Here is a 55,527-nt window from a genome sequence, read left to right on the forward strand (position 1 = left end):
CAGCTCAGCGACCGTCTGCTCACCCTTCAGCGCCTCAAGCGCTACCTTCGCCTTGAACTCCGGCGAATGCTGCTTCCGTTTCGACATCTCTGATCTCCTCTTCGTCGAAGATCAGCAGACAGCAATTTGTAGCCTACGTCAGCGTCCGATTTTCGGGGAGTAGCTCATTCAGTCGCCTGGCGTCGGACACCTTCATGCCGCCATACATGGCTTTCCAGTTGTAGAACGTCCCTTCCGACATCCCGTGCTTGCGGCACAGATCGGCGCACTTCGCCCCCGCCTCATGCTCGGTCAGGATGCCGATGATCTGTTCTTCCGAGAATCTCGTTCGCTTCATTGTCTGTCCCTTCGTTGGGGCGGACTCTAATCCCAGGTGGAGGAAAAATCCCGTGGCAGGTCAGTTGCCGTGAAGAAGATCTTGCAAAGACATGGGTATCCGCCGGATCTGGCACAGGAGGCGGTAAAGACCGTCTTGAAACAGGCCGAGGCCATCGCTTCCGAACTCGGCAGATGACAAGAGAATAAAGATGCCGCGAAACCGCACATTCAATCCGAATGTGCGGTTTTTCAATTCGACTTCCAGGATATCTCGAAACGACGGCGCTGATTGAACCAGCCTTTTGAATAGATGCGGCGCGGTCATGGCGCCGTCGACAGGATTTCAATATTTATGGCATGGGCCGGGTTCTGGTTTGGCTCCGGCGTGGGGGGCTTTCGGTCAAACGGTGACAGCCTGCATCAGGGTGACATGGGTGTCGCCGTAGCGGCGGGCGTCCAGAAGCTCGAACCCAACGAGCGGGGGCATGGGGGCGCTTTCTTCCCACAGGATCAGGGCTCCGGCGGCGATCCAGCCGCCGGCGCGGGAGACGTCGAGCGCACGTTGTCCCAGGCCCTTGCCATAGGGGGGGTCGAGGAACACGAGGCCATAAGGCGCGTCGGGGCAGGGGGGCAGGCGGGTGGCGTCACGGCGGATCAGCCGGGTGCGGTCCTCGGTCCCCGTGAGGGAGATGTTGCGGCGGATCAGATCCTGCGCCACGCGGCCGTCATCGACAAATGCGGCCTGTTCGGCCCCGCGCGAGAGCGCCTCGAGCCCCAGCGCGCCTGTGCCGGCGAAGAGGTCCAGCACCCGCGCGCCGGCCACGGCGCCGCGCGATTCGAGCATGCTGAAAAGCGCCTCGCGCACCCGGTCGGAGGTGGGGCGCAGATGGGCGCCCCGGTCGCCCTTGCCCACCGAGGCCAGCGTCAGGCCCCGGAACCGGCCTGCGATGATCCTCATGGGCGGAGCAGGGCCTTGAGGTCGGTGCCGGGATCGGCCACGGCCTGCGGATCCGGCGAGCGGCCCGCTTCGATCAGTTTCTTGCCGATCATGTAGGCGCGCGGGTCGTTTATCGCGTCCACCGCCAGCAGCGTGTCGCCTTGGTAATACCAGAACGACACCGACTGCCCGTCGCCGGGCCGCGTGATCACGCGGTCATAGCCGGTGTTGAGCCCGGCAATCTGCAGTTTGACGTCATACTGGTCGGACCAGAACCAGGGCTTGGGCGCGTAAGGCGTGCCCGCGCCCAGCATGTTGGCCGCCACGCATTCGGCCATGTCGATGGCGTTGGGCACGCTTTCCAGCCGCAGCCGCCCCCCGCGCCAGGGGAAGGAGGCGCAGTCGCCTGCGGCCCAGATCGCCGGGTCCGAGCTGCGGCCGAGCGCGTCCACCGCGATGCCGTTGTCGATGGCGAGACCCGCGGACTCGGCCAGCGCGGTGGAGGGGGTGATGCCGACCCCCACCACTACGAAATCCACCTCCAGCTCGTTGCCGTCGGCGAGCACCGCGCCGGTCACCTTGCCCTCGACGCCGATAAGACGCTCCAGCCCCAGACCTTCGCGGATCTCGACCCCGTGGCGGGCATGCAGGGCGCGGAAATAGTCGCTGGTCTCCTTGGCGGCGACCCGTTGCAGGATGCGTTCGGCCATTTCCACCACCGTCACCCTGACCCCCTTTTTCGCGCAGACCGCGGCGGCCTCGAGCCCGATATAACCGCCGCCCACGATCAGCGCGCGGGCGCCTTCGACCACATGCGGGGCCATGGCGTCGATATCGGCCAGGGTGCGCACCGTGAAGACACCGCCGAGATCGCCGCCGATCGCGGCGGGCAGGCGGCGCGGGTCGCTGCCGGTGGTCAGCGCAAGCTGGTCATAGGCCAGCACCTCGTCGCCCAGGGCCACGGTGCGCGCATCGCGGTCGATGGCGGTGACCGGCGTGCCCAGCCGCAGATCGATGTCCTGTTCGGCATAGAAACTCTCGGGCCGCAGGAACAGCCGCTCGCGCGTCATCTCGCCCAGCAGATAGGCCTTGGACAAGGGCGGGCGCTGATAGGGGGGGGCGGGTTCGGCCCCGATCAGGGTGATCCGGCCCTCGAACCCCTCCTTGCGCAGCTTTGCCACCAGCGAGCAACCCGCCTGCCCAGCGCCGATCACGACGATATGACTCATCTTGCCCTTGCCTTCCCCAACTTCCCCGTGGCCTTCGTTCCCGGCGAACCTATAGTCTCGAGATACGGAAACGCAATTCCATGAGGGATCAGACCATGACGATTTCGACAGGCGACAGGCTGCCCGAGGCCACATTGCTGCGGATGGGCGAAAACGGCCCTGAACCGGTTGCGCTGGCCGACAAGGTGAAGGGGCGCAAGGTGGTGATCTTTGCCCTGCCGGGCGCGTTCACACCGACCTGCGATTCGGCCCATGTGCCTAGTTTCATTCGCACCCGCGATCAGCTGGCCGACAAGGGCGTGGAAGAGATCATCTGCATTTCCGTCAACGACCCATTCGTGATGCATGCCTGGGGCGAATCGACCGGGGCCAACGCGGCTGGAATCACGATGCTGTCGGATGCGGGCGGATCCTTCACGCGGTCGATCGGCATGGCGTTCGACGCGCCGCCGGCGGGGCTCATCGGCCGGTCGATCCGCTATGCGATGCTGGTCGAGGATGGCGAGGTGAAGATCCTGCAGACCGAAACCGCCCGGGGCGTGTGCGAGGCGACTGCGGGCGAGGGATTGCTCGCGGCGATGGGCTGAACCACGGCGGGGGCGGCGCCTCAGACGAGGCTGTCCATCTTGCGGGCGAGCTTGGCGTCCAGCGCGCTGAGCCCGCCCGCGTCATGGCTTGTCAGCACCACCTCGACCGTCTTGTAGACATTCTTCCACTCCGGGTGGTGGTTCCATTTCTCGGCCCAGATCGCCACCCGCGTCATCCAGCCGAACGCGTCCACGAAATTGCCAAAGGTAAAGGTCTTGGCGATGGCATCGCGGCCCTCCACCATGGACCAGCCGTTTTCCATGAGCGGCTGCAACAGCATCTTGCGGGCTTCGTCGGACAGCAGTTCGGTCATTGGTGCTCCTCCACATGGGCCTTTTTGAACGGGCCGTAATCCGTCAGGATCTCGATTTCCTCTCCCACGGCTTCGGCTTCGGCTTCCAGATAGCGGGCCACCGCCTCGGCAAAGCCCGGATCGGCGATCCAGTGCAGGCTGTGCGTCTGCACCGGCAGATAGCCGCGCGCCAGCTTGTGTTCGCCCTGGGCGCCGGCCTCGACCCGTTTCAGCCCCATCTCGATGGCAAGCTCGAGGGCGCGATAATAGCACAGTTCGAAATGCAGGAACGGGTGATGTTCGATGCAGCCCCAGTAGCGACCGAATAGCGTCTCGCGCCCGATCAGGTTCAGTGCGCCGGCGACGGGCCGGCCGTCGCGTTCGGCCAGAAACAGCGCGATGTCGTCGCGCAGCCGTTCCTGCGCGAGATCGAAGAAGGCGCGGGTGAGATAGGGCGAGCCCCATTTGCGCGCCCCCGTGTCCTGATAGAAGTCCCAGAACGCATCCCAATGCTCGGGCCGCAGGTCGTCGCCGGTATAGAGACGGATTTCGCCGCCGAAATCGTTGGCCTGCCGGCGTTCCTTGCGCAGGGTCTTGCGTTTCCGGGACGAAAGATCGGTGAGGAAGGCATCAAAATCGGCATATCCCCGGTTTTCCCAGTGGAACTGCTGGCTGGCCCGCGCCATCAGACCCATCCTCCGGCCCGCCTCGGCCTCTTGCGCCATGCAGAAGGTGACATGCAGCGAGGACAGGCCATTGTCGGCCGCCAACTGCACCGCGCCCTGCACCAGCGCGGACAGGCCGATGGTTTCGTAACCGGGGCGCACCAGAAACCGCCGCCCCGTGGCCGGGGTAAAGGGCACCGCGATCTGCAGCTTTGGATAATAGCGCCCGCCCGCGCGTTCGTAGGCATGGGCCCAGGCATGGTCAAAGATGTATTCGCCCTGGCTGTGGGATTTCAGGTACATCGGGGCGCAGGCAATGATCTGCCCGTCCAGATGCGCGGTCAGATATTGCGGCTGCCATCCGGTACCGGGACCGACCGAACCGCTGTCCTCGAGCGCCGACAGAAACCGGTAGGTGGTGAACGGGTCAAGCGGCCGCCCGCCATCGGCCGTCTCCGGGCAGGCGCAGGCATCCCACGCCTCGGCGCCGATCTGCGCGAGGTGTTGCGATACCCTGATTTCGATGCTCGCCTGATCCATCCGTCGCTCCGCCCGGGTCCGTGGGACTATGTGGGCGCGCCCCGCGTCGGATCAAGCCGGAATATCCGCCAGATAGCCCTCGAAGGTGATGTTGTCGGCCCGCTTGCGCGCCTCCAGTTCCACCGCTTGCGATCGCACGGTCCAGCACAGCACCGGCACGCCCTCGTCATGCAGCTGCGTCACGCGCGGCCGATCAAGGTCCGTCACCCGGTGGCTGATGAAGGCGGCCAGGCTTGAGGCGAAATCGGGGATACCGCGCAGCCGGTCGCAGATCTCGGCCGGCAGGTGCCACTGGCGGGGGTCATAGTTGCAGGTGACCAGCCCGCGCGGCAGGCGGGGGGCGATCCGGGCCATCTCGGCCACGGTGTGGGGGTTGAAGCTCATCACCGCCACGGGGCCGTCATAGTTGGCCAGAACCCTGGCGGCGTCGGCCTCGAGCCGGCCGATATTGCGTCCCATGAAGCCGTCCTGATCCTTCAGCTCGATCAGAAGCGGCACGCGGCCGTTCACAATCTCGAGGATCTCGGTCAGGGTGGGGATGCCCTCTCCGTCGCCATGCGACAGGGCGGTTTCGCCGGCTTCCTCGGCGCTGAGGTGATCGACGCGGCCTTCGCGCGCGGTGAGGCGGTCAAGGAAATAGTCGTGAAACACCAGCGCCCGGCCATCGGCGCTGGGTTGCAGGTCGATCTCGATGCCGTAGCCCGCCGCGATCGCCGCGCGGATCGCCGCGCGGCTGTTTTCGGGCCGGCCTTGCGCGTTGTCGTGCAGGGCACGGTGCGCGATCGGAACCTCGAGAAAGACAGAGGGCAGGCGCGGTATCATCGGATCTGGAAAATTCCTTCGATTTCGACGGCCACGCCCAGCGGCAGCGCCGCGGCGCTGACGGCGGACCGGGAATGCCGGCCGGCATCGCCCAGAGCCTCGACCAGAAAGTCCGAGGCGCCGTTGACCACCTTGGGTTGATCGGTGAAGTCGGGCGTCGAGTTGACAAACCCGGTGAGCTTTACCACCCGCACCAGCCGGTCGAGATCGCCGTCGCAGGCGGCCTTGACCTGGGCCAGCAGGTTGATCGCACAGCGCCGCGCGGCGGCTGCGCCGGCCTCGACATCCATGTCGTTGCCCAGTTTGCCGGTGATGAGCCCGTTTTCGTCATTCGAGATCTGGCCCGAGACAAAGACCAGATCGCCGACCTTGACATAGGGCACGTAATTGGCAGCGGGCGCCGGCGCGTCCGGCAGGGTGATGCCCATTGTGGCCAGTTTGCCTTCGATGCTCATGATTTCGTTCTCCGATATGGGTGCGCTTCGCCCCGGACGCTAGCCGCAGGCGACGGGCCGGAAAAGCCCGAATGCGTCATTCCGTTCAGGTTTCGCGGAACGCCTTGTTGAAAAAGTCGGCGAACGGCTTGATCAGATAGGCCAGCGGCGATCGGTCGCGCGTGCGGATGAAGGATTCGGCGGGCATCCCCGGCACCAGATGCGTGCCCTCGGGCAGACGGTCCAGTTCTCCGTCATTCAGGACGATTTCGACCCTGTAATAGGACCGTCCGCGATCGGGGTCGTCGAAGGAATCGGCCGACACCTTGGTAACCGTCCCTTCGAGCGTCGGCGTCGTGCGGGTATCCAGCGCCGACAGGTTGATCGTCACCGGCTGGCCGATGCCCACCTCGTCGATATGCAGGGGATCGACCTGAGCCGCGATCACCAGGGGCCGGTCCTGCGGCACGATGAACAACAGCGGATCGGCCGGGCGGATGACCGAACGGGGCGTGCGCACCTGCAGCCCGTAGACCACGCCCGATGCGGGGGCCACGATATCCAGCCGGTTCAGCCGTTCCTGCAGCGACCGGCGCTGTTCGGCCAGCTCCAGTTCCCGATAGCGCAGGTCGCGCAGCCGGCTGATCGCCTCTTCCCGCTGGCGGGTGCGCAGCTTGAGGATCTCGATCTCGATCTCGGTGATCCGCCCCTCGGCCTGGGCCTTGCTCGCCTTCAACTCGCCCAGCGTGCCGTCAAGGTTGGCCGCGGTGCGGCGCAGGTTCAGCACCGTCGCCGCCTGCGCCAGCCCGCGGTCCAGCAGTCTCTGCTGGTTCTGCAGCTCCGCGTCGATCAGCTCCAGCTGCGTGCGGAGCGATTTCTGCTGCGCCTCGATGCCCTCGATCTGATTGCGGATCTGTCCCAGCCGCTTTTGCAGCTGTTCGATTTCCTTCTCGGTTGACGCGCGGCGGGCCTCGAACAGGCGTTCCTGCCCGGCGATCAGGTCGGCGATCTCCGGTCTGTCCTGCGCCGCCGCGACCAGCTCGGGGGCAAAGCGGATCGTGTCGGACCCGTCGCGTTCGGCCTCCAGCCGGCCGCGGCGGGCCATCAGTTCGAACAGCTGCCCCTCGATGACGCGCAGATCGGACAGCAGCAGCTTGGCATCCAGCCGGATCAGGGGTTGACCCTGTTCCACCCGGTCGCCTTCATCCACCAGGATTTCGGCCACGACGCCGCCGTCGGGGTGCTGGACGACCTGCCGGTTCTGATCCACCTCGATCCGCCCCGGCGCGATCACCGCGCCGGAAATCGTCGTCGTCACCGCCCAGGTGCCGAAGAGGCCGACCAGAAGCAGCAGGCCGAACAGTCCCAACAGGACCGGGCCGGTGGCGGACCATTTCCGCGTTTCGGCCGTCTCGCGCCACCGGGTCATCGCACGCTCCCCAGCGCGGTCGCGCGTTGCAGCTGTTCGTGGTTGGCGACCATCTTTCGCAGCACCTCGTCCCTGGGGCCAAAGGCCGTGGCCGTCCCGTGTTCCAGCACCAGCAGCGTGTCGCATTCCTGGATCGCGGCGGGGCGGTGGGCCATGATGATCACCGCGCGGCCGTCTTCCTTGATCTGCCGGATCGCCCGGTTCAAGGCCGCCGAGCCTTCGGCATCGAGATTCGAGTTCGGCTCGTCCAAGATCACGATCACCGGGTCGGCATAGAGCGCACGGGCCAGCGCGATCCGCTGCATCTGCCCGCCGGACATCCGGCCGCCACCGGGGCTGACCATCGTGTCATAGCCGTCGGGGAGCTGCAGGATCATCTCGTGCGCGGCGGCCTTTTTCGCGGCCGCGACGATCTTTTCGTCGTCGCGGTTCGGGTCCAGCCGGGCAATGTTTTCGGCGATCGTGCCTTCGAAGAGCCGCACCTGTTGCGGCAGGTACCCGACATGGCGGCCCAACACGTCGGGATCGTATTGGTCCAGCGTCGCCCCGTCCAACCGGATCGCGCCGCCCGCCGGCATCCAGACGCCGGTGAGCGCACGCGCCAGCGTAGATTTGCCCGCACCCGATGGTCCGATCACGCCGACCGCCTGTCCCGGCTCGACGGTGAAGGACACCGATTTCAGTTGCGCGCGCGTGTCGCCCGGCGGCACCACCGTCAGCCCCTGCACCTGCAGACGCGCCCGGGGTTTCGGCAGGGCGGTGCGGGGTGCTTCTGGCGGCACCTTGCCCAGAAGTTCGGCCAGGGTCTTCCAGCCACGCCGGGCGCGTTGCACCAGCGGCCACTGGCCGATGATGATCTCGATCGGCGCGAGCGCCCGCCCCAGCAGGATCGACGCGGCGATCATCGTGCCGGCGGTGACCTCGCCCCGCAGCACCAGATAGGCGCCCAGCCCCAGCATTGCCGATTGCAAAAACAGGCGCAGGGTTTTGGTGAGGCTGGAAAACCTGCCCGAGACATCACCCGACTTCACGGTTTCCGTCAGCGATTCGTCACGGCGTCCCTTCCAGCGCAGGAAGGCGGCGCCACGCATGCCCATGGACTGGATCGTCTCGGCCTCGTTGCGGATTTCGTCGGCGACCAGCCCGGCCCTTTGGGTGGCGATGCCGGCTTTCAGCACCGGCGTCCGCGAGAAGATTTGGTTGAACAGCGTGATCAGGATCAGCAGCGCCCCGCCCGCCACCGCCAGCCAACCCAGCCAGGGGTGGAAGATGAAGATCCCGAACAGAAAGACCGGCGTCCAGGGCAGGTCGAAGATCGACATCAGCACCGGCGAAGCGATCAGCCGCTGCACCGATTCCAGATCGGCCAGCCCGGTCTGCGCTACCGGATCGTTCGACACGGCGGACCGGCGCACCATCGCATCGAACACGCGCCGGTCCAGCGCGGACTGGAACCGCGCCCCGAGCCGCGCCATGATTCGCCCGCGCGAATAGTCGAGAATCCCCATCACGCCGTAAAGGAAGGCGACCAGAAGGGTCAGGGCGATCAGCGTTGCCTCGGACCGGCTGCCCAGCACGCGGTCATAGACCTGCAGCATGTAAAGCGGCCCGGTCAGCATCAACAAGTTGGCGAAAAAGCTGAAAAGCGCGACGAACCAATACAGATGCCGGCCCTGTCCGAGGGCCCGTTTCAGTTCGTCTCTTCCCTGCATGGGGCCGTGGGTCACGTGATATCCTTCCATCCGGATTTCATTCGGGCCGCCCATTTGCGGCGGTCTTTGGAAGACCTGTTTCAAATTCGCCACATTTCGAGTAAGTCAAAGCTCGCCATCTTTGAACCAAGATCCATTGATATGGTTGAAGCTTTGCTGATTCCCGCTCAAGGACATGATCGGAACACGTCTTGAAACGCATCGGATTGATACCGGAACGCATCCTGTCGGCGCTTGCCGTGCTGTCGGTCGCTCTGCTGTCCGCCTGTGCCGCGCCGACACCCGGCGCGCAGACCAGCGGGGCCGTGTATGACCCCTACGAAGAAACGAACCGCAAGATCCACGGCTTCAACGTGGCGCTGGACAAGGCTTTCGTTCGGTCCGCGTCCAAGGGTTACACGACGGTCGTACCCGAACCGATGCTCGACAGCGTGACGTATTTTTCCGACAATCTGTCGATGCCGTCGGCCTTCGTGAACTCCTTGCTGCAAGGAAATTTCAAACGGGCGGGAACGGCTGCGCTGCGATTCGCGCTGAACTCGACCATCGGCTTTGCCGGCCTGGCCGATCCGGCGACCGATTTCGGCATTCCGCCGGCCGACACCGATTTCGGCGAAACCCTGCATGTCTGGGGCTTTGGCGAAGGCCCCTTCGTCATGCTGCCGATCTATGGCCCATCGACCTCGCGGGATGCGATCGGGGTCGTCACCGATCTGTTCACCAATCCGCTGTCCTATGCGCCGCAGCGCCCGATCAAGAACATCGGCGTCTGGGCCCGGGCGCTTGACCAGATGGGAAATCGCGGGCGCTATTCCGACGTGGTGGATTCGATCCTATATGACAGCGCGGACAGTTACGCACAGTTGCGCACGATCTACCTGCAGAACCGGCGGTTCGAGTTGGGGGAAACGGACGCCGCCAGCGAGATTGATCCATATGCGCTGGATACCGAGGGATTTTGAGCCATGAATGACCTGAACCGCCGCACCGTGATGACCGGTATCGCCGCCGCCGCGCTCTCGACTGCGGCGCTGCCGCGCGCCGCGGTCGCGGCGCTGACCGAGGCCCGTGCCCGGCAATTGATCGACCAGGTGGTGACCGACATCAACCGCGTCATCGCCTCGGGCAAGCCCGAAGAGGCAATGTATGCCGATTTCGAGCGCATCTTCGCCAAATACGCCGATACGGCCTATATCGCCGCCTATGCGCTGGGGGCGGACGGGCGCCGCGCAACGGCGGCGCAGAAAAAGGCGTTCAGCAAGGCGTTTCAGTCCTACCTTGCACGCAAATACGGCAAGCGGTTTCGCGAATTCATCGGCGGCAGGCTCGAGGTGCAGAGCGTGCGAAAGGTGAAAAGGTGGTACGAGGTCAAGACCATCGCCTATCTGCGCGGGCAGGCGCCGTTCGAAGTCACCTTCCTGGTGTCCGAGCGCACCGGCAAGGACAAGTTCTTCAACATGTTCGTCGAAGGGGTGAACATGCTTCTGACCGAGCGGACCGAGATAGGCGCGATGCTGGACGCACGCCGCGGCGACATCGACGCGATGATCAGGGATCTCAGGCGCGCGGGCTGATCATCGGTTGACGGTGGGCGCGGGTCGCCCGCCGCCACCGCCGAAAATGTCCTGAAGCAGCTGGTCCACGGCCCGGCCCAGCCCCCCGATCGGGTCGTTTCCGCGGGGGCGCGTCGGCGGTGAAGGCGGGTCCATCGGCAGCGGGCGGGGCGGCAGGCCTTCGTTGATGCGCTGCATCGCTTCGCGCCAGATCTCGGCCGGCAGACCGCCGCCCGTGACGCCTGACAGCGGCGTGTTGTCGTCGTATCCCATCCATACGCCCACCACATAATCCGCGGTAAAGCCGATGAACCAGGCATCCCGCGCGGCCTGGGTGGTCCCGGTCTTGCCGGCGGCCTGGCGGTCGGGCAGGGCGGCGCGGCGGCCCGATCCCTGCGAGACGACCTTTTCCATCATCCAGATCAGCTGTCGCGCGGCGGATTCGCGGATCACCCGTTCCCGGATGCCGCCGCCCGCGCCCATCAGCGGCGCGTCGTCGCCGCGCAGGCGCAGTTCGACCAGACCATAGGGTTTGACCGCCTGACCGCCGTTCAGGATCCCCGCATAGGCTGCCGTCATCTCGATCAGCGTGGCTTCTGACACCCCCAGCGCCAGCGCCGGTCCCTCGGCCAGATCGCCGCTCAGGCCGAAACCGTTGGCCACCTTGCGAACGTTTTCCAGCCCCACGGCCTCGGCCACTTTCACGGCGGGAACGTTCAGCGAATCCCTCAGCGCCCGGGTCAGCGTGACTTCGCCGTAATACTTGCCCGAGTAATTCTTGGGGCACCACCGGCCCGATCCGGGGATGTTTTCGCAGAAAGGTTCGTCCAGCACCGTGTCCAACGGCGAGCCATAGGGCGGCTGGCCGAGATCCAGCGCCGTGGCATAGACGAAGGGCTTGAACGCCGACCCGGTCTGACGCCGGGCCTGGGTGGCGCGGTTGAACACGCCCGACACGCGCGTCTTGCGCCCGCCCACCATCGCCCGCACCGCGCCGTCGGCCGACATCACCACGATCGCCGCCTGCGCCTTCGACCCCTCGCGCACGCGTTCCTGGAACACGAATTGCAGCGCCTCTTCGGCCGAAGCCTGGATGCGTGGATCCAGCGTCGTGCGGATCACCACGTCCTCTGTCGTGTTGTCGCCGAAATAGCTGGGGATCTCGCCCATCAGCCAGTCGGCAAAATACCCTCCCGCGCGGGCGCGAGCGGCCTCGGACAGCTCGGCTGGATGCGCGCGGGCCAAGGCCGCCTGCTGCGGGGTCAGATAGCCCTGTTCCTCCATCAGCCCGATGATCAGGTTGGCCCGGCCTTGGGCGCGGGCGAGGTTGTTGGTGGGCGCATAACGCGTGGGCGCCTTCAGAAGCCCCGCCAGCATGGCCGCCTCGGCGGGGTTCACCTCCGCCGCCGACTTGCCGAAATAGCGCTGCGCGGCGGCCTCGAAGCCGCGCGTGCCCGCACCCAGAAAGGCGCGGTTCATGTAGATCGTCAGGATCTCGTCCTTGGAATACTTGGCTTCCATCGCCATGGCAAAGACCGCCTCCTTGATCTTGCGCCACAGGGTGGTCTGGCGGCAGTCGGCTTCGTATTCGGCTTCGGATTTCCACTGCTTCGGATCATAGGGGCGGCCCAGGCACAACAGCTTGGCGGTCTGCTGGGTGATGGTCGAACCGCCATTGCCCTGCAACGGCCCGCGCCCCTCGGACAGGTTGATGCGGATGGCGCCGGCAATCCCGATCGGGTCCACCCCGAAATGATGATAGAACCGCTTGTCCTCTGTCGCCACGATCGCGTTCTTGAGGTGCGGGGAGACGGTGTCGGTGGTGATCGCGCCGCCGAACTGATCGCCGCGCCAGGCAAAGACCTCTCCATTGCGGTCCAGCATCGTCACCGAGCCGCGCGCGCGCCCGTCCAGCAGGTCGCGGGCGTCCGGCAGATTGACGTATTGATAGGCAACCGCCAGGCCGACGATGATCGACACCACCAGACCCGCGCGCCAGGTGACCGCCCAGACCAGCCCGAATACCCAGCGCAGCGCCGCCCTGAGCGCCCCGCGCAGCCCACCGGAGCGACCCGATGGCGGTCGCCGGCGTGTCGATTTTCGCGCGGCCCGCGGCTTGCGCGTGGTCACCGGTTTCCGCTTGGCGCCGGCCTTGCGATTGGCGGCGGATTTCTTCGTCCGCTTGGCCGATGACGCGCGCTTTTCCGCAACCAGCCGGGGCGTGCGGCGCTTGGACTCAGACATGCTCAACCCTGCCCGGTGTCGATTGTTTGCGCCAATCTAACCCGCCTTGCCCGGATTGTAGAGGGGCGGTTTCCGCATGGATGCGGTTCAGGAGGTGATGAAAAAATAATCATCTGGTCAAAATAGTGCAAAAATTGTGCAGTTTTCCAGATGGAATGATCGGAGGAGCGGGCGGTTTCGTTTCATTTTTCGCGCTGCAGCGATGTTCTTGGGCCGTGGCGGATGACCTGCCAATTGAAGGGGAAAGACGTGAAACTGATCATTGCGACGATCAAGCCGTTCAAGCTGGAGGAGGTCCGCGCGGCGCTGACCGATGCCGGCGTGCGCGGCATGATGGTGACGGAAATCAAGGGGTTCGGCTCGCAGTCGGGCCATACCGAGATCTATCGCGGCGCGGAATACGAGGTGAATTTCGTGCCCAAGGTCAAGCTGGAAATCGTGGTGCCCGCGGCCGAGGCCGACGCGGTGGTCGAAACCATCGCCAGCACGGCCAGAACCGGAAAGATCGGCGACGGCAAGATCTTTGTGCTGGACGTGGAAAAGGCGATGCGCGTGCGCACCGGCGAAACCGACGAGGACGCGCTGTGACCTGCGCCGGAACAATCAAGGAAAGAACGATGCAAGCATTCAAGACCATTCTGCCCGCCGCGGCCCTGATCGCGCTCCCGGCGCTGGGGGCGGCGCAAGAGGCCGACACCACCCCGCCGAACGAGGAGATCGGCTATATCTTCACCACCTTCATGTTCCTTGTCACCGGTTTCCTGGTGATGTGGATGGCCGCCGGGTTTTCGATGCTCGAGGCCGGGCTGGTGCGGTCCAAGAACGTGACCATGCAGCTGACCAAGAACATGGCGCTGTTTTCCTTCGCCGCGATCCTCTACTACCTGATCGGCTACAACCTGATGTATCCCGGTGACGGCTGGACCGTTGACGGCGTGCTGGGCGCCTTTGGCACGGCGGTTCTGGAGCCGGTCGGGCTGGCCGACACTGAAACCGATCTGAGCTATGCCTCGGTCGGATCGGACTTCTTCTTTCAACTGATGTTCTGCGCCACCACCGCCTCGATCGTATCGGGCACGCTGGCCGAGCGGATCAAGCTGTGGCCGTTTCTGATCTTCATCATCGTGCTGACCGGGCTGATCTACCCGATCCAGGCCAGCTGGAAATGGGGCGGCGGGTTCCTTGACCAGATGGGCTTTCTGGATTTCGCGGGTTCGACCGTGGTGCATTCGGTCGGTGGCTGGGCGGCGCTGATGGGGGCGCTGATCCTTGGCCCCCGCATCGGCAAATACAAGGACGGCCGCGTGCACCCGATCCCCGGTTCGAACCTGGCGCTGGCGACGCTTGGCACCTTCATCCTGTGGCTGGGCTGGTTCGGCTTCAACGGCGGCTCGCAGCTTTACATGGACACGGCCGGCAACGTGGCCGACATCAGCCGGATCTTCGCCAACACCAACACAGCCGCCGCCGGCGGGGCGATCGCGGCGATGATCATGACGCAGGTCATGTTCAAGAAACCCGACCTGACCATGATCCTGAACGGCGCGCTGGCGGGTCTGGTGTCCATCACCGCCGAGCCGCTGACCCCCAGCTTGGGCGCGGCGACGTTGATCGGGGCTGTCGGCGGCGTGATCGTGGTTTTCGCGGTGCCCTTCCTGGATCGGCTGAAGATCGATGACGTGGTCGGCGCGATCCCGGTTCACCTGTTCGCCGGGGTCTGGGGCACCCTGGCCGTGCCGCTGACCAATGCCGACGCCTCGTTCATGACCCAGATCACCTCGATCATCGTGGTGGGCCTGTTCGTGAGCGTGGTCTCGGCCGTGGTCTGGTTCATCCTCAAGGCGACCGTGGGCATCCGCGTCAGCGAAGAGGAAGAGATCAACGGGCTCGACATGGCCGAACTGGGCATGGAGGCCTACCCGGAGTTCTCCAAGGTCTGACCCGAAGCGGAGAGGGCCGGCATACCGCCGGCCCGCCCCGACAGCCGCGATCCTCCGGTCGCGGCTGTCGCCATGTCCTGCCGGGGCTCAGCGGCGGAACAGAACGTCCTGCGCCGCGCTGTCCCACGTGGGCGCCTTGCGCAGCTCGGCCGCCAGCGCCCGGCCACGCCGCACGCCGGGGCGATTGCCGACCGTCTCGAGCCATCGCGCCATGTGCGGCTTGTCCTCCAGCGTCTGTTCCTGCCCTTCCCAGAGGCTTGCCCAGGGCCAGATCGCCATGTCGGCGATGGTGAAGTCGGGGCCGGCCACGTATTCGTTCCGCGCCAGTTGCCGGTCGAGCACGCCGTAGAGCCGCGCCACCTCGCGCCGATAGCGGTCCTTGGCATAGGGGATGTCCTGCGGGGGATCCAGCAACGGGGCGTATTTCAGGAAATGATGCGCCTGACCCGCCATCGGGCCAAGGCCCCCCATCTGCCACATGAGCCATTGTTCGACCGCGACGCGCCGGCGTTCCGTATCGCCGTAGAATCGTCCCGTCTTGCGCGCGAGATAGAGCAGGATCGCCCCCGATTCGAAGACCGAGATCGGGGCGCCGTCCGTGCCTTCGGGATCGACGATCGCCGGCATCCTGTTGTTCGGCGCGATCCTTAGGAAATCGGGGTCGAACTGGTCGCCCTTGTTGATGTCCACCAGATGCAGGTCATAGGGCAGGTCCATTTCCTCGAGCGCGATGGAGATCTTCCAGCCGTTCGGCGTGGGCCAGTAGTAGAGGTCGATGGGGCGGGGCATGGCGGTTTCCTTCTGTCTGCGCGGTGCGATCGGGACTTGACCGCTGCCGCGCCGCGGCGTAATGCCCAGGCATCAGTTCGTGGCGATTTGTAACCGGATTGCGGGCCACGTTAAACAATGCCGCTAAAAGGTCAGGATGAAAGCCCCCTTTCGCTTGGCCGCGACGGGGGCTTTTTCATTGCGCCCGGAGGGGGCCCGGGCCGGAGGACGGAACATGGCGGAGAGCTGGAGCAAACGCACAAAGGCGGTGCATGGCGGCACGCGCCGCAGCCAGTATGGCGAGATGAGCGAGGCGATTTTCCTCACGCAGGGTTTTGACTATCCCAGCGCCGAGGCGGCCGAAGCGCGGTTCATCGAGGCCGGCCCGGACGAGTTCATCTATGCCCGTTACGGCAATCCCACGGTGGCGATGTTCGAGGACCGCATGGCGCAGATCGAGGGGGCGGAGGACGCCTTTGCCACCGCCTCGGGCATGGCGGCGGTGAACGGGGCGTTGTGCTCGATGCTGAAGGCGGGCGACCATGTGGTCGCGGCGCGGGCGCTGTTCGGGTCGTGTCTTTACATCCTGGAAGAGATCCTGCCCCGGTTCGGGGTCGAGGTCACTTTGGTCGATGGCACGGATCTGGACCAGTGGCGCGCGGCGCTGCGCGCGGATACGCGCGCGGTGTTTTTCGAGTCCGTCTCCAACCCGACGCTCGAGGTGATCGACGTGGCCGCCGTGGCCGATCTGGCGCACGGGGTGGGGGCCACGGTGATCGTGGACAATGTCTTTGCCACGCCGGTCTTTTCCGACGCCATCGCGCAGGGGGCCGACTTGGTGGTCTATTCGGCGACGAAACATATCGACGGGCAGGGCCGAGCGCTGGGTGGCGTGATCCTGGGGCGCCGCGCGTTCATCCGCAAGACGGTCGAGCCTTACATGAAGCACACGGGCGGGTCGATGTCGCCCTTCAATGCCTGGGTCATGCTCAAGGGGCTGGAAACCCTGTCGCTGCGGGTGAACGCGCAGGCCGATACGGCGCTGGCTGTGGCGGATGCGCTGATCGGGCATTCGGGGCTGGCGCGCGTGATCTATCCGGGCCATCCCAGCCACGCCCAGCACGCGCTGTGCGTCCGGCAGATGGGCAAGGGCGGCACGGTGGTGTCGCTGGAGCTGAAGGGCGGCAAGGAGGCGGCGTTCCGTTTCCTCGACGCGCTGACGATCGCGCGGATTTCCAACAATCTGGGCGATGCCAAGACGATCGTGACCCATCCGGCCACCACCACCCACCAGCGCCTGCCGGACGAACGGAAGGCGGCGCTGGGGATCACGCCGGGGCTTGTGCGAGTGTCGATGGGGCTGGAGGACACGGGCGATCTGATCGCGGATTTCCGGCAGGCGCTGGAGGCGGCATCGTAACGCCGCCGGTTCGGAGCGGGGAGATTGCCGGGCAGGGGGGCGATGCACCATGTTGCTGCGGACCGCGTTCCTCCGGGAAGTATGTTCCTGAGCCTGGGCGACAAGGTCTGTTTTTCTGGATCATTGCGTTGAGGACGACCGCCAGTTTTCGCGCGACGGCAATGATGGCCTGCTTGACCGCCTTGCCTGCTGCGCCGGGCCTTTCGGCGAAGGTCAGGCCGCTCAGGGTCCGGGCGGAGGAGCCATGTCATCGAACGCTTTGCCCGCAACGTCGCATCCGGGTATTTCCCAACTCCCGCCCGCGCCAACACCATGCCGCATCTCAGGCGGACCGGAGCATTTTCGACTGGAAACAAGCTGTGGAGGCTTCGGCTGGGTGTTTTGGCGCGCGGAACATTCGTGGAACATGCCTTTTCCTTCCCGGCCCGAGCCGGTATTGTCCCGGTCATGAGCGAATTTGACGAATCCGATGCGTTCGTGGCGGCGGCCTCGTTGTCGTCGCGTGCGATGGCGGCGCGGCCCGCGCCTTATCTGGAGGGACTGAACCCCGCCCAGCGCGAAGCGGTCGAGACGCTGGACGGCCCGGTGCTGATGCTGGCGGGGGCGGGCACGGGGAAAACGCGGGCGCTGACCGCCCGAATCGTGCATCTGCTGAACACGGGCAGGGCGCGGCCCAACGAGATCCTCGCCGTGACTTTTACCAACAAGGCCGCGCGCGAGATGAAGGAACGGGTGGGGCAGATGCTGGGCCATGCGGTCGAAGGCATGCCGTGGCTGGGCACGTTCCATTCGATCTGCGTGAAGCTGTTGCGGCGGCATGCGGAACTGATCGGGTTCGACCGGGGTGAGGGCGTGGTCGAGGATCCCGCGGCGCGGGTGCATCTGAAGTCGAACTTCACCATTCTGGACACGGACGACCAGTTGCGGTTGCTGAAACAGCTGGTCGCGGCGGCGGGTATCGACGACAAGCGCTGGCCCGCGCGGCAGCTGGCGGCGATCATCGACGGCTGGAAAAACCGCGCCCTGACGCCGGACAGGGTGCCGGCGGCGGATGCCGGCGCCTACAACCGAATGGGGGTGGAGCTTTATGCGCAATACCAGCGCCGGCTGATCGAGCTGAATGCCGTGGATTTCGGCGACCTGCTGTTGCACATGGTGACGATCTTTCAGGCCCATCCGGACGTGCTGGAGCAGTATCAGCGCTGGTTCCGCTATATCCTCGTGGACGAGTATCAGGACACCAACGTCGCCCAGTATCTGTGGCTGCGGCTGCTGGCCGGAGCACACCGGAACATCTGTTGCGTGGGCGACGACGACCAGTCGATCTATGGCTGGCGCGGCGCCGAGGTGGGCAACATCCTGCGGTTCGAAAAGGATTTTCCGGGCGCCCATGTGGTGCGGCTGGAGCAGAATTATCGTTCGACCCCGCATATCCTTGCCGCGGCGTCGAATGTCATCCGCGGCAATGAAAGCCGGCTGGGCAAGGAATTGTGGACCGACCGCGAAGGCGGTGAAAAGGTCCGGCTGATCGGCCATTGGGACGGCGAGGAAGAGGCGCGCTGGATCGGCGAGGAGATCGAGGCGATGCAGCGCGGCACGCGGGGGATGCGGCCCTTTGGTCTGAACGAGATCGCGATCCTTGTTCGCGCCAGCCACCAGATGCGCGCCTTCGAGGATCGGTTCCTGACCATCGGCCTGCCCTATCGCGTGATCGGCGGCCCGCGATTCTACGAACGGATGGAGATCCGCGATGCCATGGCCTATTTCCGCGTCGTGGTCAGCCCCGAGGACGATCTGGCCTTTGAGCGCATCGTCAACACGCCCAAGCGGGGCCTTGGCGACAAGGCGCAGCAGACGATCCGGCGTATCGCGCGGGAAAGCGGCGTGAGCCTGGTCGAAGGGGCGGCGCTGGCGGTTGAATCCGGCGCGATCAAGGGCAAGGGCGGCGCGGCGCTGCGGCAGCTGGTCGGGGACATCGCCCGCTGGGGCCGGATGACGGCGGACACCGGTCATGTCGAGCTGGCCGAGATCATCCTGGACGAATCCGGCTATACCGCCATGTGGCAGAACGACAAGACACCCGAGGCGCCGGGGCGGCTGGAAAACCTCAAGGAACTGGTCAGCCAGCTGGAGAATTTCGAGAACCTTCAGGGATTTCTCGAACATGTCAGCCTGATCATGGACAATGATTCGGACGATGCCGACGACAAGGTGTCGATCATGACCCTGCACGCGGCCAAGGGGCTGGAATTTCCCGCCGTGTTCCTGCCGGGCTGGGAAGACGGGCTGTTCCCGTCCCAGCGCAGCATGGATGAAAGCGGGCTCAAGGGGCTGGAGGAGGAACGCCGGCTGGCCTATGTCGGCATCACCCGCGCCGAGGAACTGTGCACCATTTCGTTCGCCGGCAACCGCCGGGTCTATGGGCAATGGCAGTCGCAACTTCCGTCCAGGTTCATCGACGAATTGCCCGAGGAACACGTCGAGGTTCTGACCCCGCCGGGGCTCTATGGCGGCGGTTACGGTGCTGCGGCGGCGGGCGGCGGGATCGAGGATCGCGCGGCAGCCGTGGATGGCTATAACAGCCCCGGCTGGAAACGGATGCAGGCCCGTGCCGGACAGCGCGGGCTGGCCCAGCCGCGCGAAGCCCGGAACATGGTGGTCGACGCGCAGGCCGTGTCCAGCCATGCCGAAGGCGACCGCGTGTTTCACCAGAAATTCGGCTATGGCACGGTAACGGGCATCGAGGGCGACAAGCTGGAAATCGCTTTCGAGAAGGCCGGGACCAAGAAGGTCGTGGCGCGCTTCGTGACCGCGGCGGACGACATCCCGTTCTGACGCATTCGGAAACACCGGAGCAAAAAACGGCGGCACCGGGGAGGAGGAGCGGTGCCGCCGTTTCTATGTGCGGGTCGCGGACCGAAGGGAGGAGGAGGAAGGCGGTCCGTCGCCCCGAACCCGGCCTTGGCCGGTATGTCGCGCGATGATGCGAGGGAGGAGGAGGCGCACCATCACGGTCTTGCCTGCTTCAGGGCCGCAGGGAGGAGGAGAAGGCCCCGTTGCAGTTTCCGGCTCTCGCCGGGATCCTTGGGCGGTGGCGCCCGGGAGGAGGAGAGGCGCCACCGCTCTGTTGCCGGGATCGGGCCAGGGAGGAGGAGAATGCCCGATCTCCGGTAATTGTGCGGCGGCACCAGGGAGGAGGAGAAGTGCCGCCGCGAAAGTCAGGTTCTCAGGGAGGAGGAGAAAGAACCTGATCTCTCGAAACCTGTGTCCGGATCAGTTTCCGGCCTTCGCGGCCTCGAGGGCCACGGACTTGATCGCCGAACGGTGCAGGCCCAGATCGGCCAGTTCCCGGTCGCTCAGTTCGGACAGTTCGTTGACGGTCCGGCGATAGCGGCGATATTCGGCGAAACGTTCGCGGGCTGCCTGGAACAGGGCGGCCGGCGCGGCAAAGGCAAAACCTTTGTGATGCGTGACGTGAGTGGTAGCAGCCATTGTTCTATCCGTATCCTGCGTGATCTTGCGTGTCGTGTGTGCCGCGCCGTCGCGGCGTCGTTGAGGCGAAAATAGCCTTTTGCTGCGATTGCACAATCCCCTGCCACCTCAATGCTGCTATGCAGCAAGTGCATGTTTTACCTAACGTCCACCCGGTTGAACCGCGCAGGCGCGGTGCTATATCGGCGCGTTTGTCTTGCCGCGCGCCGCGATGCCGGCGGGCGCGGGGCGGATGGAGCCTGGTCGCGTCATGCGCAACGCGGGGTCAGGCGGGTTGATTTCACGGGAAATGACGGGACGACGGAATCCGGCGTACCCGCAAGGGCCACCTGAGTCGGTGCGAGTTGCCCGAATCTCGTGGGATTTGCGGAGAGATGGGGTTGATTCGCGCCAGAAAATGGAGAACAAATCAGGATCATATGGGTTGGGGCAACTTGTCGGAAAAAATTTTTGGGAATTCACGGGACGATCTGGGTTCGGTGCTATCAACACTATGGATGGTGTGCATGATTAAAAAAATATCTAAATGATGTGATTTCGTGCTGATTTTGACTTGTCTTTTGGTTTCGAGGTTGAGCGTTTATCAAGTGGTGGCGGAAATTTTTCGTTGATTTCCATGAATTCCCATGAGATGAATTGGTCATCGGAAGGGAGCGGGAAAGAGTCGATCAGACGAACCCGAACCAGAAAAACAAAAGCAGGTTTCATGCAGGCACCCGCTTTCCTCCGAACGACAGATCCGGCGCGCGAGCGAGCAGACATCCCCCCAGGTGCGTGCGCAGTCGGACACCCCGCAAGGCGGGACAAGGCGGCGGGTTGAACATTGGCAGCAGTTCAACCCGCCGTTTTCCATTCAACGGGGGGGGCACGCGGGGGCGCGCAACGCGGGGACAGGTGCATTGGGCCGCAGGAGGTTCAGAGGCGAATACACCTTCAAGGTGGATGCGAAGGGAAGGGTTTCCATCCCGGCCGCATTTCGTCGCGTGATCGAGGCCGGCGACCCGGACTATACCGAAGGCCTGCGCCCGCAATTCGTGCTCGTCTACGGCCCCAAGGGGCAGGATTACCTCGAAGGCTACACGATCGAAGAGATCAACGCGCTGGAGGACAAGATCAACAGCCTGCCCGCGTCGCGCCTGAAAAGCCGGCTCATCAAGGAAAAGCTGACCCTATCGCATGATTCCGAGATTGACCCCGACGGGCGGCTGGTCCTGCCGGCGCGGCTGCGCGAAAAGATCGGGCTCGACAAGGAAGCCGTGTTCGAAGGCACGCTGAACACCTTTCGCATCTGGGCGCCGGACCGCTACGAACAGCACATGAGCGAGGATGACGAGGGGCTGGGCTTTGACATCCCCGAAGGCACCGACCTGATGGAGGCGCTGGACATGGCGCTGGCCCGGCAGGGCGGAGAGTGATCCATGGCTGCCGCCGACCGGCCCCGACCCGACGCTCCGCACATTCCGGTTCTGCTGCGCGCGCTGATTAAGGCGGTCTCGCCGGTTCGCGGGGTCTGGCTGGACGGCACGTTCGGCGCGGGCGGCTACACTCGGGCGCTGCTTGAGGCCGGCGCGGACAAGGTGATCGCGGTGGACCGCGACCCGCTGGCCTTTGAAATGGCAGCGGGCTGGGCCGGTCAGTATGGCGACCGGCTGGAGATGCGGCAGGGCGTGTTTTCGCGCATGGACGAATGTGCCGTGGATCTTGACGGCGTGGTGCTGGATCTCGGCGTGTCGTCGATGCAGCTGGACCAGGCGGAACGCGGCTTTTCCTTCATGAAGGAGGGGCCGCTGGACATGCGCATGTCGCAGGAGGGGCCGTCCGCGGCCGATCTCGTCAACACCGCCTCCGAAGCGGAACTGGCCGATATACTGTTTCACTATGGCGAAGAGCGCGCCAGCCGCCGGATCGCTCGCGCCATCGTTCGCGCGCGCGAGGAGGCGCCGATCACCACGACCACGCGCCTGGCCGAGATCATCGAATCCTGTCTGCCGCGGGCCAAACCCGGCCAGTCGCATCCCGCCACGCGCAGTTTTCAGGCGCTGAGGATTGCCGTCAACGACGAATATGGAGAACTGTTTCGCGGTCTGATGGCGGCCGAGCGCGCGCTGAAACCCGGCGGGCAGCTTGCAGTCGTCACCTTTCATTCCATTGAGGACCGGATGGTCAAGCGGTTCCTGATGGCGCGGTCGGGTCAGTCCGGGCGCGCCAACCGCTATGCGCCCGAGATGCCGGAAACGGCGGCGCAGTTCGTGCTCAAGACCCGCAAGGCGATCGCGCCGGACGAATCCGAGCTGGCCGAAAACCCCCGCGCGCGATCGGCCCGGCTGCGGGTGGCGGTGCGCACCGGGGCGCCCTCTGGTCCGGTCGATCCGAAATCCATCGGCATGCCCGTGCTGAAGGAGACGCGCAGATGAGGAACCTTCTCTACGTGCTGACCGCGGTGGCGGTCGTCGGGCTGGCCTTCTGGGCCTATCGCGAGAATTACGCCACCCAGCAGGTGTTGCGGGAAACGCGCCAGTTGCAGCGACTGATCGGGCAGGCAGAGGTCCGTCTGAATGTGCTGAATGCCGAATGGGCCTATCTCAACCGGCCCGACCGGCTGCGCGAGCTGGCGGTGCTGAATTACGACCGGCTGGGGCTTCTGCCGTTGCGCCCCACCCAGTTCGGCCGGGTGGACGAGGTCGCCTTTCCGCCTCCGCCCGCCGCCGAATTGCCGATCGCCAACGCAGTTGACGTGTCCACCATGAACGCGGAGCCGAACCGATGATCCGCACGCCGCTGCGCCCGCTGGCCCGCATCCTGACGGCCCGCGCCCGGGGCGAGAACCCCGACGCCATCGAACGCGAAAACATCCGCCGCCGACACGAGGAAATGCAGGCCCGCGATCGCGCCCGGGCCGAGGGTCGGCTGGTCGTGCTGGGGCTGTTTTTCCTGGCTGGCTTCGTGACGATCGGGCTGCGCATGGCGCATCTGTCGATGTCGGAACCCGAAGAGCCGGTCGCCGCCAACCGCAGCCACGGCATCACGATGCAGCGCGCCGACATCGTTGACCGGAACGGCCACGTTCTGGCGACAAATCTGGAAACCTTTGCACTCTATGCCCAGCCCCCGCAAATGGTGGACCCGATTGCGGCGGCCAAGCAGCTCAAGAATATCTTTCCCGATCTCGAGGAGGAGCGGCTGATCCGCGACTTCACCGGCAAGCGGAAATTCGTCTGGATCAAGAAGCGCATCAGCCCCGAGCAGAAGCAGGCCGTGCACGACATCGGTGACCCCGGTCTTCTGTTCGGCCCGCGCGAGATGCGGCTTTATCCCAACGGGCGGCTGGCGGCGCATGTCCTGGGCGGCGCCACCTTCGGCAAGGAAGGTGTGAATGCTGCCGAAGTGATCGGCGTGGCCGGCGTGGAAAAGACCTTTGACGGGTTCCTGCGCGACCCGGCCAACGAAGGCAGGCCCTTGCAGCTGTCGATCGACCTCAGCGTTCAGGACGCCGCCGAGCGCGTGCTGGAAGGGGGCATGCGGATCATGAACGCCAGGGGCGCGACCGCGATCCTGATGGATGTCCGCACGGGGGAGGTTCTGTCGCTTGTCTCGCTGCCCGATTTCGACCCCAACGACCGGCCACGGCCCGCCGTCAGCGGGGATCCCAGCGACAGCCCGCTGTTCAACCGGGCGGTGCAGGGCGTCTATGAGCTGGGCTCGACCTTCAAGATCTTCACGGCCGCGCAGGCGGTCGATCTGGGGCTGGTCAACCCCGACACGCCGATCGACACGCGCCGACCGCTGATCCAGTCGGGTCACGAGATCGGCGAGTTCCGCAACAAGAACTACGGCCCGACGCTGACGCTCGCCAAGGTGATCGAGAAGAGCTCGAATGTGGGCACCGCCCGTGTCGCCCAGATGATCGGAGTCGAACGTCAGAAACAGTTCCTGCGCGATCTGGGCCTGTTCGATCCGACGGGAATCGAACTGGTCGAGGCCCGCAGCGGCAGGCCGCTCTTGCCCAGACAGTGGCACGAGCTGGAGATGATGACGATTTCCTATGGCCACGGCATGTCCACCACGCCGATGAACCTGGCCGCGGCCTATGCGACGATCGCCAATGGCGGGCACGTCGTCAGCCCGACCATCCTCAAGCAGACCGAACCCCAGCTGGGGCCCCGCGTGATGTCCGAACGCACCGCCGCCGCGGCGCGCGCCATGCTGCGGCAGGTGGTGGCGGGCGAGGACGGCACCGCGTCCTTCGCCGAGGTGCCTGGCTACGAGGTCGCCGGCAAGACCGGCACCGCCGACAAGCCCAACCCCAAGGGCGGCTATTACAAGGACAAGGTGATTGCCACTTTCGCCAGCATGTTCCCTGCGAGCGATCCGAAATACGTTCTGGTGGTGACGCTGGACGAACCGTCAATCCACGCCGCCGGCCGGGTGCGGCGTTCGGCGGGCTGGACCGCGGCGCCGGTCGCGGCCGAGCTGATCGCGCGCGTCGCACCGCTTCTGGGCCTGCGCCCCCGAGTTGAACCCGGACAGCGGGCTGGTATAACGCTGACTTCGAACTGACACGGTATGGGGGCCGCATGGACACCACGGCACGACCTCTCAGCCAGTTGACCCTGACCGCCCGCGCTGGCCGTGATCCCCTGATCCGGGGGCTGGCGGTGGACAGCCGGGCGGTGCGCGAAGGCTTTCTCTTTGCGGCGCTGCCCGGAACCAGGATGCACGGGGCGCGGTTTGTCGCCTCGGCGTTGGAACGGGGCGCTGCCGCGATCCTGACCGATGCGCAAGGGGCCGGGATCGCCGCCGAGGCGCTGGAGCGGTCGGAGGCCGCTCTGGTCGTGGCGCAGGATCCGCGACAGGCGCTGGCCTATGCCGCCGCGCTGTGGTTCGGGGCGCAGCCGGAAACCATGGTCGCGGTGACCGGCACCAACGGCAAGACATCGGTCGCCAGCTTCACCCGTCAGCTCTGGACCGCGCTGGGCCATGACGCGGTGAATGTCGGCACCACCGGCGTCGAGGGCGCCTGGACCGCGCCGCTGGCCCATACCACGCCCGAGCCGATCACGCTGCACCGCGTGCTGGCCGAGGCCGCCCGCGCCGGCGTCACCCATGCTGCGATGGAGGCCTCCAGCCACGGTCTCGAACAGCGCCGGTTGGACGGGGTGCGGCTCTGCGCTGCGGCATTCACCAATTTCACCCAGGATCACCTGGATTATCACGACACGTTCGAAGCCTATTTCGCCGCCAAGGCCCGGCTGTTCCGCGAGGTGCTGCCCGAGGACGGGATCGCCGTCATCAACTTTGACGACCCGCGCGGGGCCGAAATGCGCGCGGTTGCCGCCGCACGGGGACAGGAGGTGATCACGATCGGCCGCGGCATGGGGGATCTGTGCCTTCTGGGCCAGCGCTTCGATGCCACCGGGCAGGATATCAGGTTCAACTGGCAGGGGCGTCCCTTTCAGCAGCGGCTGGACCTGATCGGCGGGTTTCAGGCGTCCAACGTGCTGGTGGCCTGCGGTCTGGCGATCGCCGGCGGCGAGGATCCGCTGGAGGTGTTCGGGGCTCTGCCCCAGCTGCGCACCGTGCGCGGGCGGATGCAGCTGGCGGCCACGCGCGAAAACGGCGCGGCAGTGTTCGTGGACTATGCCCATACGCCCGACGCCGTGGCAACCGCGCTGACCGCGCTGCGGCCGCATGTTCTGGGCCGCCTCATCGCCATCATCGGCGCCGGCGGCGACCGCGATGCCAGCAAGCGGCCGCTGATGGGGCGGGCTGCCGCGGAGGCCGCGGACACGGTGATCGTCACCGACGACAACCCCCGCAGCGAAGATCCCGCGACGATCCGCGCCGCGGTGATGCAGGGCGCGCCGGGGGCGATCGAAATCGGCGACCGGGCCGAGGCGATCCTGCGCGGCGTTGACATGCTGGGGCCGGGGGATGCGCTGCTGATCTGCGGCAAGGGTCATGAAACCGGGCAGATCGTGGGCGACGACGTGCTGCCCTTCGACGACAGCGAACAGGCCAGCATGGCCGTCGCGGCGCTGGACGGAGGCGTGGCATGACGCTCTGGACCGCAGCCGAGGCCGTGGCCGCGACCGGCGGCGAAACCCCGCGCGACTGGGCCGCGACCGGCGTCTCCATCGACACCCGCAGCTTGCAGCCGGGCGATCTCTTCGTGGCGCTGAAGGCGGCCCGCGATGGTCACGATTTCGTCGCACAGGCGCTGGAGAAGGGCGCCGCCGCCGCTCTGGTGTCGCGCGTGCCAGCAGGCGTCGCGCCGGACGCGCCGCTTCTTCTGGTCGATGACGTGCAGGCCGCGCTCGAGGCGCTGGGCCGCGCAGGCCGCGCCCGGTGCCGGGCTCATGTGGTGGCGGTAACGGGATCGGTAGGCAAGACTTCGACCAAGGAGATGCTGGCCGTCGCCCTGCGCGGACAGGGGCAGGTGCATGCCAGCGTCGCCAGCTACAACAACCACTGGGGCGTGCCGCTGACGCTGGCGCGGATGCCGCGCGACACCGATTTTGCGGTGATCGAGATCGGCATGAACCGCCCCGGCGAGATCGCGCCGCTGGCACGCATGGCGCGGCCGCATGTGGCGCTGATCACCACCGTCGCGCCGGCGCATCTGGAGGCCTTCGACAGCGTCGAGGCGATCGCCCGCGAAAAGGCCGCGATCCTGGAGGGGCTGGAGCCCGGCGGCACCGCGATCCTGAACGCCGACATTCCATCTGCGCAGGTGCTGTTCGGCCGGGCGCGTGATCTGGGCGTGGCCGCGCAGGGCTTCGGGCGCGCCGCGCTCGACTGGCGGCTCGGTCAGGTCGCGGTGCGGAATGACCGGACCGTTGCCTTCGCCGAAGGTCCTGGCGGCGCGCTCGGCTTCACCCTGAATACGGCCGGCGCACATTTCGCGATGAACGCGCTGGGCGCGCTGGCCGCCTGCGCCGCGCTGGGCGCCGATTCCGTCCGCGCCGCCCGCGGTCTGACCGACTGGGCCCCATATCAAGGCCGCGGCGTCCGCGAAACCGTCACGCTGGCCGACGGCCCCCTTGATATCATCGACGATTCCTACAACGCCAACCCCACGTCGATGGAGGCCGCCCTGGCCGTGCTGGCCGCCACCGAACCGGCGGGCGGTCGCCGCATTGCCATCCTCGGCGACATGAAGGAACTCGGCCCCCGGGCCGCGGCCCTGCACGCGGCCCTGGCCGACACCGATCCGATGCAGGCGTTGGACCGGGTGCACTGCGTCGGCCCGCTCATGCGGGCGCTGCACGACGCCCTGCCGGAAAGCCGCCGTGGCATTTGGCGCGAAACCGGCGACGCGTTGCTGGCCGATCTGCCGGGCCTCGTCGAAACAGGCGACATCGTGCTCATCAAGGGCTCGAACAGCGTGGGGCTGGGCCGGGTCGTTGACGCCATTCGCAAATTGGGCCAAGGCGCGCCGCAACGTGCCGAATAGGGAAAGGGTGCCATGCTCTACTGGTTGACCGCGCTGTCGGACGGGGGGGACGTCTTCAACCTCTTCCGCTACATCACCTTCCGCGCGGGCGGGGCGTTCCTGACCGCGCTGCTGTTCGGCTTTCTGTTCGGCCGGCCGCTGATCGACGTGCTGCGCAAACGCCAGGGCAAGGGGCAGCCGATCCGCGACGACGGCCCCGCGGGTCATTTTTCCAAGGCCGGCACGCCGACCATGGGCGGGCTTCTGATCGTCGGCGCGCTGGTGACGGCGACGCTGCTCTGGGCGCGGCTCGACAACCCGTTCGTGTGGCTGGTGCTGTTCGTGACGCTCGCCTATGCCGCGATCGGCTTTGCCGACGACTATGCCAAGGTCAGCAGGCAGAACACCCGCGGCGTGCCGGGCAAGCTGCGCATTGCGCTGGGCATCCTGATCGGCGTGGTCGCCGCGCTTTGGGCCGCCGATTTCCACCCGCCGGCGCTGCAGAACCAACTGGCCGTTCCGGTCTTCAAGGACGTGCTGATCAATCTCGGCATCTTCTACGTCCCCTTTGCCGTCATCGTCATCGTTGGCGCGGCCAATGCCGTGAACCTGACCGACGGGCTGGACGGGCTGGCGATCATGCCGGCGATGATCGCAGCTTCTTCCCTGGGCGTGATTGCCTACGTGGTGGGCAACATCAACTTCTCGGAATACCTCGGTATCCACTACGTCCCCGGTACCGGCGAGATCCTGATCTTCACCGCCGCCCTGTTCGGCGGCGGCCTTGGGTTTCTCTGGTACAACGCGCCACCCGCAGCCGTGTTCATGGGCGACACCGGCAGCCTCGCGCTGGGCGGGGCGCTGGGCGCGATCGCCGTGGCGACCAAGCACGAACTGGTCCTTGCCATCATCGGCGGCCTCTTCGTGGTCGAGGCGCTCAGCGTCATCATCCAGGTTCTCTACTTCAAACGCACCGGCAAGCGCGTCTTCCTGATGGCGCCGATCCACCACCACTACGAAAAGCTCGGCTGGTCCGAACCCACCATCGTGATCCGGTTCTGGATCATCTCGCTGATCCTGGCCATGATCGGGCTCGCCACGCTCAAGATCCGCTGACACAGCCCGCTTGCAAGGGTCCGCATCCCATGCTTCTTTCTGGTCCGAAATACCCCGGGGGTCCGGGGGCAGCGCCCCCGGAAGACAACGCATGATACCAGTCCAGGGCTTCGCCGGCGCACGCATCGCCATTCTCGGCCTTGGCCGATCGGGCCTTGCCGCCGCCCGCTCCCTGCGCGCCGGCGGGGCCGAGCCGGTCTGCTGGGACGACAACCCCGCCGCGCGCGCGGCCGCCGAAACCGAAGACTTCGCCATCGCCGACCTCTCCCGCCCCGGCGCCTTCGACGATATCGCCTCGTTGATCGTCTCGCCCGGCATCCCGCACCTTTACCCCGCGCCCAACCCGATCGTCGCCGCCGCGCTGCGGGCGGGCGTGCCGGTGGACAATGACATCGGCCTCTTCTTCCGCTCCTGGGCCACGGGCCAATGGGACGAATTCGACGTGATGCCGCGGGTGGTGGCAGTCACCGGCTCCAACGGCAAATCCACCACCTCGGCGCTGATCCACCACATCCTGCGCGAGGCTGGCAAGCCCACGCAGCTGGCCGGAAACATAGGGCGCGGCGTGCTGGATCTCGATCCCGCCCGCGATGGCGAAGTCGTTGTGCTCGAACTCTCCAGCTATCAGACCGATCTGGCCCGCGCGCTGACGCCAGATATCGCCGTCTTCACCAATCTCTCGCCCGACCATCTGGACCGCCACGGCGGCATGGGCGGTTATTTCGCGGCCAAGCGGCGGCTCTTTTCCGAAGGCGGCCCCGACCGCGCCGTGATCGGCGTGGACGAAGACGAAGGCCTGTTCCTCGCCGGCCAGATGGCGCAGACGCCCGCCGACGACCGGGTGATCCGCATCTCTGTCGCGCGCAAGCTGGCAGGGCCTGGCTGGAACGTCTTTGCCCGCAAGGGGTTCCTGTCCGAATACCGCAAGGGGCGGCAGGCGGCGTCGATCGACCTGCGCAGCATCACCGGCCTGCCCGGCGCCCACAACCACCAGAACGCCTGCGCAGCCTATGCGGTCTGCCGGGCGCTGGGGCTTGCCCCGCGCGTGATCGAGGCCGCTCTGCGGTCCTATCCCGGCCTGCCGCATCGCAGCCAGGTGATCGCCGAGGCCGGCGGCGTGACCTTCGTCAACGACTCCAAGGCCACCAACGTGGACAGCGCCGCCCGCGCCTTGGCCGCGTTTCCGCGTATCCGCTGGATCTGCGGGGGACTGGAGAAAGAGGGCGGCCTCCAGGCACTCAACGCACATGCCGGCAATGTCGCCAAGGCCTATGTGATCGGACGCGAGGCGGCGGCCTTTGCCATGCAGCTCGATGTCGAGGCGGAAATCTGCACCACCATGGCCCGCGCGGTTGAACGCGCGATGGCGGACGCCCGGCCGGGCGACACCGTGCTGCTGGCCCCGGCGGCGGCCAGTTTCGACCAGTATGACAATTTCGAACAGCGCGGCGAGGATTTCACCGCGCAGGTCCGGGCCCGCCTGGCGGACGAAGCGGGCGAATAGGCCTCAGTTCAGCCGCGCCACCACATAGGCCGCAAGGTCATGCAGCATGTCCCGCAGATCGCCGTCGGGCAGGGCCTTCAGCGCCGCGCGCGCGCGGTCGGCCCAGGTGTTGGCATCGTCGCGGGTGGCCTCCAGCGTGCCGTATTTCTTCATCAGCCCCAGCGCATGGTCGAGGTCGCCCTCTTCCTGCCGGCCCTTTTCGATGGTCCGCTGCCAGAAGGACCGTTCTTCCTCGGTCGCCCGTGCCACCGCCTTGATCACCGGAAGCGTCAGCTTGCGTTCGCGGAAATCGTCGCCCACGTTCTTGCCGGTGGCACGGCTGTCGCCCTGATAGTCCAGCAGATCGTCAACGATCTGGAACGCGATCCCCAGCGCGTCGCCGTAGTCGTAAAGCGCCTGCACCTGGCGCTCGGGCGCGCCGGCGATCACGCCGCCCACCTGCGTTGCCGCCGAAAAAAGCGCTGCGGTCTTGCCGCGCACGACCTTCAGGTAAACCTCTTCGTCCGTGCGCAGATCGGTGGCGGCGGTCATCTGCAGCACCTCGCCCTCGGCGATCGTGGCCGAGGCATTGGCCAGGATGTCCAGCACGCGCAGCGATCCGGTTTCCACCATCAACTGAAAACTGCGCGCGAACAGGTAGTCGCCCACCAGCACGCTGGACTTGTTGTCCCACAGCAGGTTGGCCGTGGGCCGACCGCGCCGCTGGGCGCTTTCGTCCACCACGTCGTCATGCAGCAACGTCGCGGTGTGGATGAACTCGACCGTCGCGGCCAGCCGGATGTGGTGGTCGCCGTCGTATCCGCACAGCCGCGCCGCCGCCAACGTCAGCATCGGCCGCAGCCGCTTGCCGCCCGCTTCGACCAGATGCGCGGTCACCTCGGGTATGCGCGGGGCATGTTCCGACGCCATGCGGTCGCGGATCAGCCGGTTGACCGCCTCCATTTCGCCGGCCAGCACCGTGGCCAGGCGTTCATGCGGCTTGCTCGTCGTGCTCTGGTCCATTCCATCCCCTGCGCAGGCTCGACATCGCCCGGATATTGCTCTTATTTCCGTTGACATGAAAGAGCTTCTGCGCAGCACCGACCCGACCGTTCTGGCCTTTGCCGCCGCCCTTCTCGAGGGCGAGGATATAGACTGCTTTCAGGTGGACGTAAACATGAGCGTGCTCGAAGGCAGCCTGGGCATCCTGCCGCGCCGGATGATGGTGCGCGAGGCCGATTACGACCGGGCCGCCCGCGCCATGCGGGACAACGGAATCGAAGTGACGCCGTGAGCGGATTTGCCGACCACGACCTGACCAGGAACGCCTTCCTGGGCAGGAGTCTGCACCTGTGGCAGCCGCGCCGGGGCTATCGCGCGGGTGTGGATCCGGTGCTGCTGGCCGCCGCCGTTCCGGCACGGGCGGGACAGGCGGTGCTGGATCTGGGCTGCGGGGCAGGGGCGGCGGCGCTGTGTCTGGGCACGCGGGTGCCGGGGCTGCGCCTGACCGGGGTGGAGCTGCAACCGGCCTATGCCGATCTGGCCCGGCGCAACGGTGCCGAGAACGGCATTGCCCTGGAGGTCGTGACCGCCGACCTGTCGGACCTGCCGCCCGACCTGCGCCAGCGGTCCTTTGACCACGTCATCGCCAACCCGCCCTATTTCCGCGCGGGGGCCCATACCGGCGCGCGGGACGCGGGCCGCCGCGTGGCGCTGGGCGAGGAGACGCCGCTCGACCGCTGGATCGAGGTCGCCGCGCGGCGGCTGGCGCCCCGGGGATACCTGCACATGATCCAGCGGGCCGAGCGTCTGCCCGACATGATGGCGGGCTGCGCGGGCCGCCTGGGATCGGTCGAGGTGCTGCCGCTGGCCGCGCGGCCAGGGCGGGCACCCGAACTGGTGATTCTCCGCGCGCGCAAGGGCGGGCGCGCGGCCTTCCGCCTGCATGCGCCCGTGATCATGCACCAGGGCGCGCAGCATCTGGGCGACCGCGAACACTACACGCCGGAAATCCTTGCCGTGCAAAGGGATGGCGCGCCGCTGCCTTGGCCCGCGCGGTGACGGTTGTTTCCGATCCGGTCCGTTCATATGTCGGATTCGTGACAGTTTTCCGCCGACGCGGCGTGACAGGTCGTCGTGGATGTGGTCAACTTGTCTGGCTGAGTTCAATAGAAGGAGGATCGCCATGAGCGTCAGTTCGCACCTGGAAGAACTGAAACGAAAGCACGAAAGCCTGGACCACCAGGTGGAAGAGCTTCAGCGATCTCCCGGCGTGGACGATCTCGAAATCGCCGCCCTCAAGAAGCAGAAACTCAAACTCAAGGAAGAAATCGAGCGTCTGTCACACTAACGGGCGCCCATGCTGGCGCGCGCGGCAAGCACCGCGCCGCCGGTTATCAGCAGGGCCGCCATCGCCAGCGTCCAGGTCGGCGCGGCGATGCCGGCCAGCACCAGAACAAGCGTGGACAGCAGCGGCGCCGCATACGAGCTGGTGCCAAGCATCTGGATGTCGCCGCGCTTGACCCCGATATCCCAAGTGTAAAAGGCCAGCCCCACGGGGCCGAGCCCAAGGGCGATCGTCGAGGCCCAGCCCACGGCGCCGGCGGGCCAGACCGTGTCTTCGACCGCGAAATGCAGCATCCACGAGGCGATCGCCGTCGCCACGCAGAACACCGCGACGGAACTGGTCGGCGCGTGGCCCACACGGCGCGACAGGACCGAATAGCTGGACCAGGTCAGAGCGCAGAGCAGCGCCAGCCCGTAGCCTGCCAGATATTCGGCGCGAAACCCGCCGCCGCCCCCGCCGGTGATGATGAGCGCGGCCCCTGCAAACCCCAGAATCGCGCCCAGCATGTGCCCCGCGCGCAGCCGTTCGCCCGGCAACAGGCCCGACAAGAGCACGATCAGCAGCGGCCAGAGATAGGCGATCAGTCCGGCCTGCGCCGGCGGCGCCAGCCGCAGGGCCGAGAAATAGAGCGCATGATACCCGAACAGCCCGACCGTTCCGAAGGCATAGACCTGCCAGGGCACCCGGCGCAGCCCGGCCAGACCGCCGCTGGCGGCGGTCCAGACCAGCCCCAGCGTGCCGCCGATGGTAAAGCAGATCGCGTTGAGCAAAAGCGGCGGCGTGGGGGCCGAGCCGACCGTGAACAGGGCCAGCAGAGACCAAAGCAGGACAGCCGTGAAACCGATGGCCGTGGCGCGGGTCTTGGTCATGCGGGGGGGACGTCCTCGACGGGAATGATGGTCAAAGCGTCCGAGACGTAGGATGTTTTCTCGATCTCGGCAAGGATCCATTCGCGGAACGCCCTGACCTGGGGGCGGTCCTCGGTTCCCAGGGGGCAGAGAAACCGGAACCCGGCCCTGGATTCGACGGCGATCCCGTAGGGTGCGACCAGCCGGCCTTCGTGCAGGTCGGTCACCACCATCGACCGCCGCCCCAGCACCACTCCCATTCCGGACAATGCCGCGTCAACGGCGTGGTCGGCCTGCGAGAAATGCGCCCCCTGCGCGGGCGCAAAATCGATCCCTACCGCGCGGAACCAGGCGGGCCAGTCGCAGGGCGGGGTCAGGAAGGAAATCGAATCGTCAAAAATGAACGGTGCCTCGCGCAGGCTTTCCGGCGTGGGGTATCGTTGCGCCAACTCCGGCGTCATCACCGGGGTCACCCATTCACGGCTCAGGGGCAATGAGCAGAGCCCGTCGTCGTCGCCCTGCCCAAACCGGATCGCCACGTCGATGCCGTCACGGTCGAAATCCATCATCCGCAGACTGGCCGAGAATTTCAGCTCGATCTCGGGATGCGCGCGGGCAAAGTCGTATAGCCGCGGCGCAAGCCATTTCGCGGTGAAACCGGGGCCGGCCGTCACCGTCAGGTTGGTGTCATTGGTCAGACGCCTGGCCTGCTGCCACGCCGCCGACAACGCCCGGAAGCCCTCGGCCGCGCCGGGGGCCAGCGCCCGGCCTGCCTCGGTCAGCTCGACGGCACGGTTGAGGCGGCGGAACAGGGGCTGGCCCAGATGCTGTTCCAGCGACTTGATCTGAAAGGACAGTGCTGCCGGTGTGACGTGCAACTCTTCGGCGGCCTTGGCAAAGGACATGTGCCGCGCGGCTGCATCAAAGGCGCGCAGTGCGGTCAGAGGGGGGAGGCGATCGGGCATAATCAGTTAAATTATACTTGATTGAACGCCCGAAAAGTCTCGTTTGTCGTTTTTTGTAAAGGGGCCACATTGGAGACAACAAAGAAATCCTGATCCGAACGGAGCCCGCCATGATCGAATATCCGACCACCGACACCGCCCGAATCGCCATGCGTCGCGCCAGCGAAGAGCGCGCCCGCGTCTTTCGCGAACTTTTTGGCGGGCTGTTTGCGTGGCGCCGCGCCTTTGCCTTTCGCGCCCGCCGCTTCCAGCCGCTGCGCCACGCCTGAGCGGGGCGCGCCCGTGCAAAAAGCAAGGGCCGGCCATCCGAGGCCGGCCCTTCTGTCTTGAAAGCCTCCGCTGTCAGACGAAGAACTGCCCGCCATTGGCCGAGATGGTCGAGCCGGTGATGAAGCCCGATTCCTCGGCGGCGAGGAACACCACGCAGCGGGCGATCTCTTCCGGTTCGCCCAGCCGGCCCACCGGGATCTGACCGATGATCGCCTCGCGCACCTTGTCCGGCACTGCCATCACCATGTCGGTGGCGATATATCCGGGGCAGACCGCGTTGGCGGTGACATTGAACCGCGCCCCTTCCTGAGCCAGCGACTTGACGATGCCCAGATCACCGGCCTTGGTCGCGGCATAGTTCACCTGGCCGAACTGGCCCTTCTGGCCGTTGATCGAACTGATCACGATCACCCGGCCATATTTGCGTTCGCGCATCCCCGGCCAGACCGGGTGGATGGTGTTGAAAACGCCGGTCAGGTTGGTGTCGATCACCTCCTGCCACTGTTGCGGCGTCATCTTGTGGAACGGCGCGTCGCGGGTGATCCCGGCATTGGCCACGACCACGTCGATCGGGCCAAGCTCGGCCTCGACCTTCTCGATCCCCGCTTTCGATTCCTCGTAGCTGGCGACATTCCACTTGTAGGTCTTGATGCCGGTTTCCTCGGTGAATTTGGCGGCCGCTTCGTCATTGCCGGCATAGGTGGCGGCAACCTCATAGCCTTCGGCCTTGAGCGCCTTGGAAATGGCCGCGCCGATGCCGCGCGATCCTCCGGTGACCAGTGCAATTCGAGCCATTCTGTCCTCCGTTTGGCGTAATGCGTTGGTAACTCTGTTACGGAACTAAAGTTAGATGCGCAATATTATTGCGCGCAGAATTTTCTGCGATGCGGAATTTTTTGTCGCAGGGTGGCGGGCCGGCCCCTGCGACAAAAAAGGGCGCCTGTGCGGTGCCCTCTTGTGTGTTTCATCGACCGTGGCCGGCATCCTCAGGGCCGCTCGACGCAGAGCGCGACCCCCATGCCGCCGCCGATGCACAGCGTGGCAAGACCTTTCTTGGCGCCGCGGCGCTTCATCTCGAACAGCAGCGTGTTGAGGATCCGGTTGCCCGAAGCGCCAATCGGGTGGCCGATGGCGATCGCGCCGCCGTTCACGTTCACGATCGAGGGGTTCCAGCCCATGTCCTTGTTCACGGCCAGCGCCTGGGCGGCAAAGGCTTCGTTGGCCTCGACAAGATCCAGGTCATCCACGGTCCAGCCGGCCTTTTCCAGCGCCTTGCGCGAGGCCGCGACCGGGCCGATGCCCATGATCGACGGGTCCACGCCGGCGGTGGCATAGGACACGATCCGCGCCAGCGGCTCGATCCCGCGCTTTTCGGCATTGTCGGCGCTCATCAGCAGCACGGCGGCGGCGCCGTCATTGATTCCGCTGGCATTGCCGGCGGTCACGGTGCCGTCGCGGGTGAAGGCGGGGCGCAGCCTCTGAAGGCTTTCCAGATTGGCGCCGTGGCGGATGTATTCGTCCTTGTCCACCACGATGTCGCCCTTGCGGGTCTTGATCGTGAAGGGGATCACCTCGTCGTCGAACTTGCCGGCCTTTTGCGCGGTTTCGGCCTTGTTCTGGCTGGCCAGCGCGAATTCATCCTGCGCCTCGCGGCTGATCTGCCACTTCTCGGCGACGTTTTCGGCGGTCTGACCCATGTGATAGCCGTTGAACGCATCCCACAGCCCGTCGCGGATCATCGTGTCGATGAAGCTCATGTCACCCATCTTCTGGCCCTGGCGCAGCGGCGCGGCGTGGGGGCTCATCGACATGTTTTCCATGCCGCCGGCGCAGACGATGTCGGCATCCCCCAGCTGGATGTGCTGCGCGCCGATGGCGACCGAGCGCAGGCCCGAACCGCAGACCTGGTTCACGGTCCATGCCGCCGATTCGATCGGCAGGCCGGCGTTCACATGCGCCTGCCGGGCGGGGTTCTGGCCCTGGGCGGCGGTCAGGACCTGGCCCATGATGGTTTCCGACACCTCCGCCTTGTCGATGCCGGCACGGTCGACCACGGCCTCGAGCACGGCGCGTCCAAGGTCGTGGGCCGGGGTGTTGGCGAACGAGCCGCCGAAACTGCCGACGGCGGTGCGTGCGGCGGATGCGATTACTACGTTGGTCATGTGATCGAGGTCCTCTGCCATATGCAGCGGGAACCTGCCGGGGCGTCTCCCTGCGCGCGCCCCGATCCCTCCCGCGGTTCACGGGGGCATGGATAACCGATTGCTGCAGGTGCAGCAAGGAACAGGGTGTCTCAGGCCGGTGGCGTCAGGCCGAGGCGCGGTCTTCGGATTTCTCCTTCCACGGGGGGCGGACCGAGGGCGCGCCGAAGAGATAGCCCTGCAGGCAGTCCACGCCCCGTGAGACAAGGTATTCGGCGTCTTCGCGGGCCTCGACCGATTCCGCGATCACCAGCATGTCGAATTCACGCGCGATCGCGCACAGGGCCGACACCAGTGCCCGGTTGTCGGGGTTGGCATGGATGCCGCGGATGTATTGGCCGTCGATCTTGACCGCGTCAAAGAAGAAATCGCGGAAATGCCGGACCGCGACGGCGCCCGAGCCGAAATCGTCGAGCGCGAACGCGATGCCGCGTCCCTGAAGGCGGTCCATGAAGTCGATCACCAGTTCGGGCACCAGCATGGCCGAGGGTTCCGAGATCTCCAGGATCAGCCGTTCGCCCAGCGTTGCGTCCTGCCTGAGAAAGCGGTCAAGGATACGCATCCATCGCTGGTAGCCGATCGAGCGCGCCGACATGTTGATTGCCAGCCGCAGGGCAGGGTTGCGCACAAGCGTCCTGAGCCCGATTTCGAGCGCGTTGCAGTCCAGTTGCCGGCCCAGTTCGCCGTTTTCAACGGTGTCCATGAAGTCACCCGCCGGGATCACCCGGCCGGTGGCGTCGAGCACGCGAATCATCGCCTCGTAAAAGGCAACGCCATGCGGTGGGCGGGCCTGCATCACGGGTTGGAACGCCAGCAGGCAGTTCTTGTGCCGGATCGCGCTGGCGACCATGTCCATGATCCGCGAATCCCGCGCCGCGATCGCCGCCGTCAGCGGGTTGTCCGCCCCGTCCGGCAGATCGGCTCGCGGCCGTTTTTGTCCGAAATGTCGCCCCATGTTCTGACCCGTTCCTTCGACGCCATGACAGGATTCGGCCACAGGGATTTACGGGCGGTTAAAGGTCGCATTTGACATGAATTCGCGGCAGATTGGCGGCAGACAGGGGAGAGGCGATGCGATGGAACGATGCGGCTGGGCGGGACCCGAGCAGATCTATATCGACTACCACGATCACGAATGGGGAGTGCCGGAATGGGACAGCCGGGCGCTTTGGGAAAAGCTGATCCTTGACGGCTTTCAGGCCGGGCTGAGCTGGATCACGATCCTGAAAAAGCGCGACAATTTCCGCGCCGCCTTTGCCGGGTTCGACCCGGACGTGATCGCCGGCTGGGGCGAAGCCGAGGTCGCCCGCCTTCTGGCGGATCCCGGCATCATCCGCCACCGCGGCAAGATCGAGGCGACGATCGGCAACGCCCGCGCCTGGCGGCGGATCGAGGCGCAGGGCGGGTTCGACCGGTTCCTGTGGGACTATGTGGACGGCAGACCGATCCGCAACCGATGGCGCAGCCTGTCCGAAGTGCCGGCCTTCACGCCTCTGTCCGAGCGGATCTCGAAGGATCTGAGAAAGGCCGGGTTCCGGTTCTGCGGTCCGACCATCGTCTATGCCTTCATGCAGGCGGTGGGGATGGTCAACGACCACCTCGTCACCTGCCCGCGGCACGAAGAGGTCGCGGCGCTCGGGCGGTGAGCGCCGCGCGCCGTCAGGGGATCAGCCTGCGGACATAGCCGGGCAGGGCAAAGGCGCCCTTGTGCACGTCGGGGGTGTAATAGTCGGTGTCGATCCCGGCGGCCGCGAAGCGGCGGGTCAGTTCCTCGACCGGCACCTGCCGCGCATCGCCGTCGGTGCCCCAGCCAAAGGCCATCGGCCCCCCGGCATAGGTGGGGATCGTGGCCAGATAGCAGGTCGCGTCGGCAAAGAGTGCCTTGAAGGCCCGCATCGTGTTGGTCAGCTCTTCGCCCTGCAGGAACGGCACGCCGTTCTGGGTCACCAGAATGCCGCCTGGCGCCAGCGCGCGTTTGGCATGGCCATAGAAGGTGTCGGTGAACAGCACCTCGCCGGGGCCTATCGGGTCGGTGGAATCGACGATGATCACGTCAAAGCCGCCATCGGTTTCGCGCATGAACGCGGCGCCGTCGGCGATCACCAGGTTCAGACGCGGGTCGTCAAAGGCCCCGGCGCTGAGCGCGGGCATGTATTCGCGGCAGAACTCGACCACGCCCGCGTCGATCTCGACCATGGTGACGTGCTCGACGGTCTTGTGGCGCAGCACCTCGCGCGCCATGCCGCCGTCGCCGCCGCCGACGATGCAGACCCGCCGGGCGGCCCCGTGGGCCAGGATCGGCACATGGGTCAGCATTTCATGGTAGATGAAATTGTCGCCCTCGGTGGTCTGCACCACATCGTCCAGCGTCATGATGCGCCCGAAGGTGGGGTTCTCGAACACCTTGATCCGCTGATGGTCGGTCTTGCTGTCATAGAGCATCCGCGCAACTCGCAGGGATTGCGCGAAATCGTCATGCAGCGGTTCGGTGACCCAGTCGCCCTTGAGTCCCTCGATCTTCATGCCGCCACCCCGGCCTCTTGCACGAGACCGGAGCCGCGGCGCAGCTCCTGCACGCGCACGTCCGAGGTGCCAAAGGCGGCCTTGAGCACGTCTACGGCTTTCCACGGCTGCGCATCGCCGCACATGAACACGTCGAAGGCGCCATAGCCGATCTCGGGCCAGGTGTGCACGCTGATATGGCTTTCGGCCAGAACCGCCACGCCCGACACGCCCTGGGGGCTGAACTTGTGGGTGTGGATGTGCAGCAGCGTCGCGCCGCAGACGTCCACGCAGTCGCGGAACGCCTTCTGGATGCGGTCCTCGTCATCCAGGCCGTGGCCGTTCACGACCTCGATGATGAGGTGCGTGCCGGCGAAGACTTCGCCGTCGCGGCGGATGAAATGATCGTCGCGCGAGTCATCGAAGATGTCGCGGTCGCAGACGGTTTCGGTGGTCGCAGCAGAAATGCCGCGGGCTTGATCTTCCGCTTGGGCGCCTGTCTCCAGACCGATCCCCAGTTGGAAGAGGTTGGCGTCTTTCATGGCGCTTCCCCTTCGTTCCAGTAGATGACAATCCAGACGGTCCCTTAGCGCCCCCCCGATGTCTCCCGAGGTTGGGATCGGTCCCGCGATGTGAGGGGGCAAATAGGGTGAGGTGCCGAGTCGTGCAAGAAATTTCTTGGCATGGTGCGAAAAATTTCGGCAAAAGAGCGCGTTTTCGATGGCCGAAAGATGAGGTAAAATAATACCTACTTTCCAAGTGATTGAAATCACGTTGCAAAATAAGGATCGACGGTCTTGACTGAACGCGTGCCGGGAATTAAACCCCGTCCATCGAATTCGGGCAGGTGTCTTTGACGCGCCTGCCTTTCACGTTCAGACAGGACCGAGGCCATGAAAACCTTTTCTGCCACCCCGGCCGACATCGAGAAGAAGTGGATCCTGATCGACGCCGAGGGCGTCGTGCTGGGCCGTCTTGCCTCGATCGTCGCCAGCCGCCTGCGCGGCAAGCACAAGCCCACCTTTACCCCGCACATGGACATGGGCGACAACGTTATCGTCATCAATGCCGACAAGGTGCAGATGACCGGCAAGAAGCGGGACGAGAAATTCTACTGGCACACCGGCTATCCCGGCGGGATCAAGTCGCGCACCAAGCAGCAGATCCTGGAAGGCGACCACCCCGAGCGCGTGGTCTATCAGGCGGTCAAGCGGATGCTGCCCGGCAACCGCCTGTCGCGCCGCCAGCTGACCAACCTGCGCATCTACGCCGGCGCCGAGCACCCGCACGAGGCGCAGAAGCCCGAAGTTCTGGACGTCAAGTCCATGAACAAGAAAAACACCCGGAGCTGATGAACGATGGCTGATCAGATCAATTCTCTCGAAGAGCTGGGCGCCGTCGCCGGCGTTGAAACCGTGGTCGAAGAGGCCGCCGCGCCGCGCGAACCCGTGCGTGACGAGCTGGGCCGTTCCTATGCCACCGGCAAGCGCAAGGACGCGGTGGCCCGCGTCTGGATCAAGCCGGGTTCGGGCAAGGTGACGGTGAACGGCAAGGACATGAACGTCTATTTCGCCCGTCCCGTGCTGCAGATGATCCTGCGCCAGCCGTTTTCGGTGGCCGGGGTCGAGGACCAGTTCGACGTGGTCGCGACCGTCAAGGGCGGTGGCCTGTCGGGCCAGGCCGGCGCGGTCAAGCACGGCATCTCGAAGGCACTGCAGCTTTATGATCCCAGCCTGCGCCCGGCGCTCAAGGCCGCGGGCTTCTTGACCCGCGACAGCCGCGTGGTGGAACGCAAGAAATACGGCAAGCGCAAGGCGCGTCGGAGCTTCCAGTTCTCCAAGCGCTGACCGGGCTTCCCGGAATTGCGAAAGGGGCTGCGCGGTGGCGCGGCCCCTTTTTCGTTACCGGCTGCCCTGCGGGGGCGCGGCCGAGCCGGGCGGCCGTCAGACCAGCGCCGTGACCCAGAGGATCGTTGCGTCTTCGGGGCTGACCGAGATCACGTTGTGCCCCATCGTCGCGTCGTAATAGGCGCTGTCGCCGCGGCGCATCTCGACCGGTTCATAAAACTCCGTGTAGAGCTTGATGACCCCGGTCAGGACATAGAGGAACTCTTCTCCGTCGTGGCGCACCCAGCCGTCGAATTCCTCCATCGACCGGGCCCGGACGCGCGCGCGATAGGGCAGCATCTTCTTCTTGGTCAGGCTCTCGGCCAGCAGCTCGTGTTCGTAGGTCGCCGTGGCATGCGCCGCGCCTTCGCCGTTGCGGGTCAGCACCATACGGCCGTTCACCTGTTCCTTCTGCGGCGGGGTGAAGAGCTGGGGGACCGAAATCTGCAATCCCACCGCCAGCTTCTTCAGCGCCTCGTAGGTGGGCGACATCTGGCCGTTTTCGATCTTGCTGAGCGTCGAACGCGCCAGCCCGGCCTGATTGGCCGCCTGTTCCAGCGTCCAGCCTTGGGCCTTGCGCAATTCGCGCACGCGGGCGCCAAGGTCGAGAGGTTCGGCCAGTTCCTCGTCTCCGCCGTTGCGGGCGATACGGATCAGTGATTTCGGGTCGCGCGTGGTCATGAACCTTTAATAGGGGCGCGGCGGCGCACTTGCAACGCGGGGCAGGGCGGGCTAGCCAACGGCCATGCTGTCCGTTTTCGATCGGGGGCCACCGCCGCCCTGTCCCGCGCCGTTCAATCTGGCCGCCCATGTGCTGGGGCGGGCGAAGGAACTGGCCGACAAGGTGGCGCTGTCGGTTCTGGGCACCGAGGGGGCCGAGGACTGGACCTATGCGCGGCTCGAGGCCGCGGTGCGCGGCACCGGGACCGGGCTTCGGCGCGCGGGGCTCGCGCCGGGGCAGATCGTGCTCATGCGGCTGGGCAATACGGTGGATTTTCCCGTGACCTATCTGGGCTGTATCGCCGCCGGGCTGGTGCCGGTGCCGACCTCGTCACAACTGACCGAGGCGGAGACGGCCAGGATCATCGACGAGTTGCAGCCCGCCGCAGTGCTGCGCGACCCGGACGTGGCCTGCGCGGCTCATCCGCGCCAGATCGGACTGGACGAACTGGAGGCCATGCGCGCCCTGCCGCCCTGCGACTGGGCGTTGGGGGATCCTAACCGTTTGGCCTATGTGGTCTATACCTCCGGCACCTCGGGCAGCCCCCGCGCGGTGGCCCATGCGCATCGGGCGATCTGGGCGCGACGGATGATGGTGGATGGCTGGTATGGGCTGACCGAAAACGACCGGCTGTGCCATGCCGGCGCGTTCAATTGGACCTATACTCTGGGCACCGGACTGATGGATCCCTGGACGGTGGGCGCGACCGCGCTGATCCCCGCGCCGGGAACCGAGATTTCTGCTCTGCCCGGCCTTCTGCGTCAATACGAGGCGACGATATTCGCCGCGGCGCCAGGCGTTTATCGAAAAATCTTGAAGGATCACGCGAAGCTTGACCTGCCCGCGCTGCGCCACGGGCTGTGTGCCGGCGAAAAACTGTCGCGCCACCTGCACGAGGCATGGCGCGCCGCCACCGGCACCGAGCTCTACGAGGCCTATGGCATGTCGGAATGCTCCACCTTCATCTCGGCCTCGCCCAGTCATCCGGCGCGCGGGGATGCGCTGGGCCGGCCGCAAAAGGGCCGCCGCGTGGCGATCATCGGCGAAGACGGCCAGCCCGTCGCGCAGGGGCAGGAGGGCACCATCGCGGTTCACCGTGACGACCCCGGGCTGATGCTGGGCTATCTGAATGCTCCGGATGAAATGCAGGCGCGGATGCGGGGCGACTGGTTCCTGACCGGCGACCAGGGCGCGATGGCCGCGGATGGGCAGGTGTTCTATCTGGGACGCGCCGACGACATGATGAACGCCGGCGGCTACCGGGTTTCTCCGGTCGAGGTGGAAACCGCGCTGGCCAGCCATCCCGGCATCGACCAGGTCGGCGCCGCCGAGGTGCGGGTGAAGGAGGATGCCAGCATCATCGTCGCCTTCTATACCGGCCCCGCGCCACTGGACGAAGCGGACCTGAAAGCCTATGTCGCCGGGAAACTGGCGCGCTACAAGCAGCCGCGCGCCTTCGTCCACCTGCCGGCCCTGCCGACCGGCGCCAACGGAAAGCTCCTGCGCCGCGCCCTGCCGGCCTATTTCGGAAACCCGCCTTCATGACCGACCAGACCGTCAAGCTCGACATCCTTTCGGACCCGATCTGCCCTTGGTGCTATATCGGCAAGACCCAGCTCTTTCGCGCGCTCGAGGCGCATCCCGACCACCCCTTCGTGATCGAATGGCACCCGTTCCAGCTCAATCCCGACATGCCCGAGGGCGGGATGGACCGGCGCGAATATCTGGAAACCAAGTTCGGCGGCAAGGAAGGTGCCGTGAAGGCCTACGCGCCTGTGGTCGAGCAGGCCGAAAAGCTGGGGCTGAACATCAATTTCGAGGCGATGAAGCGCACACCCAACACGCTGGACGCGCACCGGCTGATCCACTGGGCGGGGATCGAGGGCAAGCAGACCGCGGCGGTCGATGCGCTGTTCCGCGCCTATTTCAACGAGGGCCGCGACATCGGCGACCATGAAGTTCTGGCCGATATCGCCGACGGCATCGGCATGGACGCCTCGGTGGTGATGCGCCTTCTGAAATCGGACGCGGACAAGAACGACATCCGCGCCCGCGATGCGCATAGCCGCAAGATGGGGGTCAACGCGGTGCCGACCTTCATCGTCGCGGGCAAACACGCCGTCCCCGGCGCCCAACCGCAGGAGCTGTGGGAACAGGTGATCGACGAGATTACAGAGAAGCTGGCGGGGTGATGGACGTCAGCGCCAGAACCATCGTCATCTCGCTCTTTCTGGTGCTCTCCGGCGGCACGGTCTTTTTCCGTCATGTCGAAGGCTGGAGCTGGATCGACGCCTATTTCTTTACCGTGGTGACGGTCTCCACCGTGGGCTATGGCAATCTCGTGCCGGCGACGGCGCTGGGCAAGATCGGGGCGACGGTTCTGATTTTCGTCGGGCTGGGCGTCTTTGCCGTGGCGATCCACCGCTTTGCCAACTACCACATGCGCAAGCGCGAAGAGCATACCGAATGGCTGTTCGCCCTGCTGGGCCGCGAACAGCAAGAAGGGCAACCCGCCAACGAGGACGAGCCACCCGACGCCGTTCGGCCCGGCGAGTAACTGGATCGCGCCGATCAGAACGGCAGGAACCCGTCGCCGAGCTCATAGGACTTGATCGCCAAGAGCGGCTGGTCGCCGTCATGGGCAAAGGCAAAGACGTGGGCCATGTCATTGGCCAGCGTGATCCGGCAGAACACGGCGTCCGTGTCGAATTCGGCCGGACACCCCTCGAGATCCGCATGCTCTACCGCCGCTTCGAACATCTCATAGGTGAGCACGCCGCCGCCTGGATAGAATGTTCCGCCCGAATGCGACTCTCCAGGCCCCGAAGCCGGTGCAGCCCCCGCCGCAAGCGTGAGCAGAACAGTGACAAATGCAAGTTTCTTCATCGTTTCCATCCCTTTGAAGTCATCGGTGAGAGTGTCTTACAAAAATACTAAGAAAATATGCAATCCCCCTTTTCTCTCGTTGCGAAACCGGGGATACAGACCGGGTTGCCAGAAGGAGTTCCCATGCAGACCCGCATGTCCAAGCCGGAATTCATCGCGCTGATTGCGATGATGTTCGCCACGATCGCCTTTTCGATCGATGCGATGCTGCCCGCCTTTCCGCAGATCGGCGCCGAGCTCAGCCCCCAAGACGTGAATCGCGCGCAACTGATTCTGACCGCCTTCGTTCTGGGCATGGGGGTGGGCACCTTCTTCACCGGGCCACTGTCCGATGCCTTCGGGCGCAAGCCGGTGATCTATGCAGGCTCCGCCCTTTACATCGCAGCCGCCGCGCTGGCGTGGGCCAGTTCCTCGCTCGAGGTGGTGCTGGCCGCGCGCATGTTGCAGGGACTGGGGGCGGCGGCGCCGCGCGTTGTGGCGCTGGCCATCGTGCGCGATCTCTATGTGGGCCGCGAAATGGCGCGGCTGATGTCGATCGCGATGATGATCTTCACCATCTTCCCCGCCTTCGCCCCGATGATGGGGGCGGGGATCATCGCCTTTACCGGCTGGCGCGGGATCTTCCTCGCCTTCATGCTGTTTTCGGTCATCACCATGCTGTGGATGGGTCTGCGCCTGGACGAACCGCTCGCCCGCGAAAACCGCCGCCCGTTCCGCCTGCCGCTGCTCTGGGGCGCGGTGGTCGAGATGGTGACCCATCCAACCGTGCGCCTGTCGATCATGGTCCAGACCCTGTGCATGGGGATGCTGTTCACCATGCTGGTCATGGTGCAGCCGGTCTATGACGTCATCTACGACCGCGCCGACAGCTTTCCCTTCTGGTTCGGCGCGGTGGCGCTGGTGTCGGGCAGCGGCTCGGTCCTCAACGCGGGCCTCGTGGTGCGTCTGGGAATGCGGCGCATGGTGACCTGGTCGTTGGCCGCGCAACTGGGACTGACGAGCGTGGTTCTTGCGCTCTCCACTACCGGCCACGAACCGTTCGGGCTGTTCGTGCTATGGCAATGCAGCGTGTTCTTCATGGCCGGTACCACGTTGGGCAATCTCAACGCCATAGCGATGGAGCCGATGGGCCACATCGCGGGCATGGCGGCATCGGTGATCGGGGCGATCTCGACAGTGCTCGCCGCGTCGATCGTCGCGCCGATCGGCCTGACCTTCGATGGTACGCTGATCCCGCTTGCCACGGGGCTGCTGATCATGAGTGCCGTAGGCTACGCCCTGATCCTGCACATGGCCCGGGTCGAGGCGCGGCTCGAAGCCTGACCCGCCGCCATCCCCGACTTAACGCCCACCCCCTTCATCTTGCTTGGAAATACTCCGGGGTGAATGGGCCGCAGGCCCAGAGGGGCAACGCCCCTCCCACGCCCCCCCCCGCGGCCGCAATCCACCCGCCTGCCGGTTACTCCTCATACCACCACACATCCGGCAGGAACCCGATCCGGTCGCCATAGATCGGCAACCGCTCGGGATAGTGCAACTGTCGGACATGGGCGATCCGCCCCACGTCATACTGCCAGATCGGGATCACATAGCGCCCCGCCGTCAGAACCCGGTCCAGCGCCCGGACAGCCGACACGAAATCCTCGTGACTGGTCGCTGCCAGCATCGCGTCGATCATCGCCTCCGCCGCCGGGGAGTTCATCCCCATCAGGTTGCGCGATCCGGACTCCGTCGCGCCGGCGCTGCCCCAATAGAGCCGCTGTTCGGTGCCGGGACTCAGCGACAGGTCGCGGCGGAACGTGGTCATGTCGAAGTCGTACACCGCCTCCCGCGCGGCATATTGCGCCTCATCGACCTTTTCCACCGTCACCTCGATCCCCAGCCGCTCGAGCGCCTGGGCGTAGATGTCCACCGCGGTCTCCATCTCGCCCGCGCTTTGCCGCAGCAGGATCGTGAACCGCAGCGGGCGCCCCTCGGCATTGCGCAGCACCCCGTCCTGCACGGTCCAGCCCGCCTCGCGCAACAGCTTGACCGCCTTTCGCAGGTTGCGGCGGTTGCGGGCGGTGCCGTCGCCTTTGGGCAGCTCATAGCCCTCCAGTGCGCCCGGCGGCAGGCTACCCGCAAAGGGCTCCAGCAGTTCGCGCACCCGTCCCCTGGCCGGACCGTGGCGCATGCCCAGCTCCGAATTGGAAAAATACGAGGTGATCCGCGGTTGCGCCCCGCCGGTGACCGTTTCGTTGATATATTCGAAGTTGAAGGCCAAAATCAGCGCCTCGCGCACGCGCCAGTCGTCAAAGGGCGCCCGGCGCGTGTTCATCACCAGCCCGGTCATGCCGCTGGGCCGTTTGTGCGGGATCTCCGACAGCACGATGTCGCCGCGCTGCACGGCCGGGAAATCATATTGCGTCTGCCAGCGTTCGGCGTTGAATTCGCGGAACACGCTCAGCTGCCCGGCCTTGAACGCCTCGAACAGAGCGGTTTCATCGCCGAAAAATTCGATCCGCATCTCGTCGAAATTCTGCGTACCGCGCCGGAACGGCAGGTTGCGCCCCCAGTAATCGGGATTGCGCTTCAGCGTGACATGGCGGCCGGGCTCGAAATCGCTCACCACATAGGCGCCGGTGCCGATGGGGATCGTCTCCAGCCCCGAGGCGGTGAAATCCCTGCCTTCCCACTGCGCCTTTTTCAGAATCGGCCGCAGCCCCGCGATCAGCGCCAGTTCCCGGTTGTCGGTCTTGAAAGAAATCCGCAGGCTGCGCGGTCCGGTCTGTTCGATCGTCTTGATCTGTGTCCACAGCGTCCGATAGCGCAACTGCCCCTTGGTGCCCAGGGTCTCGTAGGACCAGATCACGTCCTCGACCGTGACCGGGGAGCCGTCCGAGAATCGGGCCTCCGGTCTCAGGGTGAATTCGACCCAGGACCGATCCGGCGCGGTGCGGACCGATTCGGCCAGAAGCCCGTAAAGGGTGAAGGGTTCGTCCCAGCTTCGCCCCATGAGGGATTCGTATCCCCAGAACCGCAGCTGCCAGGGCGGATTGCCCTTGCGGATGAACGGGTTCAGCGAATCGAAACTGCCGACATTGCCAAAGACGATTCTGCCGCCCTTGGGCGCATCGGGGTTGGCATAGGGCAGGGACACAAAATCCGGTGGTAGGGCGGGGTCGCCATACATAGCTATGCCATGCGCTGATTCTGCAGACGCGAATCCGGCGGCAAGGATCAGGCTGATTCCTGAGATCAGCGACCTGACGCGGGGGAAAAAATCCAAGCCCATTTTGGCAACAATCCTGCTCGGCCTTTGTTTTCTTGGGCCAAAGGGTATCCGCCGATTCCCGTCTTTTCAAACTTTTAGCTTGGAGAACGGCGTCGAATTGCTTATAAAGAGGGCACTGCTCGATAGGTTTCTTGCCTGTATGAAACCTGCCTCAATAACTGGACGCCCGCCTTGCGCGGGCGTTTTTTTTTGCAGAACGACCGGGCAAGGCAAGGGCGCCGTCCGCGCGGTTTTCCCATTCCTTTTGCAGATGCAGCATGGCAGGGTGCGCGCCAGACAGGATCAGCAGGAGGACGACCCATGACGCTGGCTGGCAAGACCGCCGTCATTACCGGATCGAATTCGGGCATCGGGCTGGGCATCGCGCGCGAACTGGCGCGTGCGGGGGCGGACGTGGTGCTCAACTCGTTCACCGACCGCGAAGAGGACCACGCGCTGGCGGCGGCGTTGGGCGAAGAGTTCGGTGTGGCCGCGCGCTATATCAAGGCCGACATGTCGAAAGGCGACGAATGCCGGGCGCTGATCGAACAGGCCGGCGCTTGCGACATCCTGGTGAACAATGCCGGCATCCAGCACGTCGCGCCGATTGACGAATTCCCGGTCGAGAAATGGGATGCGATCATCGCCATCAACCTGAGCTCGGCCTTTCACACCACCGCCGCCGCGCTGCCGATGATGCGGGCGGCCGGCTGGGGGCGCATCGTCAACATCTCGTCAGCGCACGGGCTGACCGCTTCGCCCTTCAAGGCGGCCTATATCGCGGCCAAGCACGGGGTGGTGGGGCTGACCAAGACCACCGCGCTGGAGACCGCCGAAGAGCCGATCACCGCCAACGCGATCTGCCCCGGTTATGTGCTGACCCCGCTGGTCGAGGCGCAGATCCCCGACCAGATGAAGGCGCACAACATGGACCGCGACACCGTGGTGCGCGAGGTGATGCTGGAACGCCAGCCGTCGCGCCAGTTCGCCACGGTGGAACAGATCGGCGGGACCACGGTGTTCCTGTGCTCCCCCGCCGCGGACCAGATCACCGGCACCACGATCAGCGTGGACGGCGGCTGGACCGCGCTGTAACGGGCGGTTGGCGGTTCACGCGAGCGCCCGCTCCAGATCCGCGATCAGGTCGTCGGCATCCTCCAGCCCCACCGACAGGCGGAAGATGCCGTCGCCCGCCCAATCGCGGTATGCGGCAAGCTGCGCCCCCTCCAGCCGGAACGAGGTTTCCATCAGCCCCTCGGTCCCCATCCAGAAGATCAGGCTGCGATGGTGGCCCAGCGACACGGCATAGTGGATCACCTTCAGCCGCTTGATCATCCGCTGCGCCAGCGCCTCGCCGGTGGCGGCATCGCCCACCTGAAACGCGATCATGCCGCCCATGTTCGACATCTGGCGCCGTGCCAGGTCATGCTGGGGGTGCGACGCCAAGCCGGGCCAGATCACCCGAGTGACCCTGGGATGCGTCTCCAGCCATTCCGCCACCGCCCGCGCCCCGGCCTCGTGCGCCTTCATCCGCAGGGGCAGGGTTGCAAGCCCCCGCGCGATCAGCCAGGCGTTGAAGGGCGACAGGATTCCACCGTGATGGATCCCGGCCTCGAGCCGCATCCGCTCCACCAGCTCGCGGGATCCGCAGATTGCGCCGCCCACCGCGTCGCCGTGCCCGCCGGCATATTTCGTGGTCGAGTGCATCACCAGATCCACCCCCAGCCCTGCCGCATCCATGCCGATGGGCGAGGCAAAGGTCGCATCGCAGGACAGAAGCGCCCCCGACTCGCGCGCGATCGCGGCCACGGCGGCCAGATCGGTGAGCCGCCCGATCGGGTTCACCGGCGTCTCGGTATGGATCAGCCGCGTATTCGGCCGGATCGCCGCCGCGACCGCGTCGAGATCGGCCATGTTCACGATCGAAACCTCGATCCCCAGCCGGCGCAGGGTGTCCCGCGCGAGCTCCGCCACCCCGGCATAGGAGACATCCGACACCACGCAGTGGTCGCCCGCCGACAGAAAGGTCAGAAAGATCGCGGTCGCCGCCGCCATGCCGGATGCGGTGCACAGGCACGCCTCGGTTCCCTGCAGCGCGGCCAGCTTGGCCTCGAGCATCGTCACGGTCGGATTGCCCCAGCGCGAATAAAGAAAACCGCTGCCTTCCTCGAGATCATGCGCCGAAAAGCCGGCCACGTTCTCGGTCACATAGGTCGAAGACATGTGAATCGGCGGAGCCGAGGCGCCTGTGGCGGGGTCCGGGCCTTCGCCGGCGTGAATGGCGGTGGTCATCGGGCCGAAACGGTTGCGGCGGGTCATGAGGGATCTTCCTTTCGTGCTTTGCCGCCACCCTGACCGGGCCGCCCCCGTCCGCGCAATCGAATTTTCGTGATGGCGGGGGAAAGCATCCGTGATCGAGGCCATGGATGACTGCCGACAAAGCCTGTTGAACTCGCACGCTCGCGCGAACATCTTGTGGCCAACAAACACGCGCCCCCATCACGTTGGGGCAAGGCAGGAGACTTTCATGACCAACCCGCTCTTGGCCGACTGGGACACTCCGTTCGGTATCGCTCCATTCGACCGCATCCAGGACGACCACTTCGCCCCCGCGCTGGAGGCGGCACTGGCCGAACACCGCCGCGAGATCGAGACTATCGCCGCCAATCCCGAACCGGCGAGCTTTGCCAACACGATCGAGGCGCTCGAGGCCGCCGGCCGCACGTTGGACCGGGTGCTGGGTGTGTTCTTCACCGTCGCGGGCGCCGACAGCACCCCGGAACGCGAGGCGCTGCAACGAGAGTTTTCGCCCAGGCTCGCCGCGCATTTCTCGGACATTTCCGCCAACAGGGCGCTGTTTGCTCGCATACAGGCGGTGTGGGAGGCGCGCGAGGCGTTGGCTCTGACCGACGAACAGGCCCGGCTGCTGACGCTCACCCATCGCGGTTTCGTCCGCGCCGGCGCCGCGCTCGAGGGCGAGGCCGAGGCGCGGATGAAGGCGATCAAGTCGCGGCTCGCGGAGCTCGGCACCGCCTTTGCCCAGAACCTTCTGGCGGACGAGCGCGGCTGGTTCATGGAACTGGACGAGGCGGATCTCGAAGGCCTGCCGGATTTCGTCATCGACGCGGCCCGCGCGGCGGGACGGGAAAAGGGTGTGGACGGCCCTGTAATCACGCTGGCGCGGTCGCTGATCGTGCCCTTCCTGCAATTCTCGCCCCGCCGCGACCTGCGCGAGCGCGCCTGGCGCGCCTGGGCCGCTCGTGGGGCGAATGGCGGGGAAACGGACAACCGCGCCATTGCCGCCGAGATCCTGAAATTGCGCGAGGAACGGGCGCGGCTCTTGGGCCATGACAGTTTTGCCGCCTGGAAGCTGGAGACCGAGATGGCCCGGACGCCGGACCGGGTGCGCGACCTGCTGATGGCGGTCTGGGCACCGGCGCGGGCGCGGGCCGAAGCAGATGCCGAAGTGCTGGCGGCGATGATGCGCGAAGATGGCGTGAACGGCCCCCTGGAGCCTTGGGACTGGCGCTATTACGCCGAGAAGCGGCGCCGGGCCGAACACGACCTCGATGAGGCCGCGCTGAAACCATATCTGCAACTCGACCGCATGATCGAGGCGGCCTTCGCCTGCGCCAACCGCCTGTTCGGACTGGAGTTCCGGCCACTCGATATACCCCTCTACCACGAGGACTGCCGCGCATGGGAGGTGACCCGTAACGGGCGCCATGTGGCGGTGTTCATCGGGGACTGGTTCGCGCGCGGCTCCAAACGGTCGGGCGCCTGGTGCAGCGCGATGCGGTCTCAGGCGAAATTTCCCGAACCTCAGACGCCTGTCGTCATCAATGTCTGCAATTTTGCAAAAGGCACGCCGACGCTTCTGAGCTATGACGACGCCCGGACCCTGTTCCACGAGTTCGGCCATGCGCTGCATCAGATGCTCTCGGATGTCGCTTACGAGAGTATGTCCGGCACGTCCGTGGCGCGCGATTTCGTGGAACTGCCCAGCCAGCTGTTCGAACACTGGCTCGAAGTGCCGGAGGTGCTGGAGGAATTTGCGATCCACTACGAAACCGGTGCGGCGATGCCTCGGGCAATGCTCGACAAGGTGCTGCGGGCAGCGAATTTCGACCAGGGGTTCCAGACGGTGGAATACGTCGCCTCGGCGCTGGTGGACCTTGCCTTCCACGACGGCCCCGCGCCAGCCGACCCGATGGCGAAACAGGCCGAGGTTCTGGCCGCGATCGGGATGCCGAACGCGATCGGGATGCGCCACGCAACGCCGCATTTCGCGCATGTCTTCGCGGGTGACGGTTATTCCAGCGGCTATTACAGCTACATGTGGTCCGAGGTCATGGACGCCGACGCCTTCGAGGCGTTCAAGGCGGCAGGAAGCGCCTTCGACCCCGATGCCGCCGCTGCGCTTGAAGAGCATATCCTGTCCAAGGGCGGTTCGCGTGAGGCCGAAGAACTATATGTGGCCTTCCGGGGCCGAATGCCCGGAGTAGACGCGCTGCTGAAAGGTCGCGGCCTGTTACAGGCGGGGTGACGCGCCTTGCGGCGCGTGCCTGCGGCGCGGGTATTTGGAACCAGAAAGGAGCAGGGTCGAAGAGCCCTGACCGGGGCCGTCCATCCTCGAGGGGACAATCCTGCCCCGGCAGGGCCGCTTCTTCCTGGTGCGGTCATCGGCTCCCCAGCCTGTACCGCAGCTCCGATGCTGGGTGATTCCGGTTAAGAAATCCTTGCTGCTTCTTTCTGGTCTCAAATACCCATGTCCTGCGTTATCGGGGCGGTCCGGCGGCGATGGGGAAATGCGCCATTGCCACCTTTCCCTTCGCCGCGCCATTCGGTAGAGGAAGCGCGACGAACAGGGGACGCTAGATCATGGCGATGGAAAAGACCTTCAACGCGGCCGAGGCCGAGGGCCGCATCTACAGGGCCTGGGAAGAGGCGGGCTGTTTCCGCGCTGGCGCCAATGCGCGGAGCGAGGAAAGCTTCTGCATCATGATTCCGCCGCCCAACGTGACCGGCGCGCTGCATGTGGGGCACGCCTTCAACAACACCCTGCAGGACATCCTGATCCGCTGGCACCGGATGCGCGGCTTTGACACGCTGTGGCAGCCGGGGCAGGATCATGCCGGCATCGCCACTCAGTTGCAGGTGGAAAAGATGCTGGCCGCCACCGGCCAGCCCGGCCGCCGCGAACTTGGCCGCGAGAAGTTCCTGGAAAAGGTCTGGGAGTGGAAGGGCAAATACGGCGGCACCATCATCGAGCAACTCAAGCGCCTTGGTTGTTCCTGCGACTGGGAGCGCAACGCCTTCACCATGGCCGGGGCGCCGGGCGACCCGCGTACCGGGCACGAAAACAGCCCCAATTTCCACGATGCCGTGATCAAGGTCTTCGTGGACATGTACAACAAGGGCTACATTTATCGCGGCAAGCGGCTGGTGAACTGGGATCCGCATTTCGAAACCGCGATTTCCGATCTGGAAGTCGAGAACATCGAAGTGCAGGGCCACATGTGGCACTTCAAGTATCCGCTCGCGGGGGGCGAGACCTACACTTACGTCGAGCGCGACGAGGACGGCAACGTGATCCTCGAGGAAGAGCGCGACTACATCTCGATCGCCACGACGCGCCCCGAAACGATGTTGGGCGACGGTGCCGTCGCGGTTCATCCATCAGATGAACGCTACGCGCCAATCGTTGGAAAACTGTGTGAAATCCCGGTTGGTCCGAAAGAGCATCGCCGGCAGATCCCTATCATCACCGACGAATATCCGGACCCGAATTTCGGGTCGGGTGCGGTCAAGATTACCGGAGCGCATGACTTCAACGACTACGCGGTGGCGCGGCGCAACAACATTCCGTGCTATCGCCTGATGGACACGCGCGGGCACATGCGCGCGGACGGCGCGCCCTATGCCGAAGAGGCCCGGAAGGCGCAGGAATATGCCCGCGGCAAGCCCTTCACCGAGGCCGAGATCGACGCGATCAACCTGGTGCCCGACGACCTGCGCGGGCTGGACCGGTTCGAGGCGCGCAAGCGGGTTGTCGAACAGATCACCGCCGAGGGGCTGGCGGTGATGACCCGCGCGGATGATCCGCGCCTTGGCCCGAATGCGGTGAAGCCGGGCGAAGAGGGTGCGGACGCGCTTGTGCCGCTGGTGGAGTCCAAACCCATCATGCAGCCCTTTGGCGACCGGTCGAAGGTCGTGATCGAGCCGATGTTGACCGACCAGTGGTTCGTGGATGCCGAAAAGATCGTCGGCCCCGCGCTGGAGGCGGTGCGGTCGGGCCGGACGAAGATCATCCCCGAATCCGGCGAGAAGACCTATTACCACTGGCTGGAGAACATCGAGCCCTGGTGCATCAGTCGCCAGCTGTGGTGGGGCCACCAGATCCCGGTCTGGTATGACGAGGACGGCAACCACTACTGCGCCCCGACCGAGCAGGAAGCGCAGGCGATGGCGGGCGAGGGCGTGAAGCTCACGCGCGATCCCGACGTGCTGGACACTTGGTTCTCGTCCGGGCTCTGGCCGATCGGCACGCTGGGCTGGCCCGAGGACACGCCCGAGCTGCGCAGGTATTTCCCAACCGACGTGCTGATCACCGGCTTCGACATCCTGTTCTTCTGGGTGGCGCGGATGATGATGATGCAGCTTGCGGTGGTCAACGAGGTGCCGTTCCACACCGTATATCTGCATCAGCTCGTGCGCGACGAGAAGGGCAAGAAGATGTCCAAGACCGCGGGCAACGTGATCGACCCGCTCGAGATCGTGGATGAATTCGGCGCCGACGCGCTTCGGTTCACCAATACCGCGATGGCGGCGATCGGCGGCGTGCTGAAGCTCTCGCGCGAGCGTATCACCGGCTATCGCAATTTCGGCACCAAGCTGTGGAACTTTGCCCGCTTTGCCGAGATGAACGGCGTGTTCGAGGTCGAAGCCCACGACATCCCGCGCCCGCAGCGGACGCTGAACCGCTGGATCGTCGGCGAAACCGCCAAGGTGCGCGAAGAGGTGGACGCCGCGCTGGAAAGCTTCCGCTTCAATGACGCGGCGCATGCGCTCTATGCCTTTGTCTGGGGCAAGGTCTGCGACTGGTACGTGGAATTCTCCAAGCCCCTTCTGCAGGGCGAGGACGAGGCCGCCCGCGCCGAGACGCGCGAGACGATGAAATGGGTGCTGGACCAGTGCCTGATCCTGCTACACCCGATTATGCCCTTCATCACCG

Annotated in this window: 53 protein-coding genes, 1 pseudogene and 1 riboswitch (1 of these 55 only partly in view); of the genes and pseudogenes, 30 read left to right on the plus strand and 24 right to left on the minus strand. The window is 65.6% G+C overall.

The features are described 5' to 3' along the window. Positions 1–139: 139 nt before the first annotated feature. Positions 140–337: pseudogene (locus C4S70_RS14875) on the minus strand (transposase); the annotation flags it as partial. 69 nt (positions 338–406) lie between these two features. On the opposite strand from C4S70_RS14875, the gene C4S70_RS19470 reads away from it, so the two are divergent. Continuing rightward, entirely contained in the window at positions 407–514 is a 108-nt protein-coding gene (locus C4S70_RS19470; RefSeq protein ID WP_160114890.1) for a type I restriction enzyme endonuclease domain-containing protein, read from the plus strand. Positions 515–718: 204 nt separating this feature from the next. Here the strand turns inward: C4S70_RS19470 and rsmD are convergent, their stop codons facing one another. Further along, complete coding sequence (gene rsmD / locus C4S70_RS14885) at positions 719–1,276, minus strand: 16S rRNA (guanine(966)-N(2))-methyltransferase RsmD (protein ID WP_104008908.1); 558 nt, start codon at positions 1,274–1,276, stop codon at positions 719–721. Continuing rightward, on the minus strand, positions 1,273–2,484 hold the full coding sequence (locus C4S70_RS14890; protein WP_104008909.1) for an NAD(P)/FAD-dependent oxidoreductase: 1,212 nt from the start codon (positions 2,482–2,484) through the stop codon (positions 1,273–1,275). The genes rsmD and C4S70_RS14890 overlap by 4 nt, the downstream gene beginning before the upstream one ends. 95 nt (positions 2,485–2,579) lie before the next feature. Here C4S70_RS14890 and C4S70_RS14895 point away from each other — a divergent pair, with 95 nt between their 5' ends. Continuing rightward, entirely contained in the window at positions 2,580–3,071 is a 492-nt protein-coding gene (locus tag C4S70_RS14895; protein WP_104008953.1) for a peroxiredoxin, read from the plus strand. 20 nt (positions 3,072–3,091) lie between these two features. Here C4S70_RS14895 and C4S70_RS14900 read toward each other — a convergent pair whose 3' ends face one another. The 6 genes from C4S70_RS14900 to C4S70_RS14925 form a co-directional block, all read right to left on the minus strand. Beyond that, positions 3,092–3,385: a 4a-hydroxytetrahydrobiopterin dehydratase gene (locus C4S70_RS14900; protein ID WP_104008910.1), complete on the minus strand. Its 294-nt coding sequence runs from the start codon at positions 3,383–3,385 to the stop codon at positions 3,092–3,094. After that, positions 3,382–4,569: a GNAT family N-acetyltransferase gene (locus C4S70_RS14905; RefSeq protein ID WP_104008911.1), complete on the minus strand. Its 1,188-nt coding sequence runs from the start codon at positions 4,567–4,569 to the stop codon at positions 3,382–3,384. Before C4S70_RS14905 ends, C4S70_RS14900 begins: the two co-directional genes overlap by 4 nt. 51 nt (positions 4,570–4,620) lie before the next feature. Next, the gene (locus tag C4S70_RS14910) at positions 4,621–5,391 is read right to left on the minus strand and encodes a glycerophosphodiester phosphodiesterase family protein (RefSeq protein ID WP_104008912.1); all 771 of its coding nucleotides are present in this window, start codon (positions 5,389–5,391) and stop codon (positions 4,621–4,623) included. After that, positions 5,388–5,846 (minus strand): RidA family protein, encoded by a 459-nt coding sequence (locus tag C4S70_RS14915; RefSeq protein ID WP_104008913.1) that lies wholly within the window; start codon positions 5,844–5,846, stop codon positions 5,388–5,390. The genes C4S70_RS14910 and C4S70_RS14915 overlap by 4 nt, the downstream gene beginning before the upstream one ends. Positions 5,847–5,931: 85 nt before the next feature. Beyond that, a complete protein-coding gene (locus C4S70_RS14920) occupies positions 5,932–7,254 on the minus strand; it encodes an HlyD family type I secretion periplasmic adaptor subunit (RefSeq protein ID WP_104008914.1) in 1,323 nt (440 codons plus the stop codon). Continuing rightward, the gene (locus tag C4S70_RS14925) at positions 7,251–8,996 is read right to left on the minus strand and encodes a type I secretion system permease/ATPase (protein ID WP_407656748.1); all 1,746 of its coding nucleotides are present in this window, start codon (positions 8,994–8,996) and stop codon (positions 7,251–7,253) included. The genes C4S70_RS14920 and C4S70_RS14925 overlap by 4 nt, the downstream gene beginning before the upstream one ends. A gap of 161 nt (positions 8,997–9,157) precedes the next feature. Between C4S70_RS14925 and C4S70_RS14930 the strand changes: the two genes are divergently transcribed. Then, a complete protein-coding gene (locus C4S70_RS14930) occupies positions 9,158–9,928 on the plus strand; it encodes an MlaA family lipoprotein (protein WP_327315702.1) in 771 nt (256 codons plus the stop codon). Between the two features lie 3 nt (positions 9,929–9,931). Next, positions 9,932–10,540: an MlaC/ttg2D family ABC transporter substrate-binding protein gene (locus tag C4S70_RS14935; protein ID WP_104008915.1), complete on the plus strand. Its 609-nt coding sequence runs from the start codon at positions 9,932–9,934 to the stop codon at positions 10,538–10,540. On the opposite strand, the gene C4S70_RS14940 is transcribed toward C4S70_RS14935, so the two are convergent. Further along, complete coding sequence (locus C4S70_RS14940) at positions 10,541–12,763, minus strand: transglycosylase domain-containing protein (RefSeq protein WP_104008916.1); 2,223 nt, start codon at positions 12,761–12,763, stop codon at positions 10,541–10,543. A gap of 249 nt (positions 12,764–13,012) precedes the next feature. On the opposite strand from C4S70_RS14940, the gene C4S70_RS14945 reads away from it, so the two are divergent. Continuing rightward, positions 13,013–13,351: a P-II family nitrogen regulator gene (locus tag C4S70_RS14945; protein ID WP_104008956.1), complete on the plus strand. Its 339-nt coding sequence runs from the start codon at positions 13,013–13,015 to the stop codon at positions 13,349–13,351. 29 nt (positions 13,352–13,380) lie between these two features. Further along, a complete protein-coding gene (locus tag C4S70_RS14950; protein WP_104008957.1) occupies positions 13,381–14,703 on the plus strand; it encodes an ammonium transporter in 1,323 nt (440 codons plus the stop codon). Positions 14,704–14,790: 87 nt separating this feature from the next. Here the strand turns inward: C4S70_RS14950 and C4S70_RS14955 are convergent, their stop codons facing one another. Continuing rightward, complete coding sequence (locus tag C4S70_RS14955; RefSeq protein WP_104008917.1) at positions 14,791–15,492, minus strand: glutathione S-transferase N-terminal domain-containing protein; 702 nt, start codon at positions 15,490–15,492, stop codon at positions 14,791–14,793. A gap of 69 nt (positions 15,493–15,561) precedes the next feature. Continuing rightward, a riboswitch (SAM riboswitch) is annotated at positions 15,562–15,639 on the plus strand. Positions 15,640–15,706: 67 nt separating this feature from the next. Here C4S70_RS14955 and metZ point away from each other — a divergent pair. Together metZ and C4S70_RS14965 are read left to right on the plus strand one after the other, a co-directional pair. Further along, entirely contained in the window at positions 15,707–16,891 is a 1,185-nt protein-coding gene (gene metZ / locus C4S70_RS14960; RefSeq protein ID WP_104008918.1) for an O-succinylhomoserine sulfhydrylase, read from the plus strand. Positions 16,892–17,338: 447 nt separating this feature from the next. Further along, entirely contained in the window at positions 17,339–19,726 is a 2,388-nt protein-coding gene (locus tag C4S70_RS14965; protein ID WP_104008919.1) for an ATP-dependent helicase, read from the plus strand. A 438-nt stretch (positions 19,727–20,164) separates the two neighbouring features. On the opposite strand, the gene C4S70_RS14970 is transcribed toward C4S70_RS14965, so the two are convergent. Further along, entirely contained in the window at positions 20,165–20,383 is a 219-nt protein-coding gene (locus tag C4S70_RS14970) for a DUF1127 domain-containing protein (RefSeq protein WP_104008920.1), read from the minus strand. An 899-nt stretch (positions 20,384–21,282) separates the two neighbouring features. Here C4S70_RS14970 and mraZ point away from each other — a divergent pair. From mraZ to murD, 8 genes are all read left to right on the plus strand, one after another. Continuing rightward, the gene (gene mraZ / locus C4S70_RS14975) at positions 21,283–21,798 is read left to right on the plus strand and encodes a division/cell wall cluster transcriptional repressor MraZ (protein ID WP_104008921.1); all 516 of its coding nucleotides are present in this window, start codon (positions 21,283–21,285) and stop codon (positions 21,796–21,798) included. A 3-nt stretch (positions 21,799–21,801) separates the two neighbouring features. Then, positions 21,802–22,797, plus strand: a complete 996-nt coding sequence (gene rsmH, locus C4S70_RS14980; RefSeq protein ID WP_104008922.1) for a 16S rRNA (cytosine(1402)-N(4))-methyltransferase RsmH — start codon at positions 21,802–21,804, stop codon at positions 22,795–22,797. After that, a complete protein-coding gene (ftsL, locus tag C4S70_RS14985) occupies positions 22,794–23,150 on the plus strand; it encodes a cell division protein FtsL (protein ID WP_104008923.1) in 357 nt (118 codons plus the stop codon). Before rsmH ends, ftsL begins: the two co-directional genes overlap by 4 nt. Continuing rightward, positions 23,147–24,940, plus strand: a complete 1,794-nt coding sequence (locus C4S70_RS14990) for a peptidoglycan D,D-transpeptidase FtsI family protein (protein ID WP_104008924.1) — start codon at positions 23,147–23,149, stop codon at positions 24,938–24,940. Before ftsL ends, C4S70_RS14990 begins: the two co-directional genes overlap by 4 nt. 17 nt (positions 24,941–24,957) lie before the next feature. Beyond that, on the plus strand, positions 24,958–26,439 hold the full coding sequence (locus C4S70_RS14995; RefSeq protein WP_104008925.1) for a UDP-N-acetylmuramoyl-L-alanyl-D-glutamate--2,6-diaminopimelate ligase: 1,482 nt from the start codon (positions 24,958–24,960) through the stop codon (positions 26,437–26,439). Continuing rightward, complete coding sequence (locus tag C4S70_RS15000) at positions 26,436–27,836, plus strand: UDP-N-acetylmuramoyl-tripeptide--D-alanyl-D-alanine ligase (protein WP_104008926.1); 1,401 nt, start codon at positions 26,436–26,438, stop codon at positions 27,834–27,836. Before C4S70_RS14995 ends, C4S70_RS15000 begins: the two co-directional genes overlap by 4 nt. A 12-nt stretch (positions 27,837–27,848) precedes the next feature. Next, positions 27,849–28,931, plus strand: coding sequence for a phospho-N-acetylmuramoyl-pentapeptide-transferase (mraY, locus tag C4S70_RS15005; protein ID WP_104008927.1), 1,083 nt, complete (start codon positions 27,849–27,851; stop codon positions 28,929–28,931). A gap of 91 nt (positions 28,932–29,022) precedes the next feature. After that, a complete protein-coding gene (gene murD, locus C4S70_RS15010; RefSeq protein ID WP_104008928.1) occupies positions 29,023–30,435 on the plus strand; it encodes a UDP-N-acetylmuramoyl-L-alanine--D-glutamate ligase in 1,413 nt (470 codons plus the stop codon). A gap of 3 nt (positions 30,436–30,438) precedes the next feature. On the opposite strand, the gene C4S70_RS15015 is transcribed toward murD, so the two are convergent. Then, positions 30,439–31,437: a polyprenyl synthetase family protein gene (locus tag C4S70_RS15015; RefSeq protein ID WP_104008929.1), complete on the minus strand. Its 999-nt coding sequence runs from the start codon at positions 31,435–31,437 to the stop codon at positions 30,439–30,441. A gap of 55 nt (positions 31,438–31,492) precedes the next feature. On the opposite strand from C4S70_RS15015, the gene C4S70_RS15020 reads away from it, so the two are divergent. From C4S70_RS15020 to C4S70_RS15030, 3 genes are all read left to right on the plus strand, one after another. Further along, complete coding sequence (locus C4S70_RS15020; RefSeq protein WP_104008930.1) at positions 31,493–31,708, plus strand: putative signal transducing protein; 216 nt, start codon at positions 31,493–31,495, stop codon at positions 31,706–31,708. Further along, positions 31,705–32,475, plus strand: coding sequence for a tRNA1(Val) (adenine(37)-N6)-methyltransferase (locus C4S70_RS15025; protein WP_104008931.1), 771 nt, complete (start codon positions 31,705–31,707; stop codon positions 32,473–32,475). Before C4S70_RS15020 ends, C4S70_RS15025 begins: the two co-directional genes overlap by 4 nt. A 124-nt stretch (positions 32,476–32,599) precedes the next feature. After that, on the plus strand, positions 32,600–32,764 hold the full coding sequence (locus C4S70_RS15030) for a YdcH family protein (protein ID WP_104008932.1): 165 nt from the start codon (positions 32,600–32,602) through the stop codon (positions 32,762–32,764). Here the strand turns inward: C4S70_RS15030 and yddG are convergent. Both yddG and C4S70_RS15040 read right to left on the minus strand, forming a co-directional pair. Further along, complete coding sequence (gene yddG / locus C4S70_RS15035; protein WP_104008933.1) at positions 32,761–33,630, minus strand: aromatic amino acid exporter YddG; 870 nt, start codon at positions 33,628–33,630, stop codon at positions 32,761–32,763. The two genes, C4S70_RS15030 and yddG, sit on opposite strands and share 4 nt — an antisense overlap. Beyond that, a complete protein-coding gene (locus C4S70_RS15040) occupies positions 33,627–34,574 on the minus strand; it encodes a transcriptional regulator GcvA (protein WP_104008934.1) in 948 nt (315 codons plus the stop codon). The genes yddG and C4S70_RS15040 overlap by 4 nt, the downstream gene beginning before the upstream one ends. A gap of 110 nt (positions 34,575–34,684) precedes the next feature. On the opposite strand from C4S70_RS15040, the gene C4S70_RS18715 reads away from it, so the two are divergent. Continuing rightward, positions 34,685–34,843, plus strand: coding sequence for a hypothetical protein (locus C4S70_RS18715; RefSeq protein WP_160114891.1), 159 nt, complete (start codon positions 34,685–34,687; stop codon positions 34,841–34,843). A 73-nt stretch (positions 34,844–34,916) separates the two neighbouring features. Here C4S70_RS18715 and phbB read toward each other — a convergent pair whose 3' ends face one another. From phbB to C4S70_RS15055, 3 genes are all read right to left on the minus strand, one after another. After that, a complete protein-coding gene (phbB, locus tag C4S70_RS15045; RefSeq protein WP_104008935.1) occupies positions 34,917–35,639 on the minus strand; it encodes an acetoacetyl-CoA reductase in 723 nt (240 codons plus the stop codon). Between the two features lie 191 nt (positions 35,640–35,830). Next, positions 35,831–37,006, minus strand: a complete 1,176-nt coding sequence (locus C4S70_RS15050) for an acetyl-CoA C-acetyltransferase (protein WP_104008958.1) — start codon at positions 37,004–37,006, stop codon at positions 35,831–35,833. 145 nt (positions 37,007–37,151) lie between these two features. Further along, the gene (locus C4S70_RS15055) at positions 37,152–38,000 is read right to left on the minus strand and encodes an EAL domain-containing protein (protein ID WP_104008936.1); all 849 of its coding nucleotides are present in this window, start codon (positions 37,998–38,000) and stop codon (positions 37,152–37,154) included. Between the two features lie 121 nt (positions 38,001–38,121). Here C4S70_RS15055 and C4S70_RS15060 point away from each other — a divergent pair, with 121 nt between their 5' ends. Then, complete coding sequence (locus tag C4S70_RS15060) at positions 38,122–38,691, plus strand: DNA-3-methyladenine glycosylase I (RefSeq protein ID WP_104008937.1); 570 nt, start codon at positions 38,122–38,124, stop codon at positions 38,689–38,691. A 13-nt stretch (positions 38,692–38,704) separates the two neighbouring features. Here the strand turns inward: C4S70_RS15060 and speE are convergent, their stop codons facing one another. Together speE and speD are read right to left on the minus strand one after the other, a co-directional pair. Further along, positions 38,705–39,568, minus strand: a complete 864-nt coding sequence (gene speE, locus C4S70_RS15065; RefSeq protein ID WP_104008938.1) for a polyamine aminopropyltransferase — start codon at positions 39,566–39,568, stop codon at positions 38,705–38,707. Further along, positions 39,565–40,089: an adenosylmethionine decarboxylase gene (speD, locus tag C4S70_RS15070; protein WP_104008939.1), complete on the minus strand. Its 525-nt coding sequence runs from the start codon at positions 40,087–40,089 to the stop codon at positions 39,565–39,567. Before speD ends, speE begins: the two co-directional genes overlap by 4 nt. Positions 40,090–40,440: 351 nt before the next feature. Here speD and rplM point away from each other — a divergent pair, with 351 nt between their 5' ends. Together rplM and rpsI are read left to right on the plus strand one after the other, a co-directional pair. After that, entirely contained in the window at positions 40,441–40,899 is a 459-nt protein-coding gene (gene rplM, locus C4S70_RS15075; RefSeq protein ID WP_104008940.1) for a 50S ribosomal protein L13, read from the plus strand. Between the two features lie 6 nt (positions 40,900–40,905). Then, positions 40,906–41,394 (plus strand): 30S ribosomal protein S9, encoded by a 489-nt coding sequence (rpsI, locus tag C4S70_RS15080; RefSeq protein WP_104008941.1) that lies wholly within the window; start codon positions 40,906–40,908, stop codon positions 41,392–41,394. A 96-nt stretch (positions 41,395–41,490) separates the two neighbouring features. Here the strand turns inward: rpsI and C4S70_RS15085 are convergent, their stop codons facing one another. After that, positions 41,491–42,114, minus strand: coding sequence for a helix-turn-helix domain-containing protein (locus tag C4S70_RS15085; protein WP_104008942.1), 624 nt, complete (start codon positions 42,112–42,114; stop codon positions 41,491–41,493). Between the two features lie 64 nt (positions 42,115–42,178). On the opposite strand from C4S70_RS15085, the gene C4S70_RS15090 reads away from it, so the two are divergent. The 3 genes from C4S70_RS15090 to C4S70_RS15100 are packed head-to-tail and all read left to right on the plus strand — an operon-like array spanning position 42,179 to position 44,711. Then, a complete protein-coding gene (locus C4S70_RS15090) occupies positions 42,179–43,699 on the plus strand; it encodes a class I adenylate-forming enzyme family protein (RefSeq protein ID WP_104008943.1) in 1,521 nt (506 codons plus the stop codon). Further along, on the plus strand, positions 43,696–44,346 hold the full coding sequence (locus tag C4S70_RS15095) for a DsbA family oxidoreductase (protein ID WP_104008944.1): 651 nt from the start codon (positions 43,696–43,698) through the stop codon (positions 44,344–44,346). Before C4S70_RS15090 ends, C4S70_RS15095 begins: the two co-directional genes overlap by 4 nt. Further along, positions 44,346–44,711: a potassium channel family protein gene (locus tag C4S70_RS15100; protein WP_104008945.1), complete on the plus strand. Its 366-nt coding sequence runs from the start codon at positions 44,346–44,348 to the stop codon at positions 44,709–44,711. Before C4S70_RS15095 ends, C4S70_RS15100 begins: the two co-directional genes overlap by 1 nt. A gap of 14 nt (positions 44,712–44,725) precedes the next feature. Here the strand turns inward: C4S70_RS15100 and C4S70_RS15105 are convergent, their stop codons facing one another. Further along, positions 44,726–45,040 (minus strand): hypothetical protein, encoded by a 315-nt coding sequence (locus tag C4S70_RS15105; RefSeq protein ID WP_146064228.1) that lies wholly within the window; start codon positions 45,038–45,040, stop codon positions 44,726–44,728. A gap of 57 nt (positions 45,041–45,097) precedes the next feature. Between C4S70_RS15105 and C4S70_RS15110 the strand changes: the two genes are divergently transcribed. Continuing rightward, positions 45,098–46,363, plus strand: coding sequence for an MFS transporter (locus C4S70_RS15110; protein ID WP_146064229.1), 1,266 nt, complete (start codon positions 45,098–45,100; stop codon positions 46,361–46,363). A gap of 136 nt (positions 46,364–46,499) precedes the next feature. Here the strand turns inward: C4S70_RS15110 and C4S70_RS15115 are convergent, their stop codons facing one another. Then, positions 46,500–48,314, minus strand: a complete 1,815-nt coding sequence (locus C4S70_RS15115; RefSeq protein ID WP_104008948.1) for an extracellular solute-binding protein — start codon at positions 48,312–48,314, stop codon at positions 46,500–46,502. 300 nt (positions 48,315–48,614) lie between these two features. On the opposite strand from C4S70_RS15115, the gene C4S70_RS15120 reads away from it, so the two are divergent. Beyond that, positions 48,615–49,388 carry a 3-hydroxybutyrate dehydrogenase gene (locus tag C4S70_RS15120; RefSeq protein ID WP_104008949.1) on the plus strand — a complete coding sequence of 258 codons (774 nt, stop codon included), beginning with the start codon at positions 48,615–48,617 and terminating at the stop codon, positions 49,386–49,388. A 15-nt stretch (positions 49,389–49,403) separates the two neighbouring features. Here the strand turns inward: C4S70_RS15120 and C4S70_RS15125 are convergent, their stop codons facing one another. Next, positions 49,404–50,612 carry a trans-sulfuration enzyme family protein gene (locus C4S70_RS15125; RefSeq protein ID WP_104008950.1) on the minus strand — a complete coding sequence of 403 codons (1,209 nt, stop codon included), beginning with the start codon at positions 50,610–50,612 and terminating at the stop codon, positions 49,404–49,406. Between the two features lie 208 nt (positions 50,613–50,820). Between C4S70_RS15125 and C4S70_RS15130 the strand changes: the two genes are divergently transcribed. Further along, complete coding sequence (locus C4S70_RS15130) at positions 50,821–52,839, plus strand: M3 family metallopeptidase (protein WP_104008951.1); 2,019 nt, start codon at positions 50,821–50,823, stop codon at positions 52,837–52,839. A gap of 335 nt (positions 52,840–53,174) precedes the next feature. Continuing rightward, on the plus strand, positions 53,175–55,527 hold the 5' portion of the coding sequence (locus C4S70_RS15135; protein ID WP_104008952.1) for a valine--tRNA ligase. It continues 569 nt past the right edge of the window; only the first 2,353 of its 2,922 coding nucleotides appear in the window; the start codon lies at positions 53,175–53,177; the stop codon falls past the right edge of the window.

It is taken from the genome of Jhaorihella thermophila (assembly GCF_900108275.1).
Taxonomy (GTDB): Bacteria; Pseudomonadota; Alphaproteobacteria; order Rhodobacterales; family Rhodobacteraceae; genus Jhaorihella; species Jhaorihella thermophila.

Coding starts and splice junctions, on each gene's coding strand:
- rsmD (WP_104008908.1), bottom strand. CDS start 1,276: ATGAGGATCATCGCAGGCCGGTTCCGGGGCCTGACGCTGGCCTCGGTG.
- C4S70_RS14890 (WP_104008909.1), bottom strand. CDS start 2,484: ATGAGTCATATCGTCGTGATCGGCGCTGGGCAGGCGGGTTGCTCGCTG.
- C4S70_RS14895 (WP_104008953.1), top strand. CDS start 2,580: ATGACGATTTCGACAGGCGACAGGCTGCCCGAGGCCACATTGCTGCGG.
- C4S70_RS14900 (WP_104008910.1), bottom strand. CDS start 3,385: ATGACCGAACTGCTGTCCGACGAAGCCCGCAAGATGCTGTTGCAGCCG.
- C4S70_RS14905 (WP_104008911.1), bottom strand. CDS start 4,569: ATGGATCAGGCGAGCATCGAAATCAGGGTATCGCAACACCTCGCGCAG.
- C4S70_RS14910 (WP_104008912.1), bottom strand. CDS start 5,391: ATGATACCGCGCCTGCCCTCTGTCTTTCTCGAGGTTCCGATCGCGCAC.
- C4S70_RS14915 (WP_104008913.1), bottom strand. CDS start 5,846: ATGAGCATCGAAGGCAAACTGGCCACAATGGGCATCACCCTGCCGGAC.
- C4S70_RS14920 (WP_104008914.1), bottom strand. CDS start 7,254: ATGACCCGGTGGCGCGAGACGGCCGAAACGCGGAAATGGTCCGCCACC.
- C4S70_RS14925 (WP_407656748.1), bottom strand. CDS start 8,996: ATGGAAGGATATCACGTGACCCACGGCCCCATGCAGGGAAGAGACGAA.
- C4S70_RS14935 (WP_104008915.1), top strand. CDS start 9,932: ATGAATGACCTGAACCGCCGCACCGTGATGACCGGTATCGCCGCCGCC.
- C4S70_RS14940 (WP_104008916.1), bottom strand. CDS start 12,763: ATGTCTGAGTCCAAGCGCCGCACGCCCCGGCTGGTTGCGGAAAAGCGC.
- C4S70_RS14950 (WP_104008957.1), top strand. CDS start 13,381: ATGCAAGCATTCAAGACCATTCTGCCCGCCGCGGCCCTGATCGCGCTC.
- C4S70_RS14955 (WP_104008917.1), bottom strand. CDS start 15,492: ATGCCCCGCCCCATCGACCTCTACTACTGGCCCACGCCGAACGGCTGG.
- metZ (WP_104008918.1), top strand. CDS start 15,707: ATGGCGGAGAGCTGGAGCAAACGCACAAAGGCGGTGCATGGCGGCACG.
- C4S70_RS14965 (WP_104008919.1), top strand. CDS start 17,339: ATGAGCGAATTTGACGAATCCGATGCGTTCGTGGCGGCGGCCTCGTTG.
- C4S70_RS14970 (WP_104008920.1), bottom strand. CDS start 20,383: ATGGCTGCTACCACTCACGTCACGCATCACAAAGGTTTTGCCTTTGCC.
- rsmH (WP_104008922.1), top strand. CDS start 21,802: ATGGCTGCCGCCGACCGGCCCCGACCCGACGCTCCGCACATTCCGGTT.
- ftsL (WP_104008923.1), top strand. CDS start 22,794: ATGAGGAACCTTCTCTACGTGCTGACCGCGGTGGCGGTCGTCGGGCTG.
- C4S70_RS14990 (WP_104008924.1), top strand. CDS start 23,147: ATGATCCGCACGCCGCTGCGCCCGCTGGCCCGCATCCTGACGGCCCGC.
- C4S70_RS14995 (WP_104008925.1), top strand. CDS start 24,958: ATGGACACCACGGCACGACCTCTCAGCCAGTTGACCCTGACCGCCCGC.
- C4S70_RS15000 (WP_104008926.1), top strand. CDS start 26,436: ATGACGCTCTGGACCGCAGCCGAGGCCGTGGCCGCGACCGGCGGCGAA.
- mraY (WP_104008927.1), top strand. CDS start 27,849: ATGCTCTACTGGTTGACCGCGCTGTCGGACGGGGGGGACGTCTTCAAC.
- murD (WP_104008928.1), top strand. CDS start 29,023: ATGATACCAGTCCAGGGCTTCGCCGGCGCACGCATCGCCATTCTCGGC.
- C4S70_RS15015 (WP_104008929.1), bottom strand. CDS start 31,437: ATGGACCAGAGCACGACGAGCAAGCCGCATGAACGCCTGGCCACGGTG.
- C4S70_RS15020 (WP_104008930.1), top strand. CDS start 31,493: ATGAAAGAGCTTCTGCGCAGCACCGACCCGACCGTTCTGGCCTTTGCC.
- C4S70_RS15030 (WP_104008932.1), top strand. CDS start 32,600: ATGAGCGTCAGTTCGCACCTGGAAGAACTGAAACGAAAGCACGAAAGC.
- yddG (WP_104008933.1), bottom strand. CDS start 33,630: ATGACCAAGACCCGCGCCACGGCCATCGGTTTCACGGCTGTCCTGCTT.
- C4S70_RS15040 (WP_104008934.1), bottom strand. CDS start 34,574: ATGCCCGATCGCCTCCCCCCTCTGACCGCACTGCGCGCCTTTGATGCA.
- C4S70_RS18715 (WP_160114891.1), top strand. CDS start 34,685: ATGATCGAATATCCGACCACCGACACCGCCCGAATCGCCATGCGTCGC.
- phbB (WP_104008935.1), bottom strand. CDS start 35,639: ATGGCTCGAATTGCACTGGTCACCGGAGGATCGCGCGGCATCGGCGCG.
- C4S70_RS15050 (WP_104008958.1), bottom strand. CDS start 37,006: ATGACCAACGTAGTAATCGCATCCGCCGCACGCACCGCCGTCGGCAGT.
- C4S70_RS15055 (WP_104008936.1), bottom strand. CDS start 38,000: ATGGGGCGACATTTCGGACAAAAACGGCCGCGAGCCGATCTGCCGGAC.
- C4S70_RS15060 (WP_104008937.1), top strand. CDS start 38,122: ATGGAACGATGCGGCTGGGCGGGACCCGAGCAGATCTATATCGACTAC.
- speE (WP_104008938.1), bottom strand. CDS start 39,568: ATGAAGATCGAGGGACTCAAGGGCGACTGGGTCACCGAACCGCTGCAT.
- speD (WP_104008939.1), bottom strand. CDS start 40,089: ATGAAAGACGCCAACCTCTTCCAACTGGGGATCGGTCTGGAGACAGGC.
- rplM (WP_104008940.1), top strand. CDS start 40,441: ATGAAAACCTTTTCTGCCACCCCGGCCGACATCGAGAAGAAGTGGATC.
- rpsI (WP_104008941.1), top strand. CDS start 40,906: ATGGCTGATCAGATCAATTCTCTCGAAGAGCTGGGCGCCGTCGCCGGC.
- C4S70_RS15085 (WP_104008942.1), bottom strand. CDS start 42,114: ATGACCACGCGCGACCCGAAATCACTGATCCGTATCGCCCGCAACGGC.
- C4S70_RS15090 (WP_104008943.1), top strand. CDS start 42,179: ATGCTGTCCGTTTTCGATCGGGGGCCACCGCCGCCCTGTCCCGCGCCG.
- C4S70_RS15095 (WP_104008944.1), top strand. CDS start 43,696: ATGACCGACCAGACCGTCAAGCTCGACATCCTTTCGGACCCGATCTGC.
- C4S70_RS15100 (WP_104008945.1), top strand. CDS start 44,346: ATGGACGTCAGCGCCAGAACCATCGTCATCTCGCTCTTTCTGGTGCTC.
- C4S70_RS15105 (WP_146064228.1), bottom strand. CDS start 45,040: ATGAAGAAACTTGCATTTGTCACTGTTCTGCTCACGCTTGCGGCGGGG.
- C4S70_RS15110 (WP_146064229.1), top strand. CDS start 45,098: ATGCAATCCCCCTTTTCTCTCGTTGCGAAACCGGGGATACAGACCGGG.
- C4S70_RS15115 (WP_104008948.1), bottom strand. CDS start 48,314: ATGGGCTTGGATTTTTTCCCCCGCGTCAGGTCGCTGATCTCAGGAATC.
- C4S70_RS15120 (WP_104008949.1), top strand. CDS start 48,615: ATGACGCTGGCTGGCAAGACCGCCGTCATTACCGGATCGAATTCGGGC.
- C4S70_RS15125 (WP_104008950.1), bottom strand. CDS start 50,612: ATGACCCGCCGCAACCGTTTCGGCCCGATGACCACCGCCATTCACGCC.
- C4S70_RS15130 (WP_104008951.1), top strand. CDS start 50,821: ATGACCAACCCGCTCTTGGCCGACTGGGACACTCCGTTCGGTATCGCT.